Annotated in this window: 32 protein-coding genes and 1 pseudogene (2 of these 33 running past the window's edge); 21 read left to right on the top strand and 12 right to left on the bottom strand. The window is 44.3% G+C overall.

Annotation, left to right across the window (positions count from 1 at the left end; translation table 11 throughout):
- The 5 genes from IDJ77_RS02675 to IDJ77_RS02655 all read left to right on the top strand — a co-directional run.
- Nucleotides 1–1,258, top strand: partial view of a SusC/RagA family TonB-linked outer membrane protein gene (locus IDJ77_RS02675; protein WP_224750935.1) — the final stretch only. 2,135 nt of this gene lie to the left of the window's left edge; the window shows 1,258 of its 3,393 coding nt (coding positions 2,136–3,393); its start codon lies off the left edge, out of view; it ends in the stop codon at nucleotides 1,256–1,258.
- 18 nt (nucleotides 1,259–1,276) lie between these two features.
- Nucleotides 1,277–2,824: a RagB/SusD family nutrient uptake outer membrane protein gene (locus tag IDJ77_RS02670; RefSeq protein ID WP_191187369.1), complete on the top strand. Its 1,548-nt coding sequence runs from the start codon at nucleotides 1,277–1,279 to the stop codon at nucleotides 2,822–2,824.
- Nucleotides 2,825–2,836: 12 nt separating this feature from the next.
- Nucleotides 2,837–5,290: a bifunctional YncE family protein/alkaline phosphatase family protein gene (locus tag IDJ77_RS02665; protein WP_224750934.1), complete on the top strand. Its 2,454-nt coding sequence runs from the start codon at nucleotides 2,837–2,839 to the stop codon at nucleotides 5,288–5,290.
- Between the two features lie 71 nt (nucleotides 5,291–5,361).
- A complete protein-coding gene (locus IDJ77_RS02660; protein WP_191187368.1) occupies nucleotides 5,362–6,198 on the top strand; it encodes a hypothetical protein in 837 nt (278 codons plus the stop codon).
- Nucleotides 6,199–6,228: 30 nt separating this feature from the next.
- The gene (locus tag IDJ77_RS02655) at nucleotides 6,229–7,275 is read left to right on the top strand and encodes a metallophosphoesterase (protein WP_191187367.1); all 1,047 of its coding nucleotides are present in this window, start codon (nucleotides 6,229–6,231) and stop codon (nucleotides 7,273–7,275) included.
- A 13-nt stretch (nucleotides 7,276–7,288) separates the two neighbouring features.
- On the opposite strand, the gene IDJ77_RS02650 is transcribed toward IDJ77_RS02655, so the two are convergent.
- The 10 genes from IDJ77_RS02650 to IDJ77_RS02605 all read right to left on the bottom strand — a co-directional run bounded on the left by IDJ77_RS02650 (nucleotide 7,289) and on the right by IDJ77_RS02605 (nucleotide 25,854).
- Nucleotides 7,289–8,794 carry a glycosyl hydrolase family 28 protein gene (locus IDJ77_RS02650; protein WP_191187366.1) on the bottom strand — a complete coding sequence of 502 codons (1,506 nt, stop codon included), beginning with the start codon at nucleotides 8,792–8,794 and terminating at the stop codon, nucleotides 7,289–7,291.
- Between the two features lie 278 nt (nucleotides 8,795–9,072).
- The gene (locus IDJ77_RS02645) at nucleotides 9,073–10,881 is read right to left on the bottom strand and encodes a RagB/SusD family nutrient uptake outer membrane protein (RefSeq protein ID WP_224750933.1); all 1,809 of its coding nucleotides are present in this window, start codon (nucleotides 10,879–10,881) and stop codon (nucleotides 9,073–9,075) included.
- Between the two features lie 10 nt (nucleotides 10,882–10,891).
- Nucleotides 10,892–14,212 (bottom strand): SusC/RagA family TonB-linked outer membrane protein, encoded by a 3,321-nt coding sequence (locus IDJ77_RS02640; RefSeq protein ID WP_191187365.1) that lies wholly within the window; start codon nucleotides 14,210–14,212, stop codon nucleotides 10,892–10,894.
- 451 nt (nucleotides 14,213–14,663) lie between these two features.
- Nucleotides 14,664–15,242, bottom strand: a complete 579-nt coding sequence (locus tag IDJ77_RS02635) for an RNA polymerase sigma factor (RefSeq protein WP_191187364.1) — start codon at nucleotides 15,240–15,242, stop codon at nucleotides 14,664–14,666.
- A gap of 244 nt (nucleotides 15,243–15,486) precedes the next feature.
- Complete coding sequence (locus tag IDJ77_RS02630; RefSeq protein ID WP_191187363.1) at nucleotides 15,487–19,626, bottom strand: hybrid sensor histidine kinase/response regulator; 4,140 nt, start codon at nucleotides 19,624–19,626, stop codon at nucleotides 15,487–15,489.
- 120 nt (nucleotides 19,627–19,746) lie between these two features.
- Complete coding sequence (locus IDJ77_RS02625) at nucleotides 19,747–19,896, bottom strand: hypothetical protein (RefSeq protein ID WP_191187362.1); 150 nt, start codon at nucleotides 19,894–19,896, stop codon at nucleotides 19,747–19,749.
- A 138-nt stretch (nucleotides 19,897–20,034) separates the two neighbouring features.
- Nucleotides 20,035–20,217: a hypothetical protein gene (locus IDJ77_RS02620; RefSeq protein WP_191187361.1), complete on the bottom strand. Its 183-nt coding sequence runs from the start codon at nucleotides 20,215–20,217 to the stop codon at nucleotides 20,035–20,037.
- A gap of 327 nt (nucleotides 20,218–20,544) precedes the next feature.
- On the bottom strand, nucleotides 20,545–22,434 hold the full coding sequence (locus IDJ77_RS02615; protein ID WP_191187360.1) for a glycoside hydrolase family 97 protein: 1,890 nt from the start codon (nucleotides 22,432–22,434) through the stop codon (nucleotides 20,545–20,547).
- Between the two features lie 227 nt (nucleotides 22,435–22,661).
- Entirely contained in the window at nucleotides 22,662–24,704 is a 2,043-nt protein-coding gene (locus tag IDJ77_RS02610) for an alginate lyase family protein (protein ID WP_191187359.1), read from the bottom strand.
- 421 nt (nucleotides 24,705–25,125) lie between these two features.
- Nucleotides 25,126–25,854: a GntR family transcriptional regulator gene (locus IDJ77_RS02605; RefSeq protein WP_191187358.1), complete on the bottom strand. Its 729-nt coding sequence runs from the start codon at nucleotides 25,852–25,854 to the stop codon at nucleotides 25,126–25,128.
- 272 nt (nucleotides 25,855–26,126) lie between these two features.
- Here IDJ77_RS02605 and IDJ77_RS02600 point away from each other — a divergent pair, with 272 nt between their 5' ends.
- From IDJ77_RS02600 to IDJ77_RS02560, 9 genes are all read left to right on the top strand, one after another.
- Entirely contained in the window at nucleotides 26,127–27,935 is a 1,809-nt protein-coding gene (locus IDJ77_RS02600) for a class I mannose-6-phosphate isomerase (protein ID WP_191187357.1), read from the top strand.
- Nucleotides 27,936–27,940: 5 nt separating this feature from the next.
- Entirely contained in the window at nucleotides 27,941–29,371 is a 1,431-nt protein-coding gene (locus IDJ77_RS02595) for a sugar porter family MFS transporter (protein WP_191187356.1), read from the top strand.
- Between the two features lie 91 nt (nucleotides 29,372–29,462).
- Nucleotides 29,463–32,606 (top strand): SusC/RagA family TonB-linked outer membrane protein, encoded by a 3,144-nt coding sequence (locus IDJ77_RS02590; RefSeq protein ID WP_224750932.1) that lies wholly within the window; start codon nucleotides 29,463–29,465, stop codon nucleotides 32,604–32,606.
- A gap of 23 nt (nucleotides 32,607–32,629) precedes the next feature.
- Nucleotides 32,630–34,246 carry a RagB/SusD family nutrient uptake outer membrane protein gene (locus IDJ77_RS02585; protein ID WP_191187354.1) on the top strand — a complete coding sequence of 539 codons (1,617 nt, stop codon included), beginning with the start codon at nucleotides 32,630–32,632 and terminating at the stop codon, nucleotides 34,244–34,246.
- A 33-nt stretch (nucleotides 34,247–34,279) separates the two neighbouring features.
- On the top strand, nucleotides 34,280–35,398 hold the full coding sequence (locus IDJ77_RS02580) for a SusE domain-containing protein (RefSeq protein ID WP_191187353.1): 1,119 nt from the start codon (nucleotides 34,280–34,282) through the stop codon (nucleotides 35,396–35,398).
- An 80-nt stretch (nucleotides 35,399–35,478) separates the two neighbouring features.
- Nucleotides 35,479–36,690 (top strand): glycoside hydrolase family 76 protein, encoded by a 1,212-nt coding sequence (locus tag IDJ77_RS02575; RefSeq protein WP_191187352.1) that lies wholly within the window; start codon nucleotides 35,479–35,481, stop codon nucleotides 36,688–36,690.
- A gap of 47 nt (nucleotides 36,691–36,737) precedes the next feature.
- On the top strand, nucleotides 36,738–39,101 hold the full coding sequence (locus tag IDJ77_RS02570) for a GH92 family glycosyl hydrolase (protein ID WP_191187351.1): 2,364 nt from the start codon (nucleotides 36,738–36,740) through the stop codon (nucleotides 39,099–39,101).
- A gap of 79 nt (nucleotides 39,102–39,180) precedes the next feature.
- On the top strand, nucleotides 39,181–40,416 hold the full coding sequence (locus IDJ77_RS02565; protein WP_224750931.1) for a glycoside hydrolase family 76 protein: 1,236 nt from the start codon (nucleotides 39,181–39,183) through the stop codon (nucleotides 40,414–40,416).
- Nucleotides 40,417–40,463: 47 nt separating this feature from the next.
- Complete coding sequence (locus IDJ77_RS02560; protein WP_191187350.1) at nucleotides 40,464–41,660, top strand: glycoside hydrolase family 76 protein; 1,197 nt, start codon at nucleotides 40,464–40,466, stop codon at nucleotides 41,658–41,660.
- A 161-nt stretch (nucleotides 41,661–41,821) separates the two neighbouring features.
- Here the strand turns inward: IDJ77_RS02560 and IDJ77_RS02555 are convergent.
- Nucleotides 41,822–41,935 (bottom strand): annotated as a pseudogene (locus IDJ77_RS02555) (alpha/beta fold hydrolase); the annotation flags it as partial.
- 284 nt (nucleotides 41,936–42,219) lie between these two features.
- Here IDJ77_RS02555 and IDJ77_RS02550 point away from each other — a divergent pair.
- The 7 genes from IDJ77_RS02550 (at nucleotide 42,220) to IDJ77_RS02520 (ending at nucleotide 55,334) form a co-directional block, all read left to right on the top strand.
- Entirely contained in the window at nucleotides 42,220–42,804 is a 585-nt protein-coding gene (locus IDJ77_RS02550; RefSeq protein WP_191187349.1) for an RNA polymerase sigma factor, read from the top strand.
- Between the two features lie 105 nt (nucleotides 42,805–42,909).
- The gene (locus IDJ77_RS02545; RefSeq protein ID WP_191187348.1) at nucleotides 42,910–43,836 is read left to right on the top strand and encodes an ABC transporter ATP-binding protein; all 927 of its coding nucleotides are present in this window, start codon (nucleotides 42,910–42,912) and stop codon (nucleotides 43,834–43,836) included.
- A gap of 5 nt (nucleotides 43,837–43,841) precedes the next feature.
- Nucleotides 43,842–46,118, top strand: coding sequence for a Gldg family protein (locus IDJ77_RS02540; protein WP_191187347.1), 2,277 nt, complete (start codon nucleotides 43,842–43,844; stop codon nucleotides 46,116–46,118).
- Between the two features lie 52 nt (nucleotides 46,119–46,170).
- Entirely contained in the window at nucleotides 46,171–47,274 is a 1,104-nt protein-coding gene (locus IDJ77_RS02535) for a FecR family protein (protein ID WP_224750930.1), read from the top strand.
- 120 nt (nucleotides 47,275–47,394) lie between these two features.
- Entirely contained in the window at nucleotides 47,395–51,081 is a 3,687-nt protein-coding gene (locus IDJ77_RS02530) for a SusC/RagA family TonB-linked outer membrane protein (protein ID WP_191187346.1), read from the top strand.
- A gap of 11 nt (nucleotides 51,082–51,092) precedes the next feature.
- Complete coding sequence (locus IDJ77_RS02525) at nucleotides 51,093–52,490, top strand: RagB/SusD family nutrient uptake outer membrane protein (protein WP_191187345.1); 1,398 nt, start codon at nucleotides 51,093–51,095, stop codon at nucleotides 52,488–52,490.
- A 57-nt stretch (nucleotides 52,491–52,547) separates the two neighbouring features.
- Complete coding sequence (locus IDJ77_RS02520) at nucleotides 52,548–55,334, top strand: M16 family metallopeptidase (protein WP_224750929.1); 2,787 nt, start codon at nucleotides 52,548–52,550, stop codon at nucleotides 55,332–55,334.
- 138 nt (nucleotides 55,335–55,472) lie between these two features.
- Here IDJ77_RS02520 and IDJ77_RS02515 read toward each other — a convergent pair whose 3' ends face one another.
- Nucleotides 55,473–57,671, bottom strand: partial view of a GH92 family glycosyl hydrolase gene (locus IDJ77_RS02515; protein ID WP_191187344.1) — the 3' portion only. 93 nt of this gene lie beyond the right edge of the window; the window shows 2,199 of its 2,292 coding nt (coding positions 94–2,292); its start codon lies off the right edge, out of view; it ends in the stop codon at nucleotides 55,473–55,475.

Below are 57,671 nucleotides of genomic sequence, written 5' to 3'. Positions count from 1 at the left end.
CGGCTGGATCGTTAGCGACGAGCCATTTATGCAAAATTTTGGTAAGATAGATCTGTTGAAGATCAGGGCGAGCTACGGTATCACCGGTAACAATAGCTTTGGTAACTATACTGCTATCCCAACCCTTTCTAAATACAATTACCTGTTAAATGGTGTGTTAATTCAGGGGCAAACAATAGGTTCGCTGGGTAATACCGAGCTGGCATGGGAAAAGAACAGGCAGTTTGATATTGGTTTAGAGCTGGCCATTTTAAAAAACCGCATCTCCCTTAATTACGATTACTACCACAAAATGTCTGATGGTTTGATCCAGGCGCGCCCGGTTCCCCGCGGATCTGGTTTCGTAAACATCCAATACAACATCGGCCAGTTGGAATTCTGGGGCCACGAGATCACCATCAACACAATTAACACCACCGGTGCCTTTAAATGGAACACCAACTTTAACATCGCTTTCGAGCGTAACCTTATCAAAAACCTGGTTGATCCTGGTTACCTGCGCCGTAACAACACCGTAACGTCCGACTACTACCGCAACCAGGTAGGCCACCACCTGGGCGAGTTTTATGGTTTCATCAACTTAGGTTTATACAAAGATGCTGCTGATTTGGCCAGCTCTGCTAAATATAAAAGCACTGGCTTGTCTGACAATGGTTCGTCTGACATCGGTACGTTGAAAATGAAGGATTTGAACGGCGATGGCATTATTGATGACGTTAACGACCGTACCTTCATTGGCGACCCTACACCAAACTTTACTTTCGGCTTAACCAACACTTTCGCCTACAAAAACTTCGACCTGAATATTTCTATGGCAGGGCAGGTTGGCGGTAAAATACTGGCAGCCTCTAAATGGGCATATTTAACCAATCTTGATGGTTCGAGGGTGCCACTTGCCGCCGCCGCAGATCACTGGCGTTCTGAAGCAAACCCAGGCTCGGGCATTTATCCGCGTACGAAAACAGGTACAACAGCTATCGGCCGATCGGTAAACACGCAATGGGTGGAGGATGGCTCATACTTAACCGCCAAGAACATCTCTCTGGGTTATAGTTTCAAACTGAAGAATGCGCTTTTATTGAAAAACCTAAGGGTTTATGGCTCGGTGCAGCAGGCCTTTATTATTACAGGTTATAGCGGTGCTAACCCCGAGATCGCTCTTACAGGAGCGGATGCTATAAATGGTATCGGTGTGGATGAAAATGCATATCCGGTTCCACGCACCTTCTCTTTCGGTATAAACGCAACTTTTAAATAATCAATCTGATAAATAGATATGAAAAAGAAATATATATTACTGATGCTGTTGGTTGTCATCACATCATCGTGTAAAAAAGATTTTATAAACCTTGTTCCCCAGGATTCCCTTTCGCCGGAAACGTTCTTCCAAACTGATGATCAGTTGGAGCAGGCCGTTGCTGCGGCTTATGTTCCCCTTCGCGATTTGCTGATAAATGATTACCACACTTCGGAGATGCGTTCGGATAACACGCACTACATCCCTAACCCCAATAACCGCGGTACGGCTACTGTATACCGCGAAAATGTATCCGACTGGAACAATGACGCTAATAACGATTACGTTAACGCCGTGTATTACCATTGCTATACCGGCATTTCGCGGTCCAATATCGTAATTGGCCGTATTCCGGCAGCTGCAAAAGCAACAGATGCGGGTAAAGCCCGTGCCGATGGCCAGGCAAAATTCTTACGCGCCTGGAACTACTTTAAACTAGTGCGCTTATTTGGTGGTGTACCACTTTATTTAAAAGAGGTAACCAAAGCCGAGGATGCTTTTAAAGACCGGTCTACTGCTGATGAAGTTTACGCGCAGATCGTATCTGACGCAAAGGATGCCATCAGCGAATTATTGCCACCGGCCAAATTCCCGCAGTCTGGTGAGGCTACTAAGGGTTCTGCTACGATGCTCCTGGCTGATGTATACGTAACACAAAAGAAATATGCCGAGGCAGAAGCGTTATTGAACACCCTGCCGGCAATGGGCTACAGCCTTAACGCCAACTACGCTGATGCATTTTTGCCGACCAATAAAAACGGTAAAGAATCTCTTTTTGAAGTACAATACCTCGAGGGTACTGCTGTGGGTACACAACCTAATACGGTTATCTTCCAGTTTTTACCCAAAACCACTAGTACAGCACTGATCACGGGTACTGCTTTCCCGAGCAATACCTCAGGTTCGGGCTGGAACATTCCATCTTTCGATCTGTTAGCTGCTTACGAACCCAACGATAAGCGTTTAGATGCCTCTATAGGTATTGCCGAAGGTACTAACGATGCCAGCTTTGTAATAAAGATCTCGGCGGTTAAAAACGCTGCAGGCTATGTGCCAACTGCCGGTAAAGCCTATACACCATTCATTAAAAAGTATGTACACGGCCCTTACGTAGCCACAACAAACTCTAACGACGATTGGCCAATCTACCGTTACTCGGAAGCGCTTTTATTATTAGCCGAAGCGCAGAATGAGCAAGGCAAATCGCCGCTAACAGCGTTGAACGCTGTACGTACCCGGGCCGGTTTACCAAACGTAACCGAAAGCGACCCCTCTAAATTGCGCGACATTATTATGCACGAACGCCGCGTAGAACTGGCCTTTGAGAACAAACGTTTCCACGATATCCAGCGCAGTGCTACGGGTTTGAGCATTATGCAGGCCTATGCAGCAAAAGCAAAAACCACCTATACAAACCTGGAGGCAAACGCTTTTGATATTCAGGCTTATAAATTCTTATTCCCGGTACCCCTGCCGGAGAGGAACCTTAATCCAGGCATGCCACAAAACCCCGGTTATTCATTTTAAAACCAAACAAACATGGCATATCGCTATAATACGTTATCAACAACAAGGGCGCTGGGAACGGCGTTCTTGTTAATGCTTTGCTTTTACGCGCAGGCACAGGTACCCGGTAAAATAAAAAGTTCAGGGCAGGTATTACTGCCCAACGGCTGGAAATTGAGCCCGGCCGGGCGATCCCTGGCTACCGGCGACCTGCCGCTTAACATGCAGTTGAGCGCCAGTGGTAGATTGTTGGCTGTTACCAACAACGGGCAAAGCACGCAGTCGGTGCAATTGTTCGATCCTAAGAGCGAAAAACTGTTGGACGAACGCATATTGGCAAAATCGTGGTATGGGCTTGCCTTTAGTCACAATGGGCAGCATCTATACGTATCGGGCGGATATGATAACCTTGTGCTCGATTTTAATATCGAAAGCAATAAGCTGGGTAAAGCCGATACCATAAAGCTTGGCCTGCCGTTCCCGAAAGGTAAAATTTGCCCGACCGGCCTGGCGATAACCAAAACTAACACTCGCTTGTATGCGGTAACTAAAGAAGATAGCAGCTTATACGTGCTGGACCCTATTGCGCACAGCGTTATAAAAAAAGTACCATTGCCGGGCATGGCCTATGCCTGCACCCTGAGCCCAAACGAAAAAACGTTGTACATCTCGTTATGGGGATTAGGTAAAATAGCTTTATATAATACCGATACACAGAGCATCGAAAGCACCATTAACACCGGCGACCACCCCAACGAGTTGCTATTGAATAAAAAAGGAACGGTGCTTTTTGTGGCTAATGCCAATGATAACACCGTATCGGTTATTGATATTAAAACCGGTAAGGTGCATGAAACCATTTCCACCGTTTTGTATCCAACAAAGCTGGCCGGGTCTACCACAAACGGACTGGCACTCTCCGCCGATGAGCGCACGCTGTACGTTGCCAATGCCGATAATAACTGCCTGGCCGTATTTGATGTAACCAAACCGGGCAATAGCAAAAGTTTGGGCTTTATACCGGTAGGCTGGTATCCCACAAATATTAAAACGCTTGGCAGCAAGATCATCGTTGCTAACGGAAAGGGCTTAACCTCCAAAGCCAATCCGCACGGCCCGCAACCTTTTGCCAGGGACAATAACATTGGCGAGCATGTTGGGCAAACCGCTAAAAGCGAGATCCAGTATATTGGTGGTCTGTTTAAAGGCTCGCTGTCTTTTATAGACGGCCCTAAGCCCGAACAGCAAAAACTATACACCAGGCAGGTTTATGCCAATACGCCCTTTAATACTAAGCGTACCATCACCGCCGATGGTGAGGCCGGCAACCCCATCCCTCGTAAGGTTGGCGAGAAATCGCCCATCAAATACGTATTCTACATCATAAAAGAAAACCGCACCTACGACCAGGTTTTGGGCGATATGCCAAACGGCAACGGCGATACTTCGCTTTGCATATTTGGCAGAAAGATAACCCCCAATCAGCATGCATTTGCCGATCAGTTTGTACTGCTGGATAATTTTTATGTAGATGCCGAGGTGAGTGCAGACGGCCATAACTGGAGCATGGCGGCCTACGCTACCGATGTGATAGAAAAAACCTGGCCTACCAATTACAGTGCGCGCGGGCCGGCTTACAGCGGAGCAGCATCCGGGCCAAGGGATGGATATATATGGGATTACTGCCAACGTGCCGGCGTTACCTACCGCAGCTACGGAGAGTTTGGCAGTTATGCGAAGGCGCAGATAAAATCCCTGCAAGGGCATATGTCACCGCGCTCGCCAGGCTTTAACATGAAAATTAAAGACCAGGTACGTGCCGATGCCTGGGAACACGATTTCGATTCTCTGCTGGTAAATAACGCCGTGCCGCAGTTCAGTACGCTTCGCATTTCTGATTATCATACCAGCGGGCAAAAAATTGGAGAATACTCGCCTATTGCAGCTGTGGCGGATAATGATTTGGCAGTGGGGCGGATCATCGAGCACTTATCGCAAAGCGCCATCTGGAAAGAATCTGTTGTATTTATACTGGAGGATGATGCACAGGCCGGGCCTGATCATGTTGATGCACATCGCTCTCCCGCCTACGTTATTGGCCCGTATGTAAAACGCAATGCGGTTATTCATGGCATGTATTCCACATCGGGCATGCTGCGCACTATCGAACTCATCCTGGGTTTACCCCCTATGAGCCAGTACGACGCCGGTGCATTGCCGATGTACGATTGCTTTACCAGCAAGCCCGATTTCAGCCCTTATAAAAAGATAGACGCGCAGGTAGATATTGATGTGCGCAATGTTGCCGTAAACCAAAGCAGTAAGCGCTCGGAATCTTTCAACCTTGCCAATGAAGACAAAGTGCCCGACCGCGATATGAACGAAGTTATCTGGAAAGCCGTGAAAGGCGAGAATGCTGTAATGCCCGCCCCAAAACGCAGTGCGTTCGTTATACTGGAACAAAAAAAGGAAGATGACGACGATTAGGTTTACCAAACGATGGTAAAGGCACCTTGACTAAAGAAATTTTGAAATAGTATAACCAAAACACACATAATATGAAAAGATCATTTTTTGCTATGCTTGTATTGCTGTTAGCTACAGCAACAATGCGCGCACAATCCGTAACGGATATGAGAGCTGTGAATGCTACTGGCAGGGGAGCGGTACAACCGTTTTTGTTCTCGGTGAACACACTTACCGGCAGTAATGCTTATTGGGCCATAAATGCCAGTACCAATTATGCCGAGCGTACATCGGGTCAGTTTGGGTACGATGGTGCTGCACAGCAAATAGCCATAAAAGGTTACCTGGGTAACCGCTTCACTTTTTACGCAAATGCCAACCTTGGTTTCGCCCGTAATGGTGGCCTGAACAGCGCCCAGCAGGCCGAGGTCATCCACGATTTTGTGGGCGGCAGGCAAGCCTACGGCGCACGTTTCGGCCTGGGCCTTGGCGCAAACCGCGATTTTTCCAGCGTGGGCGCTGTGTTCAGCCGTTTCACCGCTTCCTACGAAGCACCACGCTGGCGTTTGGGTGGCAACCTTCGCGTAGAAAAAGCCTTCTCTGGCAGCCGCGATGGCATAGACCTCGTGACCAGCTTTGGTTTTCAACACCGATTAGTAGGGCCTGTATTCGCCGGGTTCGAGGCGATGGGGCAGGACCTGGAAGGCTTTTGGGAAGCAGATGAAGCCGAAGGTGGCGCTAAACTGCTTATCGGTCCGTCTTTAAATATAACGCCGGCAAACTCGCGGTTCTCATTCTCGGCAAGTGGCGGCGCAGTATTTTACGCAACGCACAGTACCGTACCCGGTTCTGGCGCCATCCGCGATGTGGGCAACACTGCCACGCAAAATGGCTACACCATCAGGGCAATGGTATCTTTTAATCTATAATATTTAATAATTCTATATCCACATTTCATCATGAATTCTAACCTCTTCATAAAAAGCGCTCTGATATCGTGTTTGACTTTAGCGCCATTTTTTTTACGCGCGCAAACTGGCCCTGTTGTTAATGCCGATAAAGACAATACGGTACTTAATACTCCAGGCCCTGCCGCCAAAGTTAAGGATGGCGATTTTTCTATCGCCGTGATGCCTGATACCCAATATTACCTGGCCCAGGCACAGCTTGGTGGCAACTTTGATATGTTTAAGGCACAGATAGACTGGATCCAGAAGAACCAGGAAAAGGAAAATATAGCTTACGTGGCCCACATGGGTGATATCACCGAACACGGCGATAACCCGGTAACTTCGCGCTCTGAATGGTACCTGGCGAAAACTGCGCTTTACGGCCTGGAGAGCCCGGTGAGTATTCCTTACGGATTAACCGTAGGCAACCACGACCAGTTCCCGGCACAATATCCAGTTAAGGGAACTACCAACGGATATAACCAGTACTTCGGCATAAAGCATTTTGAAGGCCGCCCATATTATGGCGGACATTATGGTACAAATAATGATAGCCACTACGACCTATTCACCGCCGGTGGGCGCGATTTTATCGTTGTATTCTTAGAGTTCGATTCGCATAACGAAGACCAGGCTAACCTGTATAGCTGGGCAAACGACGTGCTGAAGAAAAATGTGTCGCGCAAGGCTATTGTGGTAAGCCATTCAATTTTGCATTTCGGCCCGGTTACCGGAAGCAATACGCCGCAAGCGCCTTTTAATGCAGAAGGCAAAGCCATTTTCGAAGCGCTTAAAGATAATCCTAACCTGTTTATGATGCTTAGCGGCCACGTTGGCGATAACGGCGAAGGCTACCGTGTAGAAACTGTTGGCGGCCATAACATTAAAGCATTCCTGTCCGATTATCAAAGCCGCCCGAACGGTGGTAACGGATTAATGCGCTTGTATAAGTTTTCGGTAAAAAAGAACGAGCTAAGCGTAAAAACTTTCTCTCCTTATGCACACTTGGACGAAACTGATGCCGATAGCAAGTTTACAGTACCTTTGTTTGATTAAAACAAGAAAACTTTCAATTATGATCAGATTGACTATTAATAAATTTAATTTCTTCTGTGTGTTCACCAATAAAGAAGTTAGCCATATCACCTGTTTTATAAAAGCCAGGCTTTTCTGCCATATTATCTGTGATGCATTTACCATTGATATTTAGGTTGTCAAAAACTACGTGTTTGATCTTTCTTTTGTCATCATAACCAGTGATAATGGATAATGTCGCATTTTCACCCTTATAAAAGATGTTTTTAAACAATACATTTTCGATTCCGGCCCCAGGAGAGGTATTATATTTTGCATTATACATCACTCGTAGGTTCACTAACTGCCCTTTCCTGATATTTTCAATAGTTACGTCCTGAAATATTACATTGCGGATAAGATTACTGTCACCAGAATTAAGCGACATACATCCCTGATAATCAATTTGATTTTCATGTTGATCCAGGATTTGAATATTGTTGAACTTGATATTTTCAAGGGTATCAGGATTTTGCGAATCACCATGAGTGCCGATCAGTATAGGATGGGCTACATCGGCCCAAAGTATAGCGTCCTTTACGGTAATATTTCTGGTATTTCCAAAATAGTTCCAGCGGTGCCCATAAATTGCAATACAGTCATCCGAGTTTCGCATGAAGATATGGTCCAGGGTGACATCGGAGCTGCAGAAAATGTCAATGCCGTCAGCATTCCCTTCCGAACTAAAGGATTTAAAATGCTTTACTTTCACGCCTGAAGACTGTCCGATCATGATTGAATAACGGTAAGGAAGTACTATCAGTCCTTCAATATGAACGTTATCAGAATAATTAATTGTCAACAAATCGCTGCGGCCTTGTTTAACTTTGCCTGCGTCAGTAGCAATGGGTTTGGTGGCGTTTAAATCCGGTTCAGTTTGGGTCAATATACCGTGGCCGGTAATGTTTACATTTTTAGCATGGTCCATTAAAAAGCTACCAACAACAATTGCACCGCCGGCTATGTAAACCGTTTTGTTGGATGGTAAGTTTACTTTCCCTATGCGATGTATGCCAGGCCCGTAGAATAATATGCTGGTGTCTTTAGTTGTGGGTTTAGATCGTTCAATTTCGTTTGCAAAAAGTTGTAGATTATGAAAAATATCTCCGTTAATTTCAATAGAAACATACTGATTAACATTAATTGAAAAAGTAACGGTTTTGCCTTTAATTTGGGGTACAATTCCATAAGCCAGGGGCCTGATTTTAATATTATTAATTCTACCCGCCGGTATGGTTAATTCCACTTCAACCATTCCGTTACAATCGAAGTATGCAAAAGACGTTTGTTCCCGGATTGTTTTGGTTTTAACCACATTGGCTACACGCGCCTGGTAAACGTCCAAAGGTAACCAGGAATTACTGTGTTCTCTTATTTTTATGCTGTATGCAGTACTGACTAAATCACATTTCGGAGCTTTATAAGTAATGATTTCAGCAAATGATAATTGGCTAATTAACAGGATAGTGACGATGCACAAAAATTTGTATTTAAAAATCATAGACGGTATAAATAGTTTTATGAACTCTTATATATAGACAGATATTTCCGGGTTTAATACTCAATATTCAAAATAGTAAGTGGATGAATTATAGCAGATGTTGCTTCAAAAACGGTCATAGTCCCTGTTACCAAAACTATTTACAACGATTAATTTTAACACTCAATGTATTGGATACTTTGTTGGTAGCGTTCTTGATTTCGTTGATAGTAAGAGGACCAACGCCAGTTTAAAACGAACGGAGTGCTGCATGGTAGCGCAGCACTCCGTTCTTCATATTACCATCCCGGATTCTGAGTTAGAGCGGGATTCAATGTTATTTGCGTGGTTGGAATTGGATATAAATAATTTTTCTCAGTAAAGTTACGAGCTGTATTATCTAAAATCAGCTGACCATTGCCGTCGCGTGCGTTAGTAGGAGCGGGCGAAAGAGGATTCGGTCCAATTTGTGCTTGCGTTCCGGTATATTTAATGCCAACTGGCCAGGCGCTTACAAATTCTGCTGCATTACCGTAGGCAGATCCACCTACGTTGGTCCCTAAATCAGTGCCAGCACTGTGCCAGCGCTTGATATCGTCAAAACGAAAACCTTCATAATACAATTCAATAAATCGCTCACGTCTGATTTCGGTACGGAAATCCAAACCATTTGCGGAAACGAAAGCATTAGATAGGGGAGGCATGTTTTTATTTGCACGTAAACGCACCAGATTGATAGATTTGTTCAGATCAGCGTCAGAAATGTTGCCATTTCGTTCATAAATAGCTTCAGCATAGTTTAACAAAACTTCAGCATAACGAATAACAGGGTAATCCTCAGATTCAAGTTTATCCGGACAATTGCGTTCGGTTACCCATTTTTGATTGGTATACCCGCCAATTTGAACCGTTTTGCCTAACGATGTAGCAATATCAGCCAGGTCGTTTAACCAGGTAACGCGATAGTTGGCGTTACCATACCAATAATACATGTTATTCACTCGGATAGTGTATTTTAAACGATTGTCTCTATTAACAAATTCAGAACCATACGTTTGAAAACCCTGAAAAAGGGGCGATTTTTCTGTTGGTAGTCCGTCTTGGCACAAAAAAGCATTTATAAACTTATGTTGAGGGCCAATTTGAGTACCTTGACGGCTGATATTGATGTTTATAACTTTACTGATATCGTCATAGCGATAGGCCAGGAGATATTCGTGGTTGGCAGATTTGGTTACGCCAGCCGGGTTCGATTTCGGATTTTCTAAAATAAAAAGATATTTTTGGGCAGAATCGCCTAATACAGTGCTATTACCGCCTAAACCGTTGGACGCCAGCGTACCGAATAAAGCAAATTGATTACTGGTTATTGCTGCATTTGAAGAAGCTGACGACTTATCTAACAGCATATTAAATCGGGTCGCGTCACCGTTGCGGAATTTAAGCCAGGTTCCTTCATAAAGTGCCACCCGACCTAAAAAAGCCTGAGCTGCAGGACGGCTCACGCGACCGAAGTCGGCCAAATTCGATGCTATCGAAGCTGGTAAATTCGGTATAGCAGCTTCAAGGTCAGCAACAACCTGGTCAACTATTACATCCCGGGAGGCTCGTTCACCGTAAAGTTCAGGGGAATCCAATTTTAGTGTTTTAGTGATCAAAGGGACACCGCCATACAGCTGTAGTAAGTCAAAATAGCAATACGCCCTAAAAAACTTAGCTTCCGCGACATACTGCGCGATTGCATTTTGGTCATTGAACTCGGCTGCCTTTTCCAGCAGGTAGTTGCAGTTTCTAATTCTGGCATAATTATTTGTCCAATTGGCGTCGGTAGCAACTACCGTGTTTGTACCTGCACCAAAGGCCCCGCCTCCGCCAAACACATCTGCCCGTCCATCATAATGGGGATTATCTGCAAATGAAGTAGCAAAATTCCTGAGATATCCATAATATTGATTAGCGAACGTTTTAAAATCATTGGCCGTTTTAAAATATGCGGCCTCGGAAAGTTGATCCTGAGGTTTCAGATCAAGTACTTTGTTACAACTAAGCTGCGCCGTTGTCATCAGCAGTAGCAGAGAGTAAAAAATAGTTTGTGAAATATTTTTCATGTCGATTTAATTAAAATGTAATGTTTGCACCTAAAGTTACATAGCGGTAGAAGGGGTAGCGTTCGTTTCCCTGGGTGGTACGTGTTACTTCCGGGTCCCAGCTGTCATGGATGCCACTAATTTCCCACAGGTCGCTTCCCGAGATATAAATTCTTAAGCCGCTTATCGCTTTTGTGCGTTGAAGCAGTGCCTTTGGCAATGTGTAGCCAATTACCAGATTTTTTAAACGCACGTACGCGCCATTCTCTATCGACCAGCTTGATATTTGATAATTGTAACCGTTGATTCCATTAGCGTGCAGATTTGGATAGTAAGCATTAGTGTTTTCGGGGGTCCAGGTGTCGCCTATCCATTGTGTAGTCTGTGCTTGTCCAAGTGCGGTATATGGAACCCGCCAATTGTTGGCGCTACCGTTAGCCCGGAAAATAGTTCTTTTACCAACACCCTGGAAAATGCTCGTAAAATCAAAACCTTTCCATTGCAATGACAGGGCCATACCAAAGGTATAGCGGGGTACGTCACTACCTAAAAATACCAGATCGCCCATATCTGCAGTGGAAGTTCCACTGGTAAGCTTTCCATCGCCGTTGACGTCTACATAATAATTATCACCCGGACGCAACCCCGAATTTTGGCCCGGCAGATTAGTTAGGGGGCTGGCAATCGGGATACCAATGGTGTTAGTTGCGCCACCGGGATTGTAAAATTTCGCATTGTAGGCGTCAACTTCCGCCTGAGTTTGAAAGCGTCCGCCATATTTTAAACCGAAATAGGAACCAAGAGGGTAACCCTCTACCGTTGCATTATATCCCGGGCCCAAAGCAGGCACGCCATTAAAATATACAAGTTTGTTTTGGCTGTCGGTTATGTTTCCCGAAATCGAATAGTTAACCTGGCCTATATGATCCTTCCAGGTTAACTGACCTTCCCATCCCCAGGTTTTTAAGTTGCCGTTATTAGATTGCGGTGCGCCGATACCTAAAACTCCCGGGTAGGTAACACTTACAAGCATGTTCTTATTCTGATTGCGGAATAACTCAAAAGTGCCATTCAGATGCCCGTTTAACACACCAAAGTCAATCCCTAAGTTCCTTTTAATTACCGTTTCCCAAGTACGGTTAAGTGATACAAGGTTGCCGGTAGTGCTTGTTGCGGTCGCAATTGTCGATCCTAACAAAGTTCCGCTACTGCTCACATTAAGAGATTGCAGGTAATCATATAAACCTATGCCACCCTGGCTGCCTGCCGTAGCGTAAGAGGCGCGAATCTTTAGTTCGGTGAATATATTTGTGTTTTTAATAAAATTTTCCTCACTTAATCGCCATCCACCCATGAAGCTGTAAAAAGGTTTCCAGCGCGTAGAGGCGATAAATTTCGAGGAACCATCATATCTTCCGGTAGCTTCAAAAAGGTACTTGCCTTTAAAAGCGTAAGTTGCTCTGGCGAAATAAGAGCCAAGGGCATAATGATTACGTACCTCATTATTTGTCACAAACCCACCAACCGAGCTGGTCAAACCCAAATTCAGGGATGGTATATCATCACTGCCGATATTATAGGTGGTTGTGTTAAACAAATCATACTCATCACGCTCGTACGAGCTACCGATCATGAATGATATATCGTGTATATTATTGAACTGATTGGTATAGGTCATTCGTCCAATCAAATTATAGTATGGATCGTTAATGTTTTGCCTGAAATAGTTTTGACTTCCGCCTGTGGAGCCCCCGGATGGAGCTGTGGTACCGGTTAGGTATTTATCATCGTAAGAATATAGGCGAACTGTTTTAGTTTGTACCCTTGCATCCTGCCACCACACATTATATCCCGCAGTACCTGAGAAAGTAAGGTGTTTTGCGAAGTTGTACGTTAGAGACGTATTTAACAATGCACGAGAATTAAATTCAAGATTGTCTCCACCGTCTCGTAATAATCCCGCGGGGCTGGTAACACCTCCCCATTGATACGGGCGACCGGATTGTGTGTACATTGGCAAACCTATTTGAAAGCCGTTGCCGAGTGCACTATAGCTACCTGTTGTATACATAGTGGGCTGCTGAATATCATTTTTTTCTAACGCAATATTTGTTTCTATCTGCACCTTATCGCTGAATCTGAAACTATTATTGAAACGCAGGTTATAACGCTGGTTGCCGTTGTTGCCAATTTTCAGCTGGCTGCCGTCATTCAAATAGCCCAGCGAAACACGATACGTGTTTTTTTCTGAACCACCCGAGATGCTCAAATTGTGCTGGGTAGAGGTGGCACGGCCCCATAGGAATTGCTGCAGTGATACGTCGATAAAGTCAAGTTCCTTTACATCGAGAAAGGCTGGTACAGGCAGCCCATTATAAAAGGAGTTAGCTGTAATTCCTCCAGTCGTGTTACCTGGAATTTGGGATGCCGATACAACTGTACCTTTGTTTGCTTTAGCAAAATTGGCCATTTGATACCATAGATCGGTAGCCGGAATTACTCCATAATTATCATTTATTTTTGCCTGGAGTAAGCCGTCTGCCCATTGGTCAATATTTGCCATCTTAGGCTGAAGCCCTACAACTTTTTGTGATACCGAAGGGCTATATTGAATTTGCATTTTGCCGCTTTTCCCTTTTTTGGTTGTAATGAGCACAACCCCATATGCGGCGCGGGCACCATAAATAGAGGCAGCTCCGTCTTTTAACACGGAGATATTATCGATGTCGTCCGGATTTAGCGAATTCAATTCGTTATTATTATTAAGGGCAACATTGTCTAAAATGATTAATGGGTCCTGCCCGTTGACAGATGTAGCGCCTCTTATTTGAAAATTCCAATTTTCGCGACCAGGTTGCGCTGACGACCTGGTAACTACCATTCCCGGTACTTGTCCCTGCAAGTTTGCAATAGGGTTATTAGTTGGGCCTCTATCTTCAAATACTTTAGAGCTTACCGTGGAGATTGCCCCAACAACTGAAGGTTTCTTTTGCGTACCGTAGGCCACGACGATGACTTCATTTAACCCGGTTTTATTTGGGGATAGCTTGATAATCATTTCTTTATCAAAATCAGCCGGAACGTTCAAGCTGACATAGCCGATACTGTTGAAATGTAGAAGGCCCTTGGGCGGAACATTGATTTTAAATTTGCCATTAACATCGGCAGCAACTCCGGTTGTTGAATTAGAAATTGTTATTGTTGCTCCGACGACAGCTTCGCCGGTCTCTGAATCAATCACCTTTCCTATAACCGTTTGGGTTTGCCCAAACACGGTATTGGAGGAAAGCAACGCCAACAGCAGGACGGATATACGGGCTATCCGCCATTTTTTACTGTAAAAATTAATCATAATTCTTCAATTTAATTGTGTGTTAATTGGTTAGTAAATAGATTCGTTGTTTTGAGCATCAAATCTTCATAATTGGTTATTGTTCAATAGACAGGATAACACGATATGTATACTCTTCATTGAAGCCAAATTTTTTAATGGAGTTTATAGGAATAGCCCGGAGTTAAACCATTTAAGCCAATGGTCTATGCTGAATGCCCGATAATTGAGTAGCGGATTTATAAAACCCGGATGATTGGGTGAATGTAGCCTGTAGGTTTAGGGCAGATTATCAACCGGCTGCCCCTTTGTTGTTTAACAGGCAAGCGTAATTATGATAACTTACTTTTAAGAAGCCAAGGACATTTTTGATAGGATTATCAAATGTTCTGAAAAAAGGATTGATGGTGATGGAAACGTGACATAAACTGGCGAAGTTTTGTATGAATCAAAATAGCCGGCCTTTAAAGGACTAAACGGCAAGAAGGAAATTAAGTGAGTTTTTATCTGCCGTTCGGTTTCTTAAATGGACGATCCCCCGATGAACGTGATTTACCACAGATTGATAATTAATACCCGTCACGGCGGCAATTTCGTCATAATCCCATCCATCGAAGTACTTTAAAAATATCATTTCGCGCTGCCTTTTAGGCAAGGTATTTAATGCGATTGTTAGCATTTTGGACAATTCCGAGTGACTTTCATCTTTTACGACAATTTCCTCTTGCGAAAAAACAAAGTCAGCTTCCATTCCTTCTTCAAACGGCACATTTTGGTTTCTAATGCATTTGAGATGATTGATAGTTAAAGATCTGGCTGTTCTGAAGAAGTAAACTTTTACAAAACTAATGGCACCGATGGCCTCTTTTTTTTCCCACAATTTTACAAAAAGGTCCTGGAGAAGATCTTGACAGATGTCATCGTCTTTAATTATCTTAAAAATATAGCGGTATAAGGAAGGGTATAATGCATGATGAATTTGTCCGAAGGATTTAACATTACCCAGTCGGGATTCATCCCACCAGATTGATAATTGATTGTTATTACTCATATGTGGTTTATAGCTTAGCAACTTTAAAAAACTCCGTCAACAGCTTCGCCAGAACACTTATGAATTAACAGTTGTGGGTTCTGAAAAGTAAAAGTTTAACGACGCGTTATAATTTGGTTTTGCAGAAGCTAAAATGATGGGATTCTGTCAGAAATATAGGGTAGAAAACGGTCATTTAAAGGGTATAATTTGGCCATAAAAGTCCTGTAAGTGATTAAGACATACCGACCGGCCGTTTTGATTATTAATCGATGACGTTATATTTCTTTTTGAAAATCCGGCGGTTTTGTTTGGCAAAATCCGAAGGGTTTGTTTTGAATAACTTGTGGAACTGCGTCCTGAAATACTTTATTTCGTTAAAACCAGTTCCCAGAGCCACTTCATTAACGTTGAGCTCAGTTTGGATCAACAATTCAGCGGCTTTACGAAGACGTATAAATCTGATGAATCCGTTGATGTTATGACCAGACAATGATTTCACTTTGCGGAAAAGATTAGAACGGCTAACGCCAAGTTCTGCAGCAAGCATTTGAGTATTGAAGTTTGAATCTGTCATATGAGATTCAACGATGGTTATGCATTTTTCGAGGAACTGTTTGTATTCATCAGAAATATTTATCTCAGCAGATTTAAGAGTGATCGCGTTATAGAAATAATTTTGCAGGTTACTTCTGATCAACAAAAGGTTGGCAACCCTCGCCGTGAGAACGTCACTTTCAAAAGGTTTACTGATATAATCATCCGCACCGCTTTCCAGCCCTTTTATTTTTCCTTCCGGCGAGGAGGATGCAGTTAACAAAATCATCGGAATAAAATTCATCGACGGATCCTTCTTGATTAGAGAGCACAGTTCAAGCCCGTTCATTCCAGGCATCATAACATCGCAAATGATAAGCGAAGGATTCTTTTCCCTTGCCAAAAGTAATCCGGAGTTACCATCTTCTGCCTCGAAAATTATATACTGGCTTTCCAGTATACTTTTGATATATTTTCGTATATCAAGGTCATCATCAATGATTAGGACCGATTTTTTATCTGAAAAGATATCCATTCCCAAAAACTCTTCAGTTTTTACGTTAACACCTAAATTGTCATTCAGCACCAAAGGCTGATCAGATAGTTCACTTAATATTTCGGAAGATGAATCCGCAATCAGTGAAACGGCATTTTCAGGGTAATGTGCAATGCCTTTTTTAAGTTTAAGCAAGAAAGTTGTTCCTGAGCCGGGAGCACTTTCATACGTAAGCGTTCCAAAATGATCGCCCGTAAATTGTTTAGCGAGATAAAGGCCAATACCGAAACCGGCTTTAACGGGATGGCCAGCATCTCTCGAACGATAAAATTTGTTAAAGATCTTATCGCCGATCGTCGTTGGAATTCCGTTCCCGTTATCTATAACTTTAATTAAAACGTCATCCTGGTTGGAGTGGAGCTGCACTTTTACAATTTTTCCATGCGGCGAATATTTTATTGCATTTGAAATCAAATTGAATAATATGATTTCGATCTTTTCCCGCTCCCCATAAATTATCACTTCTTCTTCAGGTACCGTCAATTCAAATGTCAAGTCCGCCGCTTTAGCTTGCTGGACGAAGCAAAGGAAGACTTCTTGACAAACCATACCAATATTTAGAGGTGTGACGCAAATATTTTCAGCACCTGCCTCCGCTTTTCGAAACAGGAGAAGTTGATCGACAAGGCTGAGTAACCTTCTCGCATTTCGATACACCAAACTTAAATCGTTCCTGTTTTCATTTCCATTGCGTGTCAAAATATCTTTAATCGGATTTATAATTAACGATAGCGGTGTTCTAAATTCGTGAGAAATTCCCGTGAAAAACTCTACCCGTCTTTCGTTAAGTTCCCTTTCTTTTTCTTGAAGTTTCTGTTGATTGTCTGCGTTTGCTTTTGCGATTTTAATTTCATATCGTAAACGAGTTTCCCTAAATCGATAGTTCAGGAACCAATAGACGCAGCAAATTAATATACCGATATAAAACGCAATGGCCCACCATGTGAGATACCAGGGAGGCAGAACGATTACCCGCAACGAAATTGTTTTGCTGATCCATTGCCCTTCAGCATTGGTGCAATTGATGAGTAGGGTATAGGTTCCGGGATTAAGTCGCGTATATACGGCATTGCGATTCTGCCCTGAATTGTTCCATCCGCGATCCCAACCTTTCATCACGTACCTATAATTGATGCGTTCCTGAGCCGTAAATTCTATAGCCGCAAATTTGACCGATAAGGAAGCCTGGTTATATGGTACAGTGATTTCAGAAATTTGTTGATCTGTAATCGCCGATATATAATTTGCCTGATCGTTAATAGAATGATTATTAAGGTTTATTGCGGTTGCAACCAGGTTTGGCTTATTCTTAAGGGGAAGGATCTTCTCTGGCAAAAATATGCTTAAACCGTTGATCCCGCCAAATGCCATTTCGCCTGAACGAAGCGTTAACGACGCATTAAAGTTGAACTCCTTATTTTGCAATCCATCGCTTTGGGTAAAATTGGTAAACTTTCCACTTTTCGAATTGAATTTTGAAAGTCCGTTAAACGTGCTCAACCAAAGGTCTCCTCCCTTTTCTTCCTCAATACCAAGGACGTTATTACTGCTTAACCCGTCGTCTGTAGTAAACTGTTTTACTACTGCCTTCCGATTCTTGTTAAACAGCATCAAACCCGCTTCCGTCCCTATCCAAAACTGTTGTTTTTTATCTTCGTGAATAGCCCTTACAGGTTTACCTATTGCGTAATACAGGTGTTTTTTATTCTTAATGTCTAATCGGAACAAACCATCAAACGTTCCTGCCCACAGTTGTCCATTCAAGTCTTCATGGAAAGCTAATATGTTTTTAACAGAAGGATCAAAAAGCCTGAACTGGTCATTTGCCCGGTCATAAAGAAAAAGGCCATCCTGGAGGCCGCTTGCCCATAAATTTTTAAAGTGATCTTCAAAAAGCAACCAAAAAAATTTGTGATTTGCTTTGCCTTGTTCGTCCAGGCCGACATATGTTTTAAAGGTTTTTGTCTTTGGCTGGAAAAGATCGATACCGGAACTGTAAGTTGCCACCCAGATTTTGCCGGTATAATCCTGTTTGATGCTGGTAATGAAATTGGAGCTTAGGCTACCATACTGATTCTTTTTATAAACGTAATTTTCATATTTTTCATTTTTGCGATCCCAAATACTGAGCCCGCCTCCATCGGTGCCAATCCAAATCCGGTCCTTTGTGTCCTCATAAAGCGATTTCACAAAATTGTTTATTAAACTATTGGAAAGCGTGGGGTCTTGAACTATATTCTGAAATCTGTTTTTTACATCATCAATTATGTTGATTCCACCCCGTAAAGTGCCAATCCATTTTCTGTTTTCGTTATCCAGAAATATCGAGTAAACGGCATTGCTGGACAAGGCATGTCTGCGAAAGCCCCCGGTGAGATAGGTTACCCTTCCGGTCTTTTTGTTAAGTATGCTAATTCCCCCTCCATCAGTACCAATCCACAGTTTATCACCGGGCATAGCTTTTAAACAAGTTATCCTGCCCGAACTAAGGCCGCCATCTGTTTCTGTCAAAGCCGGCTCAAAGCTGTTAAGGCCAATATTATAGCGGTACAAACCAGCGTTAGTGCCAATCCAAAGCATATTATTCTCCCCATAGATACAACTGGCTTTTTTTAATTTAGAGTTTAATAATAATAACCTTTTGTTGTGGCGATCATAAATGCACAAACCTTTGCCTTCAATTAGAAGGAAAAGTTGCTCATCGAAAAAAAATAAGGTGGAAACGGAATAATTCCAATGGTTGCCGCCTGGCCCAAAAAATGGTATCTCCATACCTGGATCTTTCGACGAATGGTCAAAAATAACAAGTCCATTGTTTTGAGTTGCGACAAAGATATCGCCGGTTTTGTCAGTTTTAATTGAAGTAACAAAGGAAGTAAGTTTTTGACTAATTCGAATTCCTGGTTGGAAGGAAAAAACCTTTGTGAATTTTAAAGTGATTGGATCAAGTACGCTTACGCCTTGTCGGGTACCAATCCACATGGCGTGTTTACTGTCTTCTGCAATGGCATTGATAAAGCTGTGAATGATTGACCCCGGATCTTTCGGATTATTTCTGAAGACTTTAAAATCATAGCCGTCATAGCGGTTCAGCCCATCGTAAGTGCCAAACCACATAAACCCGCGGGAGTCCTGAAAAATGCATCTTACCTCGTTATTTGATAAACCGTCTTTTGATCCAAGCTGTTCTATAAACGGCGCGGCGCTTACCGTCAATGATGTTAGCAGTAATAAGAATATACTAAAGCAAATTGAGAGTTGTTTCCAGCAGACAATGTGAAAATACGGCAGCTTAATTACAGTAGTTTTCAATTTTAATTCGTTCAATGTTCGGCGGTTTCCTCAAATCTGCACATATCGTCATGTGAGTTCGGTTTAGAATAAAACAGTTTCAAAAATTGCATTCGGGCATTTTTTATCATTAAAACGCTGCTATCGTTTATTTGAGACCTTCTTTTTTTTTCCACTGCTGATTTTTGCTAAAATTCCGGTCCAGTGGGAAAGGATTTTCTCTTCACTTATTTTAACATCTTTTATTTTTAAGGAAGTTAAATCAGGCCCATCCTCTGTTTTATTTTTCATTACCTGCAAATTAGAACTATTACCTTGTTTTTTAAAATAAATTAACAGGTATCAAGCTATCTAATTACCCTGAAAAATATAAAAATAACCTGGGTTTTTAGGTTACCGTGTGTTTGGAATTTCTATTGAGCAGTTTATTTAAATTGACCCGAATTCGCCGGATGCTTTAGGCAAGTTAGTATTGATAGTTGCATCAGTAGAAGCAACAGAAATCTGCGAACATATTTTATTCCAATGAGCATTGATTGTATCTTCGGTAACAGGTAGCTGCAAAAAGTGGATTTCCAAATCGGGAAATTGATCCAAAGTTTGTTTGTTCATACCTTTAAGACAAGAACTTTATAGAATGATACTCTATCCACATATAGAAACATTCAAGATTTACCAGGGTTGCCAGAATAGCTGGTAGGAAAAGAACCGGTATCTGCTGCTTGTAATAAAATTTTAAGCAGGGTAAAGGGATAAATTAAGGTGACGTCGGTATAAACAAAAAAGGTAGGCTACCTGAATTCTCTACCATGATTTGATTTTAGCAATCTCTACGGATATAATAATCTGTTATGTACAGGAACTTAAATTGGCTGATCGCTGACAGAATATTGTTAAGAATTTTACACCGGAGATTGTTTAAGATTTTCCGGCATAAAATTATAATGTTGGCGAAACGATTACCGCCTGTCCGCTTTTCTCTGATATTTGCACAGGTAATTTGTCCTTTGATGTAACCTTTCGCGTTATAATTTTTACGCCATTATTGCCGTCATCTTCATATATGGTAGCTGTATAAGAAGTATGTTTTCGTAAAAAACTCAATTGAAGTTCTGTAGAAAGCGGAATTAAACCCGACGCACTCCCCAAATACCACACTTCGCCCTTGCGGCGTGCGACACAGATAGATTCGCCGATATCTCCTTTCAGGTATTTTGATTCATCCCAAACGGTCGGAACAGCTTTTAAAAACTGAAGATCCGGATCATTCGTATTATAATCTTCGGGGCGGCCGTACCAAAAAATGGCCTGTAGCGGGTCAAAGTAAATAACAGTCAACGCTAATTGTTGCACTTTACTAACTTTTATATTTTTACTGAAAGCATTGGCGGCGTTGGGATAGCAGAACGTAAAATCTGCAGGGCCGGCTATAAAGCGCGTAAAAGGAAGCACCGTGTTGTGAAATGCATCCGGACTGTTTTCGTCGCCACGGATACCTTCCTGCGATAACAGGTATGGGTATCTACGACTTAAACCGGTAGGCTTATAATGATCGTGAATGTTAAGTATAAAGCCATAATCATTCGTCTTTTTAACGGCTGTATCCAGCCAGGCCAAGCCACTTTGAGTGCCACCATCAACAAAACCAAACTTTAGTCCGCTTACTCCCCATTTTTTGTAAAGTGGCAGGATGGTGTCGAGTTTAGCTTTCAAGCCTACGTAGTTTACATACAAAATAACGCCTATGCCATTAACACGACCATATTCGATCACCTTTGGAAGGTCCAGTTCCGGAATGGCCTTTGTCGGATCAGAGGTTGTGCGGAATTCCGCACCGTACCAGCCGGCATCAAACATAATATATTGAAAATTCATTTTTTTTGCCAGATCAATACCGCCAATCCCCCCATTAGTAGTTACTGGCACTCTAAAAACCTTTCCAGGCTTGATATTGAGTGGAACTTCGTTTGTTAATGGAGTTGTAAGTTTTAAATTAAGCTGGCTGAATTCGTGCAGGCCGATCGCCGTAGTGCTACAACTGATGGTTCTCCATGGAGAAATTAGGCTATCCCGAAATCCCACGTTACTATCTTTGTTTATAGACTGAATCTTCCCATTTTTATAAATCGTATCCGTGTAGAAATTGAACTTAAGACTATTTGGTGTTTGGCCCTTAACTAATACGCATTTGGTAAAATTGCGGTTTTCCGCCTCGCCAATGCTAATGTAAAGTTTCTTTCCGGAGACCAATGTGGCTGGCAGGTCGCAAATTCCCGATAGGTCATTTAACGACACCCGCCGAAAAATAGATTCTTCATGGTATTGAAAAATGTCATAACTGTCGGCGAGATTAAATTCTGTTAACTCCCTATGCAATTTTACTATACCTATATCTTTATCAATGTAACGAAATCCGAAGCTCCCATTATATGCCCGCATAACTAAATCAAATTTAGCGTTAGACGACTTGCAGTGCAAAACCAATTGGTGGTAAACGTTATTTATACGCTTATCTTCTCCCAGCGGCCAATCGAAACTGTTTTTATGTTTTGTTTTATTGTGGCTTTCAATCCTAATGCCGTTGGATAAAACCGGGCCGCTCGTTTCTAAGCCTAAGAGAGACCATTCTGTTACCCTTTGCCCGTTAAATTTCAATTGATAAGACAGCTGGCCCGCTTCGGTTAACTTTAATTCGATTTTAGTTTTGTGATCGGGTGATTCCAGAGAGGTTTCCTGTCTGTTTTGCGCCTTTAAAAGTGAACAAGTACTTGCTGTTACCAGTAAGGCAGAAATTATGCTTGCGAATACGCCGGGTTTTATGTTTATCATGATAGTTTTTTGAGGACAGACAATGCATAGACAGAAGCTTTATTGATTTATACTCCAAACAATGTTTGAAAGGCGCTATTTTTCTTCTCTCATATTTTAAGTATTTGGTACGGTTGGAATTAAGTGCGCCGAAAATTGAATAAGGTACACAAATTAGAACTGGAACAGGTTAGAATATGCTGAACGATAACAACAGAGTATACCTTCTGGTATAGGCATTGCGTGTTTCACTGTTCAATTTTGACATGGTCAAACGTAACGGTTGTGCTTAGCTGTGTTTTGCCGGCAGCGACTGCCAGCCCTATATAAACCGGCGCAGAATTACGAGATTCAGTTTGGCCAATTTCCTGCCAGTTTTGTCCATCTGTGGAAATCGCTGATATCACTAAATTTCCTTTTTTTTCCAGTTTTAACCAAATATTTCCTACCAGTCGGCTATAGGTAACGCCCGGTGCCGACAAGGGTAAACTGGAGGCGATTGTTCTCATATTTTCGTTTTGGCCCTCTCGCAATTTGTGTTTTGCAGACCACTCCGGAGCTTCGATCTGTTTTGAAATTTCCGGCCCAATAATAATGGCCGCTGTGGGTGCATTAATTTGCAACCCTTGCCGAACGATAAGGCCGAATTGCGAAAATTGCGAACTTAATTGGGGAACGTAACGAACGGTGATGGAGCCGTTTCCAATCATTCGTTGGTAAAGATAAGTAAAGTGATCGGCAGCACTGTCTAATCCAGTTCCCATACCCTCAACCCTATACTGGGTGCCGTCAAATGATACAGTTCCGGAGCTTGCACTTTTGTTATGTAAACTGTTTGGCTTCGCTGTCGGGGTTAAAAGGCCAATATCCTTAATCGACCATTTATCAGGCAAACCGGTAGCTATCGAAGCCGGATAGCTGGGCGCGCTTTCTCCGTATTGATTTTGAGCTGAAACTGTGTAATAATAAATTTGATGAGGTTTAGCTGACTTATCCAAAAAAAATGGTTCCCTAACAGATTTAGCAATGATCTGGTAATTGCGGCCCGGAAACGTTGACCGCTTGATTTTATAGCATTTACTGCCTTCAACCGGAACCCAACCCAATTGGTTTGCTTTTCCCGAAGTTTCAATAGTCAAGCCGGCCGGAGCAGATGGAGGAGATGAATGTAAATCATCCGGGCCAGATCGGCTATATAAAAAGGTGCCAAACCCAATATGATCAGCGCCAGGTAACCCTTGAGGTTCCGGCCGAATTCTGGTAGCTGCTTCTGCAGTGTAAGGGGCGGACATGCCCCGTCTTTTTACAAAATGGTTATACAATTCCTCATAAATAGCCCTGATTTTGCCGCGCCCTTCCTCTGATATCTTATAGTGAGTATATTTTCCGGTCCTGTCTGCAGTAGCAACAAAAGGCACATCATAGCCAAGGTTATATTTGGCAGTGTATTCAAATCCTTTTAACAACAAATTATCATCATATCCATATAAATCTAAACCCTGATGCCAGGCCATTTCGCAGCAGTCGGCCAAATGTGCGAGCCCTAATTGTGTATGAGCCTGATCCCTGCCGCTTTCCTGGCATTGCCCGGTCTGATTAATGATGTAATTAGGTAGACTACCGTCGCCTGCTCCATTTTTGTAATAGCGAATGGCATTTTCAAATATTCCCCTGTCATTACAAAATATGCCAATGGCCATAACTGTCTTTAAAGCAGCTGCATCCCAATTGCCATTGGCAAACGGTGCGAAATTTTTTATAACCGGATAAATTACTTCTTTAAAATGCTTCTCCGTTTTTTTTATATCCTCATTATTCCATTCGGGATAAGTATAGCGAAGCAGTTCGGCTGCGTTGATCATTTTAAACGGTCCTAAACCAGCCATCAAAACAGCGTCCTTTCCGCTTATTGTTTTTAATTTATCTGACCAGGCGTTAATGATTTCAACCGCTTTTTGTGCATATAGTTTATTGTCTGATATTGCCCACATCATTGCGTTTTGATAAGCTGCATTGGCATCGTTGTCATAAATTGTTTGCCCAACTGTGGGATTACGGCTCACGACAGACAAGGGGCCCTGCATCTGGTAGCTATACTGGCTTTGCAAATGTTGTTTGAATGTATCATAGCCGGATGTTATATCAGCCTGACCATCGGAAATGCCCTTTCTAATGCGGGCAATATCTTCTTTTCCGGATAGAAGTCCCGGGTGTTTAAATTGTTGGCCGAAAGCCAAATTGTGAATGCTATTCCAAAGGAACGTAATTAAGAATATGTATTTGATCTTCATTATTTGAATAGTAAGGCAATTAATAAAAGCGGTTCCCGTCTGTTATTTGTTTCTGATAATGACCGACATCACATTGACAATTTTTAAAGTTAAGAATACTCATTTGTGTTGAAGGTTGCATTTGGCACCGTAGTTTGAAGCATAATAGAGCCTAAAAATGCGTTATCCCGATAGAAAATAATTATTCAGAAATGGTAAACACCGGAAAAGAGTTTCTTTTATACTTGCGATCCGTTTAAACCGTTCACGAATGCAGCAAGCACAGTTTTCCATCTGAAGAGGAAACAATCAGGCGCAAAAAAAGCGGAAATTTTCGGGTAGAAAATTTCCGCTTTTTAATACTTCATTACCCAAATTTGTATTAAGATAGCCAGTAACGGAGGTTGTTATTTTGAACAGTGTTAAATTGAATTTAAAAAGATCATCTGCTACTTTCAACCGTATAAACAAAGCTATCGGCCTTATAATAACCAATATTAAATTCTATAGGGCGCTCGCCCTGGTCGAAAACAAAGCGTTTTCGGAACAGGATAGGGCTGCCTATTGGCACACGCAGCTTTTCGGCAATGAATTTATCAGCAGCGATGGCGCTGATCTCTTCTTTGGATAGTGTTGCAATAACCGAATGCTCATGTTCCAGTAATTCATACAGCGGCCGTTTGAAATCCTCATCGCCGGTTAAACCCACCCGGGGGTGAAAGTACGAAGCGAAATATACAAAGGGTTCATCCGTTTTCCCCCTCACGCGTTCCATTTTTAAGACCTGTTTATCGGGTTTAATTTCAAAAAACCGCATTACTTCTGTATTGGGCATTTCCCAGGTAACATGTAGTTCAAAGTTCCTGATAGTGATGCCTCTCAATTTCATTTCCTGCGAAAAGCTAAGCCAATTGTTTGATTTTGAACTTACTCCGGCTTGTGCAACTTTGGTGCCCAATCTTTTTTTTCGCACTAATAGCCCTTCAAAAACCAATTTGTTAATAGCCTGCCTGAGCGTAGTGCGAGATATAGCCAGCATTTTTGCCAGCTCAACCTCGTTGGGCATTATTTTGCCATTTTGATATTCTTCTTCGGCAATAAGCTGCCTTAAAAGGGTTTCTGCCTGGGCGTGCAGTGGGATAGGGCTTTTATGATCTATGGAGTAGCGCATAACGGTTTACAGTAATACAAGTATAATGAATTTTATTAAATAGTTATTATGTACAAACATATTACCTTTAAAAAATGCTTAATGGTGTAGTTTTTACACTTTTGGTAGCCAAAAATATAATTCAATATTTAATTTGGATAATTAAATATTTTTTTATGTTTGTACATTATTACTTTATAAACCAGTAATTACCGCCATTTTTTTGAATACCAATAGCAACAAGGTGGTGTTTTTATATCTAAATTAATATGTACATACATTACTACAAATAAATGAATACTGAAATTAAGAATGATCAGCAGATAGAGTTAGAGGAAAACGACTTGCGTAAAACATCGCAGTACCTTATGCCCGCTAAGTTGGATGGCTCATTCACCGGCCTCGGCGAATATGATGTGTACCCTTTTTGCAGTTTAGGCAACGGTAAGATCATTAGCGGATATAAGTCGCTTGCTGCTTGGATAACACAGCAAAAAACCGTGGTGATTGACGGGTACGCCGGTGTTTTTTTCGACAAGGTAAAAGATGAACTGGATCGGCTGTTCGCAAAGGAAGGCCTTTTAGTTAACTGGGTAAAAACAGCCGACTTTTTAAAAGATACAGAAGAGGTACAACAATTGGTTGCGCCGTTTTTGGGCGAATATGAATCTGTATGGGGAACCAAATGCGCTTTGGAGCTTACCGATCTTTTTAAAGCCGAACTTACCGCCCAATTGCCTGATGAATCGGCCGCGATCAATATTATCATCGGCCCGGGCGCTGCTTTGGCCAACTGGGATGCAGCAATTATTTATATCGATCTGCCGAAGAACGAACTGCAGTTTAGGATGCGGGCCGGTTCTGTTACCAACCTTGGCGCTGCTAAAATTGCCGAGCCTTTCCAGATGTATAAACGCTTTTACTTTGTGGATTGGGTACTGCTCAACAACCACAAAAAAGCCATTCTTGATAAAATAACTGTAGTTGCAGACGGGCAATGGCCAAACACCATCAACTGGATGTTTAAAACAGATCTTACGGATGGTTTGAACACAATAAGCCGTTCAACCATCAGGGTGCGGCCCTGGTTTGATCCCGGTGCATGGGGCGGGCAATGGATAAAAGATCATATCAAAAACATCAACACCGACGTAGTTAACTATGCCTGGTCGTTTGAATTGATCGTGCCCGAGAACGGGATTGTGTTTGAAAGTGAGGGTAACTTACTGGAGGTTTCCTTTGATACCCTGATGTTTCACAACAACCAACAGGTATTAGGAAAACACGCGGATAGATTTGGTGATGAGTTCCCTATCCGTTTCGATTTCCTGGACACTTTTGACGGCGGCAATCTTTCCATCCAGTGCCACCCAACGCTGAAATACATCCGCGAAAACTTTGGGGAGAATATCACTCAGGACGAGACCTATTACATTTTAGACTGTGACGAAAACGCCAATGTTTACCTCGGTTTCCAGGAAAGCATAAACCCTGCGAAATTCAGAACGGTACTGGAAGAAAGCCAGGCTGCCGGTAAAGAGATAGATATAGAAGAATACGTGCAATCGCATCCCGCCAAAAAGCATGATCTGTTTCTGATCCCTAACGGAACTGTGCATAGCGCCGGTGCGGGCAACCTGGTGCTGGAGATCAGCGCCACGCCTTACATCTTCACCTTTAAAATGTACGATTGGGTGAGGCTCGACCTGGAAGGTAACCCAAGGCCAATTAACATCGACCACGCTTTTAATAATCTTGACTTCGACCGTAAAGGCAGCCGGGTGCAGGATGAACTGATCTCTAAACAACAAGTGATTGAGCAGGCCGAAGGCTGGCAAATAGTGCATGTGCCAACGCATGCCGATCATTTTTACGATGTGCACCGTGTGGAGTTTGATAGCCAGATCACAATTGCTACTCACAATTGCTGCCATGTATTAATGCTGGTTGAAGGCCTGGCTGTCAGTATTGAAACTGCTGATGGTACGCTTAAAGAATATGCCTACGCCGAAACGGTGGTTATACCTGCAGCTGCGGTTTCATACAAATTAACCAACCTGGGCAATGGCCGTGCAAAGGTTATTAAAGCATTTTTAAAATAAGTATCATGAGTATAGCTGTAAATAATACTGCAACAGCCCAAAAGAGCAATATATACCTGTACCTGGTGTGTTTGGTTGCTGCACTGGGTGGGTTTTTATTTGGATTTGATACTGCAGTAATTTCCGGTACGATCAGCCTCGTAAGAACCGATTTTAATTTAAGCCCGGTAAGCGAAGGCTGGTTTGTAAGTTGCGCACTGTTGGGTTGTATATTGGGAGTAAGCTTTTCGGGAAAGCTGAGCGACAAATACGGCAGAAAGATCGTACTGATCATTTCTGCGATTTTATTCCTTGCTTCTGCCGTAGGCTGTATGTTCTCCGGTTCATTTACAACACTGGTGATCTTTAGGCTGATAGGTGGTTTGGGGATCGGCGTAGCATCCATGGTGTCGCCGCTTTATATCTCCGAATTTGCGCCATCACGGCTTAGGGGAATGATGGTTTCGCTTTACCAGCTGGCGTTAACCATAGGTATTGTATTGGCATATTTCAGCAATGCTTACCTGGCCAATCATGCATCAGAAACCCATAGTGGTGATATGATGCACAAAATATTTTCGGCAGAGGTGTGGCGCGCCATGCTTGGTTTGGGTGCTCTGCCCGCCGGTATCTTCTTACTGTGTTTGTTTTTGGTGCCCGAATCGCCGAGGTGGCTTCTTTTGAAAGGGCAGGAGCAAAAAGCGACTGACATCTTAACTAAGATAGACGGAGCGCATGCGGCGAGTAACGAGATAAAAGCTTTTAAAGAGCAGGGAGATGACAACAGCACCTCTATAAAAGAACTATTCACCCCGGTTTACCGCAAAGCTTTGTGGATAGGCCTTTTACTACCGTTCCTATCGCAGGTATGCGGCATTAATGCGGTGATCTATTACGGCCCGCGCATTTTGGAGCAGGCCGGTTTTACCCTCAATAATGCGCTTGGCGGGCAGGTTACCATTGGGCTTGTGAATGTGGTTTTCACCTTCGTAGCCATTTTTACTGTAGATAAATGGGGGAGGCGGCCACTATTGTTCGCAGGCGTAGGCGGTGCGGTGCTATCGCTCGTGGTTATTGGTGCATTGTTTGCGCTTGGCCTTACTTCCGGGCCCTGGATCCTGATCTTTATTCTTGCATTCATATCCTGCTTCGCCTTTTCGTTCGGCCCGGTTTGCTGGGTTGTTGTGGGCGAGATCTTCCCAAATGCTATTCGTGGCAAGGCCATGGCGCTGGCTACCCTATCGTTATGGGTGGGCAACTTTTTAGTGGGCCAGTTAACACCCGTAATGCTGGAGGGCTTAGGCTCGGCATGGACGTTTTGGTTGTTTGCCCTATGCTGTTCACCAGCATTTTGGCTCACCTGGAAACTGATCCCCGAAACCAAGGGCCGTTCGCTGGAAAATATTGAAGCTTATTGGAAAGACACTTATCATAAATCCCCTAAAATCATGAAATAAGAAAAACACAGAAAACACCTGCAACTAAGCGGGCTGAGAATCCGCGTCACAATTAATCAGAAAAATCCAAAATAAACCAATTGCTATGAGAATGAAATTATTACAAAAACTAAAAAAATTAAGGAGGTTTTATAACACCCCCTTTCTGCTGATACTCTTTTGTATCGCAGTGCTCAACTACAGCGTTGCACAGGCATCTGCCCTTGCTGCTGCCAACACCGCAGGGATAGCCGATATTACCGTTACCGGGCGTGTGCTTGATGAGCAAAAACAACCGCTACCGGGTGTAAACATTAGTATAGCCGGCACTACGGTTGGTACCGTTACCGATGTAAACGGTAATTATAAACTCACCATGCCCGATGCTTATGCCAGCCGGAGTTTAACTTTTTCTTTTATAGGCTACACCACACAGCAAATTGCCATTGCAGGTAATAGCCAGATTAATGTAAGCCTGATTCCTGCCAATAACAATTTGAACGAGGTTGTTGTGGTTGGTTACGGTACACAATCACGAGTAACCCTTACCGGGGCTGTTAGCCAGATAAGTGCAAAAAGCATCGAGAATAAGCCGGTGCTGAACACACTGCAGGCTTTACAGGGCGAGGCGCCCAACTTAATTATTCAGCAGAGCTCCCTTAACCCGGGCAGTAATGTAACCATCAATATTCGTGGTGTGGGGACGCTGGGTAATAACGACCCTTTGGTAGTTATAGATGGTATCATCGGTGGTAATATCAACACGCTAAATCCTAACGATATAGCGAGCGTGTCGGTTTTAAAAGATGCCGGTGCAGCAGCTATATACGGTTCGCGTGCAGCGAACGGCGTATTATTGGTTACTACAAAAAGCGGTAAACTAAATCAAAAACCGGCGTTTTCTTACAATGCAAGTTACGGCTTGCAGGACCCTAAAGTGCTGGTAAAAAAAGTGCATGCCTGGGATAACGCTTATTACAAAAATCAATCATTAATAAACTCGGGGCTGCCGCCAATTTATACGCCCGATGATATCCAGGCATTAAAAGATGCCGGCGATGGCACATGGGATGTGGAGCACTTGCTACAAAATGCACCGCAGCAATCGCATAATGTAAGTATCAGCGGTGGTGGCGAAACCAACTCCTACTACCTGTCAGCAGGTTATCAGGATCAAAAAAGCAACCTGATAGGCAACGGTGGTTCGGGTGCTGATTTTGGCTACACCAAATACAACGTCCGCTTTAACCAAACATCGCTTATTGGTATCCTACGTGTAAACATGATCCTGAATTACACTAAAACCCGCAACAAAACCAACAGCGTTGGCGACAATAACATTTTTGCCGATGCTAACCGCGTTCCGCTAAACTATAGCTGGAAAGATGCCGACGGTAATTACTTAACCAATGCGGTAGCTTCACAATACAATGAATATGGCGTGCTGGAAAAAGGTGGTTTTAACCAGTCGGACAACGACGAGATCTTCGGAAACTTTAACGGGCAGTTGAACATCACAAAAGACCTGAAGTTAACCGGTTTATTTGGTGGAACCATAACCAACAATGGCAATTTCTTCCGCCGTACAAAGGTTAACTATGTACCTGCAGGAGTGTATGGAGACGACCTTTCGGTATTGGATAATAACGGCAAATCGTTATTGCTGAATACCCAATTGTTATTGGAGTATAACAAAACCATTAAAGACCATACTTTTAAAGTATTATTTGCCGCATCGAATGAAAACTTTAGCAACAGAGGGTTCCAGCTGCAGAAAACGCTTACAGATCCCTTTCTGGGCACATCAACAACGGGCACGTTAATAGATGCGATAAACTCCTACAATAGTATCGGCCAGGATCAAACAAGCCGCAACTCGATATTTTCAAGAGTGAACTACTCTTATAAAGGCAAGTACTTATTTGAAGCTACCTTGCGCGACGATATTTCATCGAAGTTTGCCAAAGGCAACAGGGCAGGATTTTTTCCGGCCGTTAGTTTAGGCTGGCTGCTATCCGAAGAATCTTTTATGGAACCGGTTAAAAACAGCATTAGCAATTTAAAACTGCGTGCTACTTACGGTGTTTTGGGTAACGAGAACGTTGGCTCGTACCAATATCAAACCACCTACTTTAACTACCCAATTGCATATGGTTTCAATAATCAATCGGTGGGAGGCGCGGGCTTTAACATTAGCAACAAAGACCTTACCTGGGAAAAGGCGGCAACGCTTAATGTAGGCGTAGATCTTGGTTTCTTCAACAACGCGCTGAATGTACAATTAGATTATTTCAATAAAACTACGAGTGATATTCTGCAGCCCCGTTATGATGTACCGAGAGTATTTGGTGCCGGCTTACCCGATTATAACGTAGCTAAAATGAACAATAAAGGATGGGAAGCTAATGTAACCTATAACTTTAGCACGAATGCAGTATCGCATAGCATCAGCTTTAATATTGCCGATAGCAAAAACAAGCTGCTAACATTAACCGGTGGTACCACCGAGCAGATCATTAACCAGGACGTGTTCCAGCTGATAAGGAAAGTTGGGCAGCCTATCACTCAATATTATGGTTACGAAACCAACGGCTTTTTCCAAAACCAGGCCGATATTGATGCATCGCCAAAAATTGCGGGCGCAGCCGTTGGCGCGGGCGATCTGAAGTTTAAAGATCTAAACAGCGATGGTATAATCGACGAAAAAGATAAAACCGTTTTAGGTAACCCTTTCCCGCGTTACACCTTTGGCTTTACCTACAGGTTAGCTTTCAAAGGCATCGATTTCTCCTTCTTTATCCAGGGTGTTGGCAAACGTGATGCATTCTTACGCGGCGAGCTTGTTGAACCGTTCCACTACAACTACGGGCAGACATTGTACGACCACATGACCGATTACTGGACTCCTGAAAATCCCGATGCAAGGTACCCAAGGCTGGCTGCTATCGGCTCGGCTTCCAATACTTACAACTGGCGCACCGGATCTGATCTGTACAAGTACGATGCCGCCTACGCAAGGTTGAAAAATGTGAACATTGGTTACACCTTCCCAAAAAGCATCAGCAAAAAAGCGGGGATGGAGCGGTTAAGGATCTCTCTTATCGGCCAAAACCTTTACACCTTAACCAAAATGAAATTTATTGACCCTGAAACAACCGAGTTTGGCAACAACGTTAGTGTTGGCTCCGGTTCAAACAGCGCACGGTCGTACCCGCTGCCGGTATTTTATGGTGCAGGCATAGACATCACTTTTTAAGTACAATATTAAAAAAGACGAACATGAAATTTCTAAATAAACTTTGTATCGCATTTATGGTGGCCACCGCGGCAACCGGGTGCAAGAAACTTGATCTGGCCCCAACCGACAGGTTTTCGGACCTAACCTTTTGGACCGTTGATGCCAACGTATATAACGCGCTTAACAACAACTACAGCTTAATTTATAACAGCGGTATCTACTTTTACAACGAGGCTACTTCTGATAATGCCTACAGCTCATCGGGCGATTACTCGCTGATAGCCAGCGGCAACTTTACGGCATCGCAGGGTAAGTTTTTAAACGACTGGGCTTATTATTACAGCACCATTAAGTCGTGTAATATATTCCTGGCCAATATAGATCAGAATAAAACCCTTTCTGCCGATGTAATTGCCCGTTTAAAAGCCGAAACCCGTTTTATACGCGCTTTCGAGCATTTTAACCTGGCTAAATGGTATGGCGATGTGCCACTGATTGATAAGGATATTACTGCCGATGAAGCAAAAACCATTGCCCGCTCGCCAAAGGCTACGGTAATTAAGTTTGTGATAGATGAACTGGAGGCTGCCGCTGCTGCGCTACCTACCAAAGACCAGATCCCGGCCAGCGAGAACGGCCGGATTACCAAAGGTGCCGCATTGGCTTTAGAGGCACGGGTGTTATTGTATGAAGGTAACCGTATGGCCGACGTTGCGGCGATTTGTGAAAAATTAATGGGCGGGCAGGCTGGTGCTTACAGCCTGGTAAGCAACTACAGCGATCTGTTCAGCAACCCAACGGTTAATAAAACCAATAACGAAAGCTTGCTTTCCCTGCAATATGTGCCGAGCATCCGCACCTGGGGCGAGTTTTTCGATTTTGCACCACGATCTGTAGGTGGCCGCGTAAGTGGTATGTCGCCAACGCAGGAACTGGTGGATAGCTACATCACACTAAATGGCAAAGGCATTAACGATGCCGGCTCCGGCTACGTGGAAAGCAATCCTTACACAAACCGCGATCCGCGCCTTACCGCCACTGTGGTTTATGATAAATACAATTGGGTAAACGGCAACGGCACAAGCAAAACCATTTATATTAAGCCCGGTACCGACCCAGACGCTGGGCGTCTGGACGAATATAACCCAGCTTCGCAGGCATCATCGCCAACAGGCTACTACTGGCGCAAATATTTCGACCCAATTGCGCAGACCTCTTTTACATCAGGCTCAAACCTGCACCTGATCAGGTATGCCGAAGTGCTGCTGGATTATGCGGAAGCCAAACAAAGCCTCGGCCAGATGGATGCAACCGTATGGAACAACACCATCGGTCTGCTTCGCCGCCGCGCGGGCTTTACCGATGCGGGTGCTTTGGATTTTCCCGGTACTGCTGATATGACCAATATCATCCGCAGGGAGCGTAGGGCAGAGCTGGCCATGGAAGGCCTCCGTACCGATGATATCCGCCGCTGGAAAACTGCAGAAACCGTATTGAACGGCTTTGCACACGGTGCCAAATTTGGCGATGCAGGGGTTGATAACGGTTACATCCGCGCGCAAAAACGCCAGTTCGATCCGGCTAAGAATTATTTGTGGCCTATCCCGGCATCAGAGATCGGGCTGGATCCAAACCTTACGCAAAACCCGGGTTATTGATATCGTTAAACCAATTTGAAAAATTATAAAGCAATGAGAAAATTTATCCAATCGGGCGGTGTGCTGTTAATGGCCATGCTCGTAATTACCTCCTGTAAAAAGGAAGTAAAACCATTAAACCTGAATTTAACTTCAGTAGGTAACCTCAGCCTGCCGGCAAACAACACAACGGTAGCGCTTGCCCCGGCAACACCGGCATCGGTTGATTTTCAATGGAGTGCCGCTAACGCCGCAGATGGCGATTATGTATTGTACCAGATAGCATTTGATAAAGAAGGCGGCGACTTTAGTAAGCCGGTTTATAAAACCGTATCGAACGGGGGCGGCGTAGAAACCAAAATTACCCTTACGCACAAAGATCTGAACAAGATAGCAAACATGGGCGGTATTGCTGCATCGTCAACCGGTAAGTTAAAATGGACCGTGCTGGCATCAAAAGGTACAAATGTAGTGGCGTCATCAGAGTCGAGAACGATCCAATTGAGCAGGCCCGCAGGATTTGCCGAGATACCTGTTGATATGTACATCACCGGTTCGGCTACCGAGGGTGGCGCTGATATTACCAAAGCCGTTAAGCTAAAAAAGAACGAAGAGGGTGTGTTTGAAATTTACACTTCGCTAAAAGCCGGGAACTATTTTTTAACGGATAAACCCAGCGACGCAGGTAAAAAATACTACGTGGATGGCGGTTTAATAAAAGAAGGCAGTACGCCGGTAACCATTAGCGCGGATAAAAAATACAAACTCACGTTTGATTTTAATGTGGCCACTACTTCCAGCGTAGAAATTCAGTCGGTTGGTTTATGGATGTCGGCGTATGGTTCAGAGATAGGGCAGCTTAATTACATTGGCAACAGCACCTGGGAAATTGCCAGTTTACCAATTGAGTTTTACCAGTTTTCGTGGGGGCGCGATGAGCGTTACAAGTTTGTAGTGCATACCTCTGCGGGCATCCATTACATGGGCAGCTCCAGGGGCGATAATGGCCCGCCTGCGGGCCAGGCGGCTTCTTACTTTTTCCTGCTGCCGGTTACAAACGACCAATGGGCCAATACCTATAAATTCGATCCTTCGGCAGACCGTCACAACGTAAAAGTGGATGTGAACTTTAAAACCGATGGTGCCTATACACATACAGTAACCACTTTATAAATAATAAGGCAAACGTTCCTTGTTAACAGATCACCTGCAGTGTTTTAAAACATTGCAGGTGATCTTTAAAACCTCATACTATGAAAAACTACTTATACGGATGCATGGCGGTTGTGCTTTTATTGGCAGCAGGATGTGGCAAAACACCGGTTACACCTGTTACCCCGCCGGTAACTCCGCCTGTAACGCCACCCGGTGGCGGTGGCGAGCCAACGGTATCAACTTACCTTACCAAGGCTAAGGAAACGCATGGCTTTATTGTAAGCAACCTCATGACATCGTACAGGAGTTATAAAGTAAACACCACTACCGATCCTAACAGCGCCTTTGAGTGGTATAATGCCAGCCAGATCTATGCCGATGCAGCTATGGTTGCCGCGGGTGACGCTACCTACCTGGCTGATATGAACCTCACCTTTAAATGGATGGAGAACATGTGGGACAAAGCCGACCCTAACGGGGGATACTTTGCTTTTGCTAAGTTGGATGGCAGCGGCGCATCGGGCACCAAGTATGTAGATGATAACGGGCTTACCGGTATGGTTTACCTGGATGCTTACGAAGTAACCACCGGTGCCGATAAGGCGGCTTACCTGGATAAGGCAAAGCAATGCGCCAACTGGCTGATCAAAAGCGGACTGTTTGATAATACCTACGGCGGCGGTTTTTGGTGGAACACCGAACGGAAAGTTAAACCCACACAAACCAATGGCGTTGCTTTGCAGCTTTTCTCCAAACTCTACATTATTACCGGGGATGCAACCTATAAAGATTGGGCAATATCTGTAAACGCCTGGCTTAACAGTAAAATGTATGATAGCGCCAGCGGTTTATACGTGTGGCAGTTTGAAGAAACAGGCACTCGTAACAACATTATTTTTACTTACGATAACGCAATTATGATTGAAGCCTTTTTATTGTTTGCACAGGCTACTAACGATAATAATTACGTGTCAAGGGCGCAGGCCGTAGGCAACGCCATGAACCGCGTTTTATGGGACGCACCGCATAACGTTTACATATTTAATACTGCCGACAGGAGAATAACCCCTTGCTGGTGCGGCTGGGCAACACAAGCCATGATCAAATTATACCAAACAGATAATAATGCCACCTGGCTAAATTATGCCAAAGGTAATTTGGATGCGATAAATACCGTACTTCGTAACCCCGCAAATAACGGTTACTTTCAGTTTGCCGGTTTGGACGGGGCGGGGAGGTATACGAATTACGAAGGTGTAGACCAGGCCTGGATGCAACGCTTGCAGGTAATGCTTTCCAAATATAAATAAGAAACAAACGCTGCCCGATTGGCAGCATACTATATACAGTTTTTACTATGAAATTATCTATCAGATCGGGTTTTGCGTTGTTGGCTGTTTCGCTGGCATCCTGCGGTGTGCAGCGCGAAAGTGTGCTAAAATATGTAGACCCCAATATTGGTACAGCACACAGTCGCTGGTTTTTTTATACGCCTGCTGCGGTACCTTATGGGATGGCTAAGCTCGCCCCTTCAACCAACGGGCATTATGGTAACCCAAGCGGCTGGGAGGCCGTGGGATACGATACCCGCCAAAATTCGATAGAAGGCTTTGTTCATTTTCACGAATGGCAGGTAGGCGGAGTAAGCTACATGCCAACCAACGGTGAATTAAAGGTGAAACCCGGCGATCTGGAGGGCCCTGCCGTTGGCTACCGCTCTAAATTCGACAGGAAAAACGAGGTGGCCGAACCCGGTTACTACAAAGTACTGCTGGATAATTACAATATCACTGCCGAATTAACCGCCACTAAGCGCGTGGGCTTTCAACGTTATACGTTCCCAAAGAACGGGCTATCGCACATTATACTGGATATTGGCAACAAACAGGGCGAAAGCAGCGACGTTACCGATGCCGGCATCAAAATGATCGACGATACCCATTTTGAGGGTTTTGTATTCACCTATCCCAAGTATGTAAAAATTTACGACCCCGAAGGTAAAGTTGCGATGTTCTTTTACGGCGAGCTCAGCAAAAAACCATCAAACGTTACAGCTTTCAATAAGGACAAAATCAACCCTTATGCCGCTGAAGCTAAGGGTGTAGGTGCGGGCTTGGCCCTGAATTATGAAACCATCGAAGGCGAAACCATAGAGGTGAAAACTGGCCTTTCGTACACATCATTAGCAAACGCCAAAGCTAATTATATGGCCGAAGCAACGGGTTTATCCTTCGATAAAGCAAAAGCAAACGCGCAGCAAACCTGGCAGCAGGAACTTGGTAAAATTGTTGTTGAAGGAACAAACGTACCCGATAAAACAAAGTTTTACACTGGCTTATTTCACGCCTTATTAGGCAGGGGTATTGCCAGCGATGTTAATGGCGATTATCCAAAACATGGCGGCGCCACAGGTCGCTTACCCGAACAAAGCGGCGAATTGAAGGCTGAATTTATTAACACCGACGCCATATGGGGCGGTTATTGGAATATTACGCAGTTATGGGCACTAAGCTATCCTAAATGGTACGGCAGTTTTGTAAATACGCAGTTGCAGTTGTATAAGGATAGGGGCTGGTTTGGCGATGGTATTGCCAACAGCGAATACATATCGGGCGTGGGGACAAACTTTGTCGGGCTTGCCATAGCGGCAGCCTATAACTCCGGCATCCGCAATTACGATGTTAATTTAGCTTATGATGCTGTTAAGGCCAACGACTTAAATTATAAGAACCGCATACTGGGTGCCGGTAAAATGGATACCAAAGCATTTTTAGAACATGGTTACGTGCCGCACATGGAGCAAACCGGGCGCGATTTTGTGACCGATTCTACGGGCTCCAACTTCTCTGGCTCGCATACGCTCGAATATAGTTTTAGCGCCTTTGCAACCGCCCAAATGGCAAAATCGATGGGTAAAACGGCAGATTATCAGCAGCTCATCAAATACTCCAATGGCTGGCGCCAACTTTTAAACCCTCAAAACAAATTGATGCACCCTAAACGGCTCGACGGCAAATTTGTAGACAAGTTTGACCCCTACCAGCCCTGGAGAGGTTTCCAGGAAGGGAATGCTGTACAGTACACCTTCTACGTCCCCCAAAATCCTGCCGGCCTGGTGGATGCCATTGGCAAGGATAACTTCAATAAACGGTTAGACAGCATTTTCACCGTATCAGAAAAGCTGGCCTTTGGCGGCGGTAAAACCATCGATGCATTTGCGGGCATCAACTCTATTTACAACCATGGCAACCAGCCTAACCTGCACATCAGCTGGCTGTTCAATTTTTCGGGCAAACCGTGGTTAACTCAAAAATGGACCAGGCTGATAGGGCGGGAGTTTTACGGTACCGAACCTATTCATGGTTATGGTTACGGGCAGGATGAAGACCAGGGGCAGCTGGGATCCTGGTATGTAATGAATGCACTGGGCTTGTTTGATGTTAAGGGCTTGACCGATGCCCGCCCTATAATTGAGCTGGGCAGCCCGCTTTTTGATAAAGCTGCCATCACACTGGGTAATGGCAAAACACTATCTATTACTACAAAAAATAACTCTACGGAGAATGTATATGTGCAGTCGGCCGAGTTTAATGGTAAACCATTAGATAACTGCTGGTTGTACCGCGATGAGTTGATGCAAGGGGGCAAACTGGTATTTGTTATGGGCCGCCAGCCAAATACCAATTGGGGCGTAAAAGTGCCTCCGCCATCAACACAATAACGTAGTTAGCACAAGGCCGTCGGATCAGTAGAGGGTGATTTAAAGATGAATTCTATTTAACCTTTATAAACATTCTATTATGAGAACTAACCAATCAAAAAAAGCATTGGCGGCATTCGCTATGCTTACATTTTGCCTTGCCGCATGTAAAAAAGATCATGCGCCCACCGCTGCGAAAACGGCTGTTGAAGAAACAACCACCGCCGGTAAAAAGTTGAAAACGCAAAGCACAAGTTCGGCCTATTACATTAAAGCCCACGAAACGCACAATTTTGTTTACGGCAATTTGCTCACAACTTATAACAGCTATAAAGTAAACACAACCACGCAAACCACCACCGCTTACGAATGGTATAACATCAGCCAGATCTATGCCGACGCTGAAATGGTAAAAATTGGGAATAGCGCGTACCTGCCTTACATGAATAACACCTACACATGGATGAATAACATGTGGAACGGAGCCAGCCCCACAGGCGGTTATTTCGCTGCCGCAAATGTGAACGGAACGGGTGCCGCCGGTGATAAATATACCGACGATAACGCCCTTACCGGCGTAGCCTATCTGGATGCTTACGATGTTACTACCGGCACCACAAAAACCAATTATTTAAACTCGGCAAAGGCCTGTGCCAACTGGCTCATGAACAGCGGGCAGTGGGATGCAACCTATGGCGGCGGTTTTTGGTGGAATACCATCAAAGAGAGCAAACCTACCCAAACAAACGGGCTTGCACTGCAGCTTTTCTTACGCTTATATCAAATAACCGGGCAAACTTTTTATAAGGATTGGGCAAATTCGGTAAAGGATTGGCTCATTAATAACATGCGAGATGCCACTACCGGGCTATATATCTGGAAAATTGACGGCCCCGGAGCGGGTACCAAACACACCGAGAAATTCACCTATGATAACGCTATTATGGTGGAGGCTTTTTTACTGTACGCGCAAATAATAGCCGATAACACCTTCGTAACAAAAGCGCAAAATCTAGGTGTAAGTATGAACACCACTTTGTGGAACAGTACTTATCATGTTTACATCTTTAACACAACCGACGGTAGGATAAACCCTGCCTGGTGTGTATGGGGATCGCAGGCCATGATAAAACTTTACCAGCGCGATGGCAACACCGCATGGCTGGATTACGCGCAGCAAAACATTGATTATATGAACACCAAACTGCGCAACACAACTAACCTGGGTTATTACCATTTCTGCAATTTTGACGGCAGTAATGTGGAAACCAGGCAGGAGGGCGTAGACCAGGCATGGATGCAGCGGACCCAGGGCATGCTGTCTGATTATAGATAGACGCTAAAAAAATAAAACATACAAATACATCCACCTTGAAAAAAGCTATGAGACGTAAATTTAATCCGCTTGTTCTATTATTATCGGGAGCGCTATTCGCCAATTGTTTGGATGCGGGTGCCCAGGATAAATTATCTGCGGTATACCGGTCGCGGGCAGAAACCATGTTCGCCAGGATCTGGAAGGATTACCGGGTCCCGGCCTATAAAGGATTGTTTTCGGAGAACTTTCCGTCGAACAAAAAAGATACGCTGAACTATTTTCAGGGCGCCGCTGTTACGGAAAAACCGGTGAGTTTTTTGTGGCCGTTCTCGGGTGTTTTTACGGCAACTAATATATTAATGCGGGTTCCATCGCTAAAAAGCAAGTATAAAACTTACCAGGATAGCCTTATAATAGGGGTGGAGCAGTATCACGATAGTGTCCGCCAGCCGACCGGATACCAGGCCTACCCAGTAAGGCTGGAGAAAGCCGACCGGTACTACGATGATAACGGGCTGGTAGGTATAGATTATATGGAATCGTATTTCAATACCAAAAATCAGCTATACCTTAAACGCGCTAAAGAGGTATTTAAATTTATCTATAGCGGATGGAACGACGACATGGGCGGTGGTGTAACCTGGCTCGAAGGACACAACGATCAAAAACCGGCATGTACCAATGGCATGGCAACACTAACCGCCCTTAAAATTTACCAGGGATGTAAAGAACCCTATTATCTGGAGCAAGGCAAAAAGTTTTATACCTGGATGTACAACACGCTGCGCGATTCTACAGGAGTAATAGGCAACGACATCAAAATGGATGGCAAGCTCAACCGTACTTTCTGGAGCTATAATACAGGGTCCTTACTGGAAGCTGCCGTAATACTTTACAAGGAAACCGGCGATGAAATGTACCTGGCCCAGGCGCAGCAATTGGCCAAAGATAGTTATATGCATTTTAGTACCGTGCCGCATAACAAGAACCTCACCTTGCATATCGACCTCCCATGGTTTATGACGGTATTGTTCCGTGGATATGAGGCACTTTATAAGGTTGATGGCGATTACCGATATATAGGTGCCGTTGAGCACGATCTGAACTATGCCTGGCAAAACTCGCGCGATAAATATGGTTATACAACCCATAGCTGGACACCCAATGCTGATGAGCTAAAAAAGCCAAAATGGCTTTTGGATGAGGCGTGCATTGCAGAGTTGTATGCGCGTTTAAGTATCCTGCAGAAACATAAGAAATAAAAGGTAATTGATTGGTTGGTTATATAGGCGTTTCCCGGTGGTGAGAGCCGGGGGCGCTTTTTTAAAAACAGGTGGATAGAAATTAAATAACAGAGGAAGTGGTTATTATTGGCATATCCGATCACTTCACCACCACCTGTAGAGTGGCCAATGTGAATCGCATCTTTAAGGTACAGGAAAGCGGTAAGCTCCGCTACATCAGCTGCATAAGTGTCCGTATCATGCCCTGAATCACCCTGGCTTGATCTGCCGTGGCCCCTGCGGTCGTGTGCGATAACGCGATACCCTTTTTCGAAGGAAAAACATCATCTGTCAATAATTTCAAATGCTTTTTAGGCTTGTTCGCGTTCGACATGGGGCACGAACAGCCCGAACAAGCCCGAACAAGAGTGATTTTAAACGAATCATTACTGAACAAGCCCGCAAGAATTCTAAAAGCGATCTCCCTGCTTGTTTAATCACCTTTCGACTAATATTAATCATTTTTTTATCTTTAGATATTCTTAAGGCCGCTCCCTGGTAATAAAGGCCTTGTTTACTATTGATAATTGAGCACCCCTTGGCAGATTACGGTACATACTCAGATGCTGATTTAACGGAATTATTAAGATCCGGGGACAGGTATGCGTTCACTGAAATTTACAACCGCTATAAATTAGTACTCCATAACCACGCCTGGAATAAAACCCGTAATACAGAAGAAACTCAGGATGCTATCCAGGAAGTATTCTCCACCCTATGGACAAAAAGAGAAGTTATACAAATTGGCAATAACTTATCCGGATACTTGTATACGAGTGTCAGGAACCACATCCTTAATCTTTTTGCCAAAAAGCAGGTACGGGAAAAGTACATCCATTCTATTCAACAATATTCCCTGCAAAAGACGGCCATAACTGACCACCGTGTGCGTGAATCGATGCTGCGCGATGCTATAGAAAGAGAAATAGCAGAACTGCCACCCCGTATGCGCGAAGTGTTCGAACTGAGCCGTAAGCAGCACCTCAGCCATAAAGAGATAGCTGCTATTATGGGCACTACCGAGCAAACGGTAAAAAAACAGGTTTCAAATGCCCTAAAGCAACTGCGCACCAAACTGGGCCTAATTCAATATATCTACCTGCTATGGATGCTGAAGCATTAGTTTAACATTCTTTTCACAATTATTTTATAGATCGATACCTCCGTTGGTTTAGCACATTGTCTTACGGTTATAAAGCATCCTAAAGAGGGCTTAACTGTAAAAAACGTGGAAAACAGCATTGTAAAAGCATCGCATCTGTCGCATAAATACAGCCGCGACTGGGCAATCAGAGACATTAATCTTGAAATCAGTAAAGTTGGCGTATTAGGCCTGCTTGGTTCTAACGGGGCAGGCAAATCAACCACCATGAATATCTTATGCGGCGTGCTCAACCAAACGGAAGGCACCGTGCACATAGGTGGAATAGACATTAGGCAAAAACCCGAAGACGCTAAAATGCTTATCGGTTTTCTGCCGCAAAATGCTCCGCTGCATCTCGATCTTACGGTAAGCGAATATTTAACATACTGCGCCTACCTGCGTAATATCAATAAGCGCGATATAAAAACAGCCGTTGATGCTGCTATGGAAAAATGCGGCGTGGCCCATTTTCGCTCCAGGGTAATTAATAATTTGAGTGGCGGCTACAGGCAGCGCGTGGGCATTGCGCAAAGTATTATTCACCTGCCCAAATTGGTAGTACTGGATGAGCCTACAAACGGACTGGACCCTAACCAGATATTGGAAGTACGCAAATTGATCAAAGAAATAGCTACCGAAAGGGCCGTTATCTTCTCCTCCCACATCCTGTCAGAAGTGCAGGCCACCTGCGATGATATCCGCATGATTGAGGGCGGACGTATGGTTTTTGCAGATACCATGACGGCCTTTAACAACTATATACTACCCAACTCGCTGCTGGTTTATATGGATAATCCACCGCCGATGGAAACTCTTTCAGGTATCACAGGCATTACCAAAACCGAACTTTTGAACGATGGTGGTATCCGTTTGCATTTTGACACCAGCACAAAGGTGTCTTCCCAAATTATTGAAATGGCCGTTACAAATGGCTGGCAATTAACCGAAATTATGCTGGAGAAAAGCAGCCTCGACGAAATTTTCTCTCAGTTATCAAACAAAACCACCTAAGCTTTATGATCAAGATACTTAAAATAGCCAAACTGGAGATCAGCATACTTTTTTATTCGCCGGTGGCCTGGTTGGTGCTTGCCATTTTTATGGTACAGGCGGGTACGGGATTTTTTGGCATGCTGGGCAGTTTCCAGGAATTATTTATGATGGGCGAAAAAGCCAACAACTTAACTCAGTTGCTTTTTCCTGGTATAAACGGGTTATTTGATAAGGTACTGCAAACGCTGTATTTGTATATCCCTCTGCTTACCATGGGGCTGATGAGCCGTGAGTTCAGCAGCGGTTCTATCAAATTATTACTGTCGTCCCCGGTAAAAATCAGAGAGATCATTTTAGGTAAGTACCTGGCTATGCTGTATTACGCATTAATGCTGATGGCTATATTAGGTATTTACAGCCTTATCGGCATAATGATCATCAAAGATGCTGATGTGGGTTTAATCTGCGCCGGGCTATTATCCCTCTTCCTGTTAACTGCAACTTATGCAGCCATCGGCTTATTCATGTCAAGCCTTACGGGTTACCAGGTTGTTGCCGCTATTAGTACGCTGGCTGTATTCGCTGCATTAAAATATGTGGGCGGCATTGGCCAGAGCATTGATTTTGTGCGGGACCTTACCTACTTCCTTTCATTATCAGGCCGTACCGAAAATATGCTGAGCGGCCTGATCACATCCGGTGATGTTATTTATTACCTGCTCATCATTTCGTTGTTTCTGGGCTTGACTATTTTACGCCTTAAAGCAGGCCGCGAGGCTAAAGCGCTTACCGTGCAGATAGGCAAGTATGTGGCACTGATTACGGTTGTGCTTTTTTGCGGATACATCAGTTCGAGGCCGTTAAACATTTTATATTGGGATGCTACAGCTCAAAAATCAAGAACCTTAACCCCGGCCAGCCAGGAGATAGCCCGGCAAATCAACGGTCCCTTAAAGATCACTACCTATGTGAATTTGTTGGATCAGCATGTTTACGCCGGTTTGCCGGTTTCCAGAAATACCGACCTGTCGCGCTTTGAGGATTTCCGAAGGTTCATACCCGGCATAAAAATGAACTATGTTTATTATTATGACGCTACCGATTTGGCTAACAACCCAAACATGATCTACCAGGGAGATATAAAAGGCTTAAGTGTAAAACAAATAGCAGAAAAAGTAGCCGATAACCTGCAGGTAGATGTTGGCGGCTTTTTACCCCCGAACAAGATCCGTAAAATGATCGACCTGAGTGCGGAAGGGAATACGTTTATCCGCCGCCTGTCTTATCATGGTAAAACCAGTTATTTGAGATTGTATAACGAGAATAACCAGTTTCCAGAGGAGGCCGAGATAACTGCCGCCATTAAAAAGTTGATCAGGCCGAACCAGCTAATTGTTTTTATTAATGGCGACGACGAACGTAGCATCACCCTAAAAGGTGACAGAAGTTACCAACTGTTCAGCAATGCCCGTAAAACCAGGAAATCATTAATTAACCAGGGGTTTGATGTATCAAGCGTTGATCTGAACAACGCAGATGTGCCAAAAGAGACAACCGTATTAGTGCTGGCAGATGCCGCAAAGCCGTTAAGTAACCCGGCTATACAAAGAATACAGCGTTATTTGGATGCCGGAGGCAATATGCTGATCGCAGCTGAACCGCAGCACCGCTTGGTTATTAACCCGGTTTTATTGCAACTGGGTGTACAATTATCTGCAGGTATGTTAGTTAATGCCGACAAAAAGGCCCAGCCCGATTTGGTGAGCGCCAAATTTACAGGTAAGGATAATACGTACTTTGAACAAATGACGGGGCCTTATGCAAGAGTTGCTCTACCATCAGCAGCCATGCTTATAGCGGAACCGAAGGGATTTGTGGTAGATACTTTATTAAAGAGTAACGCGGATGGCTGGAATAGGATAAAGGAGTTTGATCCATCTTCCACATCTGTAAGTTATGAGCCGCAGCAAGGTGATGAAAAAGGCAGCAAACCTTTGATGATAACGCTGACGCGCGAAAAGGGAAACAAAGTACAAAAAGTACTTATAAGTGGTGATGCTGATTTTATGAGCGACAATTTAATTGGCCAGGCTTACAATTTCCCGTTTATTAATGGCATTTTTAGGTGGTTTAGTGATGGTGGGTTCCCGGTAAAGGTGAGCCGCCCTATACCAAAAGACGATGCAATAATGGCGAACCGCAAACAATTATCTGTTTACAGATCGGTTACGCTTTGGGGGTTGCCGGCCTTGATCGTAGCCGGCGGGGCAGCGCTGCTGCTGACCAGGAAAAGAAAATAAATAGATATACCTCCTGCCGGGGGTGTTGACTGTCTTACGTTTAGATTGAGTTATGGCAAAATTGAATGAACAGGAAATTCGGGTTATGCTGGAGCATTTCAGGCTTGGCAAGGCTACCGACGAGGAAATAGCGCTGCTGGAAACATGGTACTTAACTTATCAGGAAGAAGGTGCCGAAAACCCGGGCATGGCTGAACGCCTTGCGGCTGTTGACCTGGTATGGGCCAAACTGGAGAATGAACATCGCCCGGTTAAACGGATAGCCAAATGGTGGTCGGTAGCAGCTGCAGCTATCTTGGTATTATCGGTTGGGGGGTATTTTGTATGGCAGGCTGTACAGGTACCGGCAATAACGGTAAGCCAGTTGGCTGGTAGTAAAAAAGATATTGCACCGGGCACTAACAAAGCAACATTGACCATAGCGGGCAGCGGTACTTTAGTACTTGATTCTACAAGAAAAGGGATTGAAGTACATTCCGGCGGTTTAACCTATGATGATAGTACCCGGATAAACGCAGGCTTAACCGCGGATACTAAAATGCTTACCCTGCAGACGCCTAACGGCGGCACCTACAAACTGGTATTACCTGATGGCTCGATAGCGTGGTTGAATGCTGCATCCCGACTGGTTTTTCCCTCCACTTTCCGGGGGCAAAAACAGCGGGAAGTTGAGTTAACCGGCGAAGCTTATTTTGAGGTGGCAAAAAATAAAGCTGTGCCATTTATTGTAAAAAGCCGGGGCCAGCAGGTGCAGGTACTGGGCACACATTTTAATATCAAAAGTTACGAAGATGAGCCGGTTACACGTACTACCCTGCTTGAAGGCAGCGTGCGCGTAAACTCAACGCTATTAGAACCGGGACAACAGGCAGAGAAAACTGCTGCAGGCGTTTATGTGGTAACAGCAGATATTGATGAAGTAATGGGCTGGAAAAACAACTATATCGTTTTCCAGGACGAGAAGATAGAAAATATTATGCGAAAGATAAGCCGCTGGTATGATGTGGAAGTTGTTTACGAAGGGGAACTGCCAACTGATGATTTTGGCGGCCGGGTTAATAAGCGCGCCTACGTATCGCAGGTGTTAAAGAAATTGGAGTTAACCAATAAAGTGCATTTTAAAATAGCAGGAAGGAGGATTATCGTAACGAAATAAAAACTACTTACAGCGGTAATCCAAAATAAAAGCCAGGTGTGGTTGCAACACAGCTGGCTAATGCCTGGCATTACGTCAATAAATTCCTCATAGTATCAACTTATTAACCAGACTTAACAAATGTATAAAAATTATACTATCAAATTTGGCGTGCCCAATGCGCACGTTCGTAAAGTACTGCTGATTATGCGACTAACAACATTCTTACTGTTCATTATGTTCTTCCGGGTTTCTGCCACGGGCTATGCACAGCAGATCTCGCTTAACGAAAAGAATGTTGCTTTAAAGGTAATCATCTCAAAAATACAGCAGCAAAGCAATTTTGATTTCGTTTACACGGCCCAGCAGCTTAAAAATACCGGCAAGATCAGCATCAGTGTCAAATCCGCCGATATCAAAACGGTGCTGGAAATTGTACTGAAAGATCAGCCACTGGCTTACACCATTGACGACAACACCATTGTATTAAAAGATAAAACGTTAACCGCCGCAGCTATCGATTTTATTGATGTAAGCGGTTCTGTTTCTAACGGGCAGGGCACAGGTTTGCCCGGAGCTACGGTAAGGCTTAAAGGCACCCAGGTGCAGATCGCGACCGACCAGGCAGGCACCTATCATATTCTCCGGGTGCCGGATGACGGATACCTGATATTTTCTTATGTTGGTTACCAGGCTGATACTATCGCTATTAAGGGACGAACCAAAATTGACGTGATTCTGAAAGAGGCGTCACTGCAGATGAAAAGTGTAGCCATTGTATCTACAGGTTTGCAGGATCTGCCGAAGGAAAGAGCTACCGGCTCTTTCGAAGTTATTACTAAGGAGCAATTACAGCACAGTACCGATCCCAACCTGGTGAGGCGGCTGGAAGGTATAACTACCTCACTTGATTTCCGTAATGACCTCCGGACAAATAACTCTGCTAACCCCAATGCCAGGCAGTCGCCTCTGGCCAACTTAACCATACGTGGCAAAAACACCCTTAACGAGTCCGCTAATGCCGATCTGAACGGTAATTACAGCGGGCAGGTGCTGGTCGTGATCGATGGGATAGCCAGTCCGTATTCAATTGACAAAATCAATCCCAATGATGTTGAAAGCGTAACGATACTTAAAGATGCAGCCGCAGCCTCTATCTGGGGTTCACGGGCGGCAAACGGTGTATTGGTCATCAAAACCAAACGCGGGGGTTATAACCGTAAACCACGTATCACTTTCAACAGCAACGTTAACATTACCGAAAAGGTTGACCTGTTTTATAACAAAACCATGAGCGTATCTGACTACATAGATGCGCAGGCAAGTTATTTTGAGCAGCAAAACAGGCCTCTGCCGGATCTGAGCATATCACATCTTTACGGGCAGGAAATTAAATCGCCGGTGGCCGAGATTGTGGATGCCTGGAAGTTTAAAGGCACCCTGACCGATGCACAGGCAAATGGCCGGTTAGATGCTTTAAGAAAGAACGATATCAGGAAAGATTATGATAAATACTTTCTGCGTAATGCCGTTACCCAAAGCTATTCCTTAGGATTAGACGGGGGTACAGAAACATTTAATTACCGCCTGTCCGGCGGATTGGATAAAGGCATTAATAATACCAGGAACTCAGATTACAACAGGCTGGCCCTGGGTTATTCCATGGCGGTTAAACCCTTTACCGGTTTAGAACTGCAGGGAAACATCAGCTACAACGTTCAGCGAAATAATGAGCAGGCAGCATCTAACAGGATCACCGGTGCCACAGATGCGACATTCTATCCCTACTCGCGCCTCGCCGACGACCAGGGGAACTACCTTGAACTTGCCAAACTATACCGCCAGGGTTTTGCCGGCGCGGTAAATGACGCCTACGGCGATAAATTTTTAAGCTACAGTTATGTGCCGCTTAATGATATCAATGAAGGGTATAACAAAATTAAATCACAAAATTTAAATCTGAATTTTAGTGCTAACTACAAAATAGTAAACGGGTTAAGTGCACAGGTGGCCTATAATTATAATACCGGCCGGAATAATGATAACACTTTATACAGGCAAAACTCATTTTACATGAGGAATATGATCAATTATTTTACCACCTCGCCTGAATCTGTTGACCCCAGGACTTTTGACCCGGTTGCGCCTTATAACAGGCAGCTGCCTTTAGGTGGCCAATACGCTACCATTTTAACTACGTCAAACAATCACACGTTAAGGGGGCAGCTAAACTTTGACCACACCTGGAAAGAAAAACACCAGCTATCGGCTATAGCGGGTGTAGATGTTGCCCAAACTTACAGCATAGCAAAAAGCGACGGATATTACGGTTATGACGAAAATACGTTGTTTACCAACAATAAGCTGGATTATAAAACGATGCTTCCTATTGCTTTTGCTGAAGACTTTAGTGGCTACAATGGTGAGTATATCGCTAACCTTTCTACTGGTTTTATCGACAATAAAGTCCGCACATTTAGTTACTATTCAAATGCTGCCTACACTTACGACAGGCGATACACCATTTCAGCAAGCTTACGTAAAGACTTATCAAGCGAATTCGGCCGCGGCACCAACCAGAACGGAACGCCATATTACTCGGTAGGCGGCGCATGGAACATTCATAATGAAAACTTCTACCATTGGTCGCTGGTGCCATCGTTAACCCTGCGCGCTACGTACGGTTACAACGGGAACGTAAACCCCTCTGTTATTGCAAGGCCACTGATCACCTATTCGTTTGCCAACAACCAGTATACCAATCTTCCTTATGCCTATACCACGTTTGGAACTGGTATTACCAACAGCCAACTCCGCCCGGAAAGAACAGGCGTGTTTAATATAGGCCTCGACTTCCTGATACAGGGCAACAGGTTATCCGGTAATATTCAATACTACAGTAAAAAAACAACCGACCTGATTGCTAATGGCGCTCTCGATCCCAGCACAGGTTATACTAACATTACCTATAATACCGGCAACTTACAGGGGCATGGGGTTGAAGTGACCCTAAACTCGCTGAATTTGCAGCTGGGTAAATTTAAGTGGAACAGCAATCTTTTATTTGCCTATAACCGCGTTAAAGTAACCAAACTTTACGCAACAGCAACCAGTGAAGCCGGTTCTGCGGTAACCAACAGCGGGGGAACATACAACGAAGGATTCGACCTGTCGCGTTTATTCGGTTATCAATGGGAGGGGCTTGATCCCCAAACCGGTGATCCACGGGGTTATGCAGACGGCAAGGTAGTAACCATATCAGGTACGCCGGAGGGCGACAATAATTACAGGGCCATCCAGCAGGCTCCGTTGAGCTCACTGAAATATTTTGGCAGTGCAGTGCCGGTTTATTACGGGTCGTTCAGGAACACCTTCACTTATGCATCATTTGCGGTGTCGGCCAACTTGCTGTACAAGTTTGGTTACTATGTACGCCGTCCGACAGCACAAGTGATCAACTACCGCTCATTATATTCAGGAAACGCGCTACAGGCTATTGAATATAATAACAGGTGGCAAAAGCCGGGTGACGAGGCAAGCACGAATGTGCCTTCTGCGGTGATGTCGGCAAGTAACAATAACCGCGACAATTTTTATTATTCTTCGGCGGTAAATGTTCTGAAGGGCGACCACATCAGGTTGCAGGAAATTAACCTTTCCTATACACTAAAAGTCGGGGCGTCGAGCGCGATAAAAAATCCGAGGTTCTATGCCAACGTGAGTAACATAGGCATCATCTGGCGTGCCAATGATAAAGGCGTAGACCCGGAGGTTTTCGATTATCCTTTACCGCGTACTTACAGTCTTGGTTTTACAGCTAACTTTTAATCGTACGAGTCATGAAAAATTATATTAAATATATCCTCTTTTTTGCATTGATCATAACAGTATCTGCCTGCCAGAAATATGTCGATATTAAAAAGAGCGGCTCCCAGTCGTTCATCGAAACAACAAAAGACGTACAGCTTATACTGGATAATTATGACCTGTTCAATGTCAATTATCCTTTAGACGGCGAGATCTCCGCAGATGATTATTACCTGGATGATAACCGGTATAATTCGGACGTTATCCAGCCGGAAGATAGAGCTTTATACATTTGGCAGGAAACGGCCATCCGTGCATCTGCAACACAGTGGGTGGCATCATACAACAAAATTTACCACTGCAACCTGGCTTTAGAGGCTTTAGATAAGCTAAAGGCAGCAGAGGACCCTGCTGTTGTAAATAATCTTCGGGGCAGCGCCTTGTTTTTGCGTGCTTATGCCCTGTGGCCTTTGGCCCAAACTTACATCAAACCGTATAGCAATTCTACATTACAAGAGCCCGGACTGCCTGTTCACACCAAATCAGATATAAACGATGTGCCGGGCCGGGGCACGGTGAAGGAAACATATGATGCCATTGTTAACGACCTCACAGAGGCGGTTAGTTTATTAAATACCACATCGAGCATAGTTTCCCGCCCCAATAAGGCCGCGGCTTATGCTATGCTGGCAAGGGTTTACTTATCTATGGAAGATTACCCTAACGCTTTAGCCAGCGCCGATGCTGCCCTCAAAATAAAAAGTGACCTGATAGATTTTAACACCCTTAATTTGGGGAGCTATAACCCATTTCCCCGTTTTAACAATGAAGTTATATTTCATTCGATCATCGATAAACAGAACAGTGTGCTGGAAGTAGGTTATGGCGATGAAGACGATGCGCTGATAGTACCTGAAATTGTAAATGCTTATGACGGGAGTGATTTGCGGAAACAACTTTATATCAAGGAAAACCTTGATGTCCCTGTTCCATCCGGCACGTACCGTTTTGTAGGGAACTATGAAGGTGCCGTAGCCTCGCCGGCGTTATTCAACGGGTTAGCTGTTGACGAGTTATACCTCGTTCGCGCCGAATGCTATGCCCGCGCCAACCAAACTGCCGACGCCCTTGCGGATATGAACAAACTGCTGATCACCCGCTGGGTCAACGGCTCATACCCGGGCTTTACAGCAGCCAGCAGCGAAGACGCACTAACCAAGATACTTTTAGAGCGCCGAAAGGAGCTTTTAATGCGAGGTTTGAGATGGAGCGACCTGCGAAGATTGAATCATGATAGCCGCTTTGCAAAAACGCTTAGCCGCACGGTTAAGGGCAAGGTTTATACATTGCTTCCAAACGATCCGCGCTATACGCTGCTGATACCCCAGGAAGTTATCACTTATTCAAAACTGCCGCAAAACATCCGGTAATATTATCTTATCCTGATCACCCGCGGCTTTTAGCTGCGGGTGATTTAAAGCTAAATTATGATCAGAAAAATCATGAGCAGCCTCTTGCTATGCACATACGCTGCGGTTGCAACTGCTCAATCATCCGAGATACCTTTAGATGCTGCGGTAAGGACCGGCAAACTTAAAAATGGGTTTACCTATTACATCCGGCATAACGCAACCCCGAAAAACAGGGCGCAGTTTTACCTGGTAAACAAAGTTGGATCTGTACTGGAGAATGACGACCAGCTCGGCCTGGCGCACTTTGTAGAACATATGACGTTTAACGGTTCCCGCAATTTTCCTAAAAATACCATGATGAATTACCTGCAGACAGCCGGGGTGCGTTTCGGAGCGGATGTGAATGCCTATACCGGGTATGACGAAACCGTTTACCAGCTACCCCTGCCTACCGACAGTAAGGAATTAGTAGACAAAGGGCTGCAGATCGTTCATGACTGGGCCCAAAGCGCCACGCTTGACCCGGTAGAGATAGATAAAGAACGCGGGGTGATACTGGAAGAGAAAAGGTTAGGCAAAGGAGCTTCAGACCGGTTGCAGCAGCAATACTACCCCTTACTGTTTAACCATTCCCGGTACGCCGCACGCAACCCTATTGGTACTGATGCCATCCTGAAGAGCTTTAAACCGGCTATCATCAAACAATTTTATCATGACTGGTACCGGCCTGATCTGCAGGCGCTGATCATTGTTGGTGATATTGACGCGGCGGCAATGGAAAAAAAAGTAAAAGCTCTTTTTGATGATCTGAAGAACCCCGTTGCGAAAAAAAAACGTGTTGCTTATGCCATCCCGTTAACCGGTAAAAATCAATTTATTGCGTTAACAGATAAAGAAACCACCAGTACTACCGCCGAAATTGTCATCAAGCATAAGGCGCCTGTTATGTCAACGACTGCGGATTACAAAGGGCTGCTTACCCGTCAGCTGTTCAATAGCATGATCGCCAGCCGTTTTGCCGAATTATCGCGCCAGCCTGATCCTGATTACTTGTCGGCGAATTCAGGCATTAGAGATTTTTTAGGGGGACTGGATACCTACCGCGCTACAGTAGTGGTTAAACCCGGCGAACTGAAAAAAGGCTTTATGGCGATGTGGTACGAAACAGAGCGACTGCGCGCATTAGGTTTTAGTGCCGATGAACTGGATAGGGCTAAGCAAAACCTGAAGGAACAAATGGAGAATATTTACCGTGAAAAGGATAAAAATCCATCCGGGAACTACGTACAGGAATACTTGTCGCACTTTTTAAAGAACGAAGCGGCCCCAGGGATAGAAGGTGAATACAAGTTGATGAATAGGTACCTGCCGCTTATTCAACTGGATGATATGAACACATTAATAGGCAGTTACCTGAAAGATAATAACCGCGACATGATCATAACGGCACCTGCTGATGCGCAAAAAGACCTCCCGAACCAGGCAGAAATGGAAAGGTGGATAGCGGAGGTTAGAAGTATGCCTGTGCAAGCTTTTAGTGTACAAAAGTTATCATCAGCATTGCTTGCCGCAGAACCTGTTGCAGGTAAAGTGGTAACCGAAGTGACGGATAGCAAAGAAGGAATAACCACTTTAACCCTCTCAAACGGGGTTAAAATAATCATCAAACCCACTACCTTTAAAAATAATCAGATCATTTTCAGAGGGTTTTCTCCGGGTGGTACGTCTTTATATGAGGACAAGGACTACCCTTCAGCAGCAAACGCAGCATCTATTATAGCAGCTGCTGGGGTAGGGAATCTAAATGCCACTGAACTGGACCGCTTTGTTGCCGATAAGGAACTCGAAGTGCGACCCTATATAGCTGAGCGTTTCCAGGGAATTACCGGTGGCAGTTCTGTCAAAGATTTTGAAGTAGCTATGTCCCTGGTTTATGCTTACTTAACCCAGCCTCAAAAGGATTCATCATTGTACAAAACCATGATGGAGCGGTCGAGGGCAAGATATGATAAGCGGGCTAATGACCCGGGTAGCGTTTTTAATGATACGGTATCTGCTGTGTTAGGTAATAAGAACATCCGGCGTACCGGCCCCTCCATCAAAAAACTGGATATGGTGAACCTTGACAGGGCTTACCAAATTTACAAAGAGCGCTTTTCCAATGCAGGTAATATGACGTTTGTGTTTACCGGGAGTATAGACATTGCTGCTGCAAAACCTGTTTTCGAAAAATATCTGGGTTCGCTACCGCGTACGCCAATTGCAGATAAAGCCAGGGACCTTGATATTGATATCCCCGCGGGAAGTATATCCAAAACGGTTTATAAAGGCAGGGAAGCAAAAGCATCTGTTTTGTTGGTATATTCCGGCAAGTACGATTATAACGACCGTAATAATATTTTGTTCGATGCCCTTCGCGAAACCCTTAACATCCGCTTACTGGAGACCCTGCGGGAACAGGAGAGCGGCGTGTATAGTCCTCGGGTAGAGCTATCTACCACCCAATACCCGAAAGGCAGGTTTTCTTTGACTATCCAGTTTGGCTGTGCGCCGGCCAATGTAGATAAGCTGATCGCCACTGCCAAAGCGGAAGTTACTGCGTTGGCAAACAACGGCCCCCGCCCTGAAATTATTAGGAAGTGGCAGGCCGAATGGGTAAGGCAACGCGAATTAGACGTTAACGAAAACGCCTGGTGGTTAAGCTACCTGGTAGAAAAGTTACAATCTGGCGGTAAGCTTGATGGCTATGCAAACGATTTGATTATCGTGAAAGAAACGACCCCGGCAGCTATACAGGATATTGCACATCAGCAGTTGTTAAATGGCAACCTCATCAAAATGATATTAGTGCCTGAGCAATAGCTTCGGACGACTGGAATGCATGATCCCCCAATCGCATATTGTTGAATTTTTAGAAACAACTCATCATCTCATGTGAGATTAGGTTAGGCTGCGGGTGCGCCTGGATTACCGGCGTTTTGCAAGTGTTGGTTATCTTATTTATTTGATGCCTTTTGGCTGATAGATAGGTTTATTTGCCCAGTTTTTATCAGGCGCACCCTGCAGGTAAATATCCAGTTTGCCTCCGTTCATGATATCCCGGTAGGTGATATAATTATTTGGCATTGTTCTGCCATTTAACTTCACCATGCGGATGTACTTTGCTCTTAAACCAATTTTATGGCAAACCACATCGAATTTTTTACCGCTTTGCAGGTTGATAGTCACCCTGTCGAAAATGGGGGAGCATAGCAGATATTCGCCCGATACAGGGTTTACGGGATAAAAACCCATAGCTGCGAACATATACCAGGCTGACATTTGCCCGGCATCGTCATTGCCGCCCAGACCTCCGGGACCATCACTATATTCGGCCGCCAATATTTTACGAACAGCAGCCTGCGTTTTCCAGGGCGACCTTGAGTAGTTATACAGGAAAGGGATCTGGTGACCAGGTTCGTTGCCGTGCCAGTATTCGCCCTTGTTAAACAAGCTATCCAGCGCGAGTTCCAGTTTTGCGGCGCCTCCCATTAACCCGGCAAGGCCGGGTATATCGTGCGGAACGTAAAATGTGTACTGACGCGCAGTGCCTTCAGTAATATAAGTTTCCTTTTGATCGCGGTTAAATGGCGATACCCAGTTGCCGTCGGCATGTTTACCACGTACAAGGCCACTTGATATATCAAATACATTGGTATAATATTTAGCACGCTTAATTAAGGCGGTATAATCGTCAGCTTTTTTTAATGCTTTGGCAAACCGGGCCAAGGCATAGTCGTCATAAGCATATTCCATGGTGCGGCTCACCTGTTCCATCTTATGGAAAGCATCCGGCACGCTGTCTTCCAGGGGAATGTATTTGTATTTGAGGTAGCTGTCTAATGCTCTGCGGCCTTTTCCCTCCACATACTCGGCTCGGCTGGCAGGTATATCAAAGGCATTATGCCTCAATATCTGGTATGCCTCGTCGGCATTAAAGGTGGTGATGCCCTTTAGGTAGGCAGAACTGATCACCGAAGTGGTATGGTCGCCGATCATTTCGGATGTATAACTGTTCCAGCAGGGGAAGATGGGCATCCAGCCACCTTGCTTGCCTTTAAGGATCAGTGATTTCGACAGGTTATCAATGAACGGCGGGTTCAGGATCTCGAACAATGGGATCTGGGCCCGGTAAATATCCCACATCGAAAAATCATCGTAGTAGTTACCATTAGGCAGTTGCTCTACCTGGTAATTGCCTGCAAAGCGCGGGTACTTGCCATCCACATCATTAAACAAACGAGGCTGCTGCATAGCGTGATAATAGGCGGTGTAAAATATCCGTTTGTCTTGTTCATTCGTAGTAGTAATTTTAATTTGCGATAACGTTTTTTCCCATTTTGCTTTGGTGTTAGCGGCTATCTGGTCGAAATTATAGCCGGGCATTTCTGCTTGTAGGTTTTTACGGGCCCCTTCCAGGCTGGTGAATGAAGTGCCAATGCGAATGGTAAGCTTTTCGCCTTTATTCAGTTTGAAACCTGCATAAACGCCTGCACCTTCATCGTTTTTAATGCTATCTACACTAAATAATTTTTCATTTAAAAAAGTGCCTGTTTTTTCCGGCGTTCTTTCAAACCTGATCACAAAAAAGCCACTGAAGCCTGCGCTCTTGCCCCAGCCCTGGTAAATGCGGTGCGCAGGGTTGTAACCCGATATTTCTCCGGCTTTCACGTCCACCCTTATAAAGCCCTCATGGTAATCGCTGTTGGCTTTAATGAGGAGGTAAAGGCTGTCAGCCTTACCCATAGTAAATTGCATCATGCCGCAACGCTCGGTCGCGGTAACTGCTGCCTGTACCTGATATTGCGTGAGATTGATCTTGTAGATGTGGGGAGCGGATACTTCGTCGCTATGCTTAAATGTAGCACCGTAGCCGGTTGTTTTTAATTTGCCTGTGATGGGCATAACGCTAAAGCTGCCATAGTCCTGCGTGCACGACCCGCTTAGCCAGTGCGATCCGCGTATACCATTCAACACATTGTCTTTGTAGTAATACGGTGGGATGCATTTGTTTTCGCTGGCTTGAGTTTGCGGTGTCCATTGTGTCATGCCGAAAGGAACGGTTGCAGCAGGTATGGTATTCGCGTATCGTGCTAATACCGAACCATGTTTTAAAGCTGATGAAGTTGTAGCGGTTGCTGTACCGGCCATTGGCTGTAC

Origin of the sequence: Mucilaginibacter pankratovii, from assembly GCF_014773265.1 — a bacterium.
Taxonomy (GTDB): Bacteria; Bacteroidota; Bacteroidia; order Sphingobacteriales; family Sphingobacteriaceae; genus Mucilaginibacter; species Mucilaginibacter pankratovii.
The sequence above is the reverse complement of the archived record's forward strand: the minus strand, read 5'-3'. Positions and strand labels throughout refer to the sequence as shown.

Coding starts and splice junctions, on each gene's coding strand:
- IDJ77_RS02530 (WP_191187346.1), top strand. CDS start 47,395: ATGTATAAAAATTATACTATCAAATTTGGCGTGCCCAATGCGCACGTT.
- IDJ77_RS02645 (WP_224750933.1), bottom strand. CDS start 10,881: ATGAAAAATATTTCACAAACTATTTTTTACTCTCTGCTACTGCTGATG.
- IDJ77_RS02590 (WP_224750932.1), top strand. CDS start 29,463: ATGAAATTATTACAAAAACTAAAAAAATTAAGGAGGTTTTATAACACC.
- IDJ77_RS02620 (WP_191187361.1), bottom strand. CDS start 20,217: ATGAACAAACAAACTTTGGATCAATTTCCCGATTTGGAAATCCACTTT.
- IDJ77_RS02650 (WP_191187366.1), bottom strand. CDS start 8,794: ATGATTTTTAAATACAAATTTTTGTGCATCGTCACTATCCTGTTAATT.
- IDJ77_RS02525 (WP_191187345.1), top strand. CDS start 51,093: ATGAAAAATTATATTAAATATATCCTCTTTTTTGCATTGATCATAACA.
- IDJ77_RS02660 (WP_191187368.1), top strand. CDS start 5,362: ATGAAAAGATCATTTTTTGCTATGCTTGTATTGCTGTTAGCTACAGCA.
- IDJ77_RS02585 (WP_191187354.1), top strand. CDS start 32,630: ATGAAATTTCTAAATAAACTTTGTATCGCATTTATGGTGGCCACCGCG.
- IDJ77_RS02665 (WP_224750934.1), top strand. CDS start 2,837: ATGGCATATCGCTATAATACGTTATCAACAACAAGGGCGCTGGGAACG.
- IDJ77_RS02605 (WP_191187358.1), bottom strand. CDS start 25,854: ATGCGCTACTCCATAGATCATAAAAGCCCTATCCCACTGCACGCCCAG.
- IDJ77_RS02540 (WP_191187347.1), top strand. CDS start 43,842: ATGATCAAGATACTTAAAATAGCCAAACTGGAGATCAGCATACTTTTT.
- IDJ77_RS02635 (WP_191187364.1), bottom strand. CDS start 15,242: ATGAGTAATAACAATCAATTATCAATCTGGTGGGATGAATCCCGACTG.
- IDJ77_RS02575 (WP_191187352.1), top strand. CDS start 35,479: ATGAAAAACTACTTATACGGATGCATGGCGGTTGTGCTTTTATTGGCA.
- IDJ77_RS02595 (WP_191187356.1), top strand. CDS start 27,941: ATGAGTATAGCTGTAAATAATACTGCAACAGCCCAAAAGAGCAATATA.
- IDJ77_RS02520 (WP_224750929.1), top strand. CDS start 52,548: ATGATCAGAAAAATCATGAGCAGCCTCTTGCTATGCACATACGCTGCG.
- IDJ77_RS02670 (WP_191187369.1), top strand. CDS start 1,277: ATGAAAAAGAAATATATATTACTGATGCTGTTGGTTGTCATCACATCA.
- IDJ77_RS02655 (WP_191187367.1), top strand. CDS start 6,229: ATGAATTCTAACCTCTTCATAAAAAGCGCTCTGATATCGTGTTTGACT.
- IDJ77_RS02535 (WP_224750930.1), top strand. CDS start 46,171: ATGGCAAAATTGAATGAACAGGAAATTCGGGTTATGCTGGAGCATTTC.
- IDJ77_RS02640 (WP_191187365.1), bottom strand. CDS start 14,212: ATGATTAATTTTTACAGTAAAAAATGGCGGATAGCCCGTATATCCGTC.
- IDJ77_RS02565 (WP_224750931.1), top strand. CDS start 39,181: ATGAGAACTAACCAATCAAAAAAAGCATTGGCGGCATTCGCTATGCTT.
- IDJ77_RS02570 (WP_191187351.1), top strand. CDS start 36,738: ATGAAATTATCTATCAGATCGGGTTTTGCGTTGTTGGCTGTTTCGCTG.
- IDJ77_RS02615 (WP_191187360.1), bottom strand. CDS start 22,434: ATGATAAACATAAAACCCGGCGTATTCGCAAGCATAATTTCTGCCTTA.
- IDJ77_RS02625 (WP_191187362.1), bottom strand. CDS start 19,896: ATGAAAAATAAAACAGAGGATGGGCCTGATTTAACTTCCTTAAAAATA.
- IDJ77_RS02610 (WP_191187359.1), bottom strand. CDS start 24,704: ATGAAGATCAAATACATATTCTTAATTACGTTCCTTTGGAATAGCATT.
- IDJ77_RS02560 (WP_191187350.1), top strand. CDS start 40,464: ATGAGACGTAAATTTAATCCGCTTGTTCTATTATTATCGGGAGCGCTA.
- IDJ77_RS02600 (WP_191187357.1), top strand. CDS start 26,127: ATGAATACTGAAATTAAGAATGATCAGCAGATAGAGTTAGAGGAAAAC.
- IDJ77_RS02580 (WP_191187353.1), top strand. CDS start 34,280: ATGAGAAAATTTATCCAATCGGGCGGTGTGCTGTTAATGGCCATGCTC.